At 55.4% G+C, this 57671-nt stretch carries 51 protein-coding genes, 4 tRNA genes, 2 other RNA genes and 1 pseudogene (2 of these 58 only partly in view); 40 read left to right on the top strand and 18 right to left on the bottom strand.

Going from position 1 to position 57671, the window contains the following annotated elements; all coding sequences use genetic code 11:
• On the top strand, positions 1-1394 hold the 3' portion of the coding sequence (rep, locus tag ACUTQ5_RS17190) for a DNA helicase Rep (protein WP_012004628.1). It extends 631 nt beyond the left edge of the window; 1394 of the gene's 2025 nt are visible here — the last part of the coding sequence; its start codon lies beyond the left edge, outside the window; its stop codon occupies positions 1392-1394.
• A 337-nt stretch (positions 1395-1731) separates the two neighbouring features.
• Here the strand turns inward: rep and ppx are convergent, their stop codons facing one another.
• Together ppx and rhlB are read right to left on the bottom strand one after the other, a co-directional pair.
• Positions 1732-3228, bottom strand: coding sequence for an exopolyphosphatase (gene ppx, locus ACUTQ5_RS17185; protein ID WP_445652227.1), 1497 nt, complete (start codon positions 3226-3228; stop codon positions 1732-1734).
• Between the two features lie 6 nt (positions 3229-3234).
• Complete coding sequence (rhlB, locus tag ACUTQ5_RS17180) at positions 3235-4521, bottom strand: ATP-dependent RNA helicase RhlB (RefSeq protein WP_445652226.1); 1287 nt, start codon at positions 4519-4521, stop codon at positions 3235-3237.
• Between the two features lie 117 nt (positions 4522-4638).
• Between rhlB and trxA the strand changes: the two genes are divergently transcribed.
• From trxA to ACUTQ5_RS17075, 21 genes are all read left to right on the top strand, one after another.
• Positions 4639-4965: a thioredoxin TrxA gene (gene trxA / locus ACUTQ5_RS17175; RefSeq protein WP_445652225.1), complete on the top strand. Its 327-nt coding sequence runs from the start codon at positions 4639-4641 to the stop codon at positions 4963-4965.
• Between the two features lie 578 nt (positions 4966-5543).
• On the top strand, positions 5544-6803 hold the full coding sequence (gene rho, locus ACUTQ5_RS17170) for a transcription termination factor Rho (RefSeq protein WP_004950874.1): 1260 nt from the start codon (positions 5544-5546) through the stop codon (positions 6801-6803).
• 313 nt (positions 6804-7116) lie between these two features.
• Entirely contained in the window at positions 7117-8214 is a 1098-nt protein-coding gene (gene wecA, locus ACUTQ5_RS17165; RefSeq protein WP_445652224.1) for a UDP-N-acetylglucosamine--undecaprenyl-phosphate N-acetylglucosaminephosphotransferase, read from the top strand.
• 20 nt (positions 8215-8234) lie between these two features.
• Complete coding sequence (gene wzzE, locus ACUTQ5_RS17160; RefSeq protein WP_445652257.1) at positions 8235-9287, top strand: ECA polysaccharide chain length modulation protein; 1053 nt, start codon at positions 8235-8237, stop codon at positions 9285-9287.
• An 84-nt stretch (positions 9288-9371) separates the two neighbouring features.
• Positions 9372-10502: a non-hydrolyzing UDP-N-acetylglucosamine 2-epimerase gene (gene wecB / locus ACUTQ5_RS17155; RefSeq protein WP_261093006.1), complete on the top strand. Its 1131-nt coding sequence runs from the start codon at positions 9372-9374 to the stop codon at positions 10500-10502.
• Positions 10499-11761: a UDP-N-acetyl-D-mannosamine dehydrogenase gene (gene wecC / locus ACUTQ5_RS17150; protein ID WP_445652223.1), complete on the top strand. Its 1263-nt coding sequence runs from the start codon at positions 10499-10501 to the stop codon at positions 11759-11761. Before wecB ends, wecC begins: the two co-directional genes overlap by 4 nt.
• Positions 11758-12825, top strand: a complete 1068-nt coding sequence (gene rffG, locus ACUTQ5_RS17145; RefSeq protein WP_445652222.1) for a dTDP-glucose 4,6-dehydratase — start codon at positions 11758-11760, stop codon at positions 12823-12825. Before wecC ends, rffG begins: the two co-directional genes overlap by 4 nt.
• Positions 12826-12876: 51 nt before the next feature.
• A complete protein-coding gene (gene rfbA / locus ACUTQ5_RS17140) occupies positions 12877-13758 on the top strand; it encodes a glucose-1-phosphate thymidylyltransferase RfbA (RefSeq protein ID WP_445652221.1) in 882 nt (293 codons plus the stop codon).
• Positions 13736-14467, top strand: a complete 732-nt coding sequence (gene rffC, locus ACUTQ5_RS17135) for a dTDP-4-amino-4,6-dideoxy-D-galactose acyltransferase (protein WP_445652220.1) — start codon at positions 13736-13738, stop codon at positions 14465-14467. Before rfbA ends, rffC begins: the two co-directional genes overlap by 23 nt.
• Positions 14454-15584, top strand: a complete 1131-nt coding sequence (gene rffA / locus ACUTQ5_RS17130) for a dTDP-4-amino-4,6-dideoxygalactose transaminase (protein ID WP_445652219.1) — start codon at positions 14454-14456, stop codon at positions 15582-15584. The genes rffC and rffA overlap by 14 nt, the downstream gene beginning before the upstream one ends.
• Position 15585: 1 nt before the next feature.
• On the top strand, positions 15586-16836 hold the full coding sequence (gene wzxE / locus ACUTQ5_RS17125; protein WP_445652218.1) for a lipid III flippase WzxE: 1251 nt from the start codon (positions 15586-15588) through the stop codon (positions 16834-16836).
• The gene (locus ACUTQ5_RS17120; RefSeq protein WP_445652217.1) at positions 16833-17918 is read left to right on the top strand and encodes a TDP-N-acetylfucosamine:lipid II N-acetylfucosaminyltransferase; all 1086 of its coding nucleotides are present in this window, start codon (positions 16833-16835) and stop codon (positions 17916-17918) included. Before wzxE ends, ACUTQ5_RS17120 begins: the two co-directional genes overlap by 4 nt.
• Positions 17915-19291: an ECA oligosaccharide polymerase gene (gene wzyE / locus ACUTQ5_RS17115; protein WP_445652216.1), complete on the top strand. Its 1377-nt coding sequence runs from the start codon at positions 17915-17917 to the stop codon at positions 19289-19291. The genes ACUTQ5_RS17120 and wzyE overlap by 4 nt, the downstream gene beginning before the upstream one ends.
• Positions 19292-19304: 13 nt before the next feature.
• Positions 19305-20045 carry a lipopolysaccharide N-acetylmannosaminouronosyltransferase gene (gene wecG, locus ACUTQ5_RS17110; RefSeq protein ID WP_445652215.1) on the top strand — a complete coding sequence of 247 codons (741 nt, stop codon included), beginning with the start codon at positions 19305-19307 and terminating at the stop codon, positions 20043-20045.
• A gap of 369 nt (positions 20046-20414) precedes the next feature.
• The gene (gene thrP, locus ACUTQ5_RS17105) at positions 20415-21818 is read left to right on the top strand and encodes a bifunctional threonine/serine APC transporter ThrP (protein WP_445652214.1); all 1404 of its coding nucleotides are present in this window, start codon (positions 20415-20417) and stop codon (positions 21816-21818) included.
• Between the two features lie 135 nt (positions 21819-21953).
• Positions 21954-22030: transfer RNA gene (locus ACUTQ5_RS17100), tRNA-Arg, on the top strand.
• A 62-nt stretch (positions 22031-22092) separates the two neighbouring features.
• Positions 22093-22168 (top strand) — tRNA-His (locus ACUTQ5_RS17095).
• A gap of 43 nt (positions 22169-22211) precedes the next feature.
• Positions 22212-22298: transfer RNA gene (locus ACUTQ5_RS17090), tRNA-Leu, on the top strand.
• Positions 22299-22374: 76 nt separating this feature from the next.
• Positions 22375-22451 (top strand) — tRNA-Pro (locus ACUTQ5_RS17085).
• A 32-nt stretch (positions 22452-22483) separates the two neighbouring features.
• Positions 22484-22611, top strand: a non-coding RNA gene (locus ACUTQ5_RS17080) — RtT sRNA.
• Between the two features lie 31 nt (positions 22612-22642).
• Positions 22643-22772, top strand: a non-coding RNA gene (locus ACUTQ5_RS17075) — RtT sRNA.
• A gap of 791 nt (positions 22773-23563) precedes the next feature.
• Here ACUTQ5_RS17075 and hemY read toward each other — a convergent pair.
• From hemY to hemC, 4 genes are read right to left on the bottom strand one after another with little or no spacing between them, the layout of a single operon-like run.
• Positions 23564-24757 (bottom strand): protoheme IX biogenesis protein HemY, encoded by a 1194-nt coding sequence (hemY, locus tag ACUTQ5_RS17070; RefSeq protein WP_445652213.1) that lies wholly within the window; start codon positions 24755-24757, stop codon positions 23564-23566.
• Between the two features lie 3 nt (positions 24758-24760).
• Positions 24761-25885 carry a uroporphyrinogen-III C-methyltransferase gene (hemX, locus tag ACUTQ5_RS17065; protein WP_445652212.1) on the bottom strand — a complete coding sequence of 375 codons (1125 nt, stop codon included), beginning with the start codon at positions 25883-25885 and terminating at the stop codon, positions 24761-24763.
• Between the two features lie 23 nt (positions 25886-25908).
• Positions 25909-26649 carry a uroporphyrinogen-III synthase gene (hemD, locus tag ACUTQ5_RS17060; RefSeq protein ID WP_445652211.1) on the bottom strand — a complete coding sequence of 247 codons (741 nt, stop codon included), beginning with the start codon at positions 26647-26649 and terminating at the stop codon, positions 25909-25911.
• Positions 26646-27587 carry a hydroxymethylbilane synthase gene (gene hemC, locus ACUTQ5_RS17055; RefSeq protein ID WP_445652210.1) on the bottom strand — a complete coding sequence of 314 codons (942 nt, stop codon included), beginning with the start codon at positions 27585-27587 and terminating at the stop codon, positions 26646-26648. Before hemC ends, hemD begins: the two co-directional genes overlap by 4 nt.
• A 316-nt stretch (positions 27588-27903) precedes the next feature.
• Here hemC and ACUTQ5_RS17050 point away from each other — a divergent pair, with 316 nt between their 5' ends.
• Entirely contained in the window at positions 27904-30456 is a 2553-nt protein-coding gene (locus ACUTQ5_RS17050) for a class I adenylate cyclase (RefSeq protein WP_445652209.1), read from the top strand.
• 46 nt (positions 30457-30502) lie between these two features.
• Here the strand turns inward: ACUTQ5_RS17050 and cyaY are convergent, their stop codons facing one another.
• Complete coding sequence (cyaY, locus tag ACUTQ5_RS17045) at positions 30503-30823, bottom strand: iron donor protein CyaY (protein ID WP_012004651.1); 321 nt, start codon at positions 30821-30823, stop codon at positions 30503-30505.
• A gap of 78 nt (positions 30824-30901) precedes the next feature.
• Between cyaY and lptM the strand changes: the two genes are divergently transcribed.
• From lptM to uvrD, 6 genes are all read left to right on the top strand, one after another.
• Positions 30902-31108 carry an LPS translocon maturation chaperone LptM gene (gene lptM, locus ACUTQ5_RS17040; RefSeq protein WP_017891271.1) on the top strand — a complete coding sequence of 69 codons (207 nt, stop codon included), beginning with the start codon at positions 30902-30904 and terminating at the stop codon, positions 31106-31108.
• 57 nt (positions 31109-31165) lie between these two features.
• Complete coding sequence (gene dapF, locus ACUTQ5_RS17035; protein WP_020824769.1) at positions 31166-31990, top strand: diaminopimelate epimerase; 825 nt, start codon at positions 31166-31168, stop codon at positions 31988-31990.
• Complete coding sequence (locus ACUTQ5_RS17030; protein WP_445652208.1) at positions 31987-32691, top strand: DUF484 domain-containing protein; 705 nt, start codon at positions 31987-31989, stop codon at positions 32689-32691. Before dapF ends, ACUTQ5_RS17030 begins: the two co-directional genes overlap by 4 nt.
• Positions 32688-33599 carry a tyrosine recombinase XerC gene (gene xerC / locus ACUTQ5_RS17025; protein ID WP_445652207.1) on the top strand — a complete coding sequence of 304 codons (912 nt, stop codon included), beginning with the start codon at positions 32688-32690 and terminating at the stop codon, positions 33597-33599. The genes ACUTQ5_RS17030 and xerC overlap by 4 nt, the downstream gene beginning before the upstream one ends.
• Complete coding sequence (gene yigB, locus ACUTQ5_RS17020; RefSeq protein WP_445652206.1) at positions 33599-34315, top strand: 5-amino-6-(5-phospho-D-ribitylamino)uracil phosphatase YigB; 717 nt, start codon at positions 33599-33601, stop codon at positions 34313-34315. Before xerC ends, yigB begins: the two co-directional genes overlap by 1 nt.
• 201 nt (positions 34316-34516) lie before the next feature.
• A complete protein-coding gene (gene uvrD, locus ACUTQ5_RS17015) occupies positions 34517-36679 on the top strand; it encodes a DNA helicase II (protein WP_218218128.1) in 2163 nt (720 codons plus the stop codon).
• A 131-nt stretch (positions 36680-36810) separates the two neighbouring features.
• Here uvrD and ACUTQ5_RS17010 read toward each other — a convergent pair whose 3' ends face one another.
• The gene (locus ACUTQ5_RS17010) at positions 36811-37308 is read right to left on the bottom strand and encodes a WbuC family cupin fold metalloprotein (RefSeq protein ID WP_445652205.1); all 498 of its coding nucleotides are present in this window, start codon (positions 37306-37308) and stop codon (positions 36811-36813) included.
• A 445-nt stretch (positions 37309-37753) separates the two neighbouring features.
• Between ACUTQ5_RS17010 and corA the strand changes: the two genes are divergently transcribed.
• Both corA and ACUTQ5_RS17000 read left to right on the top strand, forming a co-directional pair.
• A complete protein-coding gene (corA, locus tag ACUTQ5_RS17005; protein WP_445652204.1) occupies positions 37754-38704 on the top strand; it encodes a magnesium/cobalt transporter CorA in 951 nt (316 codons plus the stop codon).
• A 202-nt stretch (positions 38705-38906) separates the two neighbouring features.
• A complete protein-coding gene (locus ACUTQ5_RS17000; protein ID WP_445652203.1) occupies positions 38907-39965 on the top strand; it encodes an AbrB family transcriptional regulator in 1059 nt (352 codons plus the stop codon).
• Positions 39966-39973: 8 nt separating this feature from the next.
• On the opposite strand, the gene rarD is transcribed toward ACUTQ5_RS17000, so the two are convergent.
• Together rarD and ACUTQ5_RS16990 are read right to left on the bottom strand one after the other, a co-directional pair.
• Positions 39974-40861 (bottom strand): EamA family transporter RarD, encoded by an 888-nt coding sequence (rarD, locus tag ACUTQ5_RS16995; RefSeq protein WP_445652202.1) that lies wholly within the window; start codon positions 40859-40861, stop codon positions 39974-39976.
• A gap of 64 nt (positions 40862-40925) precedes the next feature.
• Entirely contained in the window at positions 40926-41396 is a 471-nt protein-coding gene (locus tag ACUTQ5_RS16990) for a thioesterase family protein (protein WP_445652201.1), read from the bottom strand.
• A gap of 201 nt (positions 41397-41597) precedes the next feature.
• On the opposite strand from ACUTQ5_RS16990, the gene pldA reads away from it, so the two are divergent.
• From pldA to rhtC, 3 genes are all read left to right on the top strand, one after another.
• Positions 41598-42476: a phospholipase A gene (gene pldA / locus ACUTQ5_RS16985; RefSeq protein ID WP_445652200.1), complete on the top strand. Its 879-nt coding sequence runs from the start codon at positions 41598-41600 to the stop codon at positions 42474-42476.
• Between the two features lie 149 nt (positions 42477-42625).
• The gene (recQ, locus tag ACUTQ5_RS16980) at positions 42626-44458 is read left to right on the top strand and encodes an ATP-dependent DNA helicase RecQ (RefSeq protein WP_445652199.1); all 1833 of its coding nucleotides are present in this window, start codon (positions 42626-42628) and stop codon (positions 44456-44458) included.
• A gap of 12 nt (positions 44459-44470) precedes the next feature.
• Positions 44471-45097, top strand: a complete 627-nt coding sequence (rhtC, locus tag ACUTQ5_RS16975) for a threonine export protein RhtC (protein ID WP_445652198.1) — start codon at positions 44471-44473, stop codon at positions 45095-45097.
• Positions 45098-45223: 126 nt separating this feature from the next.
• Here rhtC and rhtB read toward each other — a convergent pair whose 3' ends face one another.
• Entirely contained in the window at positions 45224-45844 is a 621-nt protein-coding gene (rhtB, locus tag ACUTQ5_RS16970) for a homoserine/homoserine lactone efflux protein (RefSeq protein WP_174354698.1), read from the bottom strand.
• Between the two features lie 135 nt (positions 45845-45979).
• Between rhtB and pldB the strand changes: the two genes are divergently transcribed.
• Complete coding sequence (pldB, locus tag ACUTQ5_RS16965; RefSeq protein WP_445652197.1) at positions 45980-47017, top strand: lysophospholipase L2; 1038 nt, start codon at positions 45980-45982, stop codon at positions 47015-47017.
• Positions 47018-47028: 11 nt separating this feature from the next.
• Complete coding sequence (yigL, locus tag ACUTQ5_RS16960; protein ID WP_445652196.1) at positions 47029-47829, top strand: sugar/pyridoxal phosphate phosphatase YigL; 801 nt, start codon at positions 47029-47031, stop codon at positions 47827-47829.
• A 35-nt stretch (positions 47830-47864) separates the two neighbouring features.
• Here yigL and glpQ read toward each other — a convergent pair whose 3' ends face one another.
• Both glpQ and glpT read right to left on the bottom strand, forming a co-directional pair.
• A complete protein-coding gene (glpQ, locus tag ACUTQ5_RS16955; RefSeq protein ID WP_153858711.1) occupies positions 47865-48944 on the bottom strand; it encodes a glycerophosphodiester phosphodiesterase in 1080 nt (359 codons plus the stop codon).
• Positions 48945-49026: 82 nt separating this feature from the next.
• Positions 49027-50382: a glycerol-3-phosphate transporter gene (gene glpT, locus ACUTQ5_RS16950; RefSeq protein ID WP_445652195.1), complete on the bottom strand. Its 1356-nt coding sequence runs from the start codon at positions 50380-50382 to the stop codon at positions 49027-49029.
• A gap of 365 nt (positions 50383-50747) precedes the next feature.
• Here glpT and glpA point away from each other — a divergent pair, with 365 nt between their 5' ends.
• Genes glpA through glpC form a run of 3 tightly spaced genes read left to right on the top strand, consistent with a single transcriptional unit; the run spans position 50748 to position 54848 of the window.
• Positions 50748-52391 carry an anaerobic glycerol-3-phosphate dehydrogenase subunit A gene (gene glpA, locus ACUTQ5_RS16945; RefSeq protein ID WP_445652194.1) on the top strand — a complete coding sequence of 548 codons (1644 nt, stop codon included), beginning with the start codon at positions 50748-50750 and terminating at the stop codon, positions 52389-52391.
• The gene (gene glpB, locus ACUTQ5_RS16940; RefSeq protein WP_445652256.1) at positions 52381-53652 is read left to right on the top strand and encodes a glycerol-3-phosphate dehydrogenase subunit GlpB; all 1272 of its coding nucleotides are present in this window, start codon (positions 52381-52383) and stop codon (positions 53650-53652) included. The genes glpA and glpB overlap by 11 nt, the downstream gene beginning before the upstream one ends.
• A complete protein-coding gene (gene glpC, locus ACUTQ5_RS16935; RefSeq protein ID WP_445652193.1) occupies positions 53649-54848 on the top strand; it encodes an anaerobic glycerol-3-phosphate dehydrogenase subunit GlpC in 1200 nt (399 codons plus the stop codon). Before glpB ends, glpC begins: the two co-directional genes overlap by 4 nt.
• A 47-nt stretch (positions 54849-54895) precedes the next feature.
• On the opposite strand, the gene ACUTQ5_RS16930 is transcribed toward glpC, so the two are convergent.
• The 4 genes and pseudogenes from ACUTQ5_RS16930 to ACUTQ5_RS16915 all read right to left on the bottom strand — a co-directional run bounded on the left by ACUTQ5_RS16930 (position 54896) and on the right by ACUTQ5_RS16915 (position 56429).
• Positions 54896-55459, bottom strand: coding sequence for a DcrB family lipoprotein (locus ACUTQ5_RS16930; RefSeq protein ID WP_445652192.1), 564 nt, complete (start codon positions 55457-55459; stop codon positions 54896-54898).
• Positions 55460-55539: 80 nt separating this feature from the next.
• Positions 55540-55638 (bottom strand): annotated as a pseudogene (locus ACUTQ5_RS16925) (GNAT family N-acetyltransferase); the annotation flags it as partial.
• Positions 55632-55760 (bottom strand): hypothetical protein, encoded by a 129-nt coding sequence (locus ACUTQ5_RS16920; protein ID WP_445652191.1) that lies wholly within the window; start codon positions 55758-55760, stop codon positions 55632-55634. The gene ACUTQ5_RS16920 and the pseudogene ACUTQ5_RS16925, both read right to left, overlap by 7 nt.
• Positions 55761-55763: 3 nt before the next feature.
• A complete protein-coding gene (locus tag ACUTQ5_RS16915) occupies positions 55764-56429 on the bottom strand; it encodes a 7-cyano-7-deazaguanine/7-aminomethyl-7-deazaguanine transporter (protein WP_445652190.1) in 666 nt (221 codons plus the stop codon).
• 487 nt (positions 56430-56916) lie between these two features.
• On the opposite strand from ACUTQ5_RS16915, the gene tusA reads away from it, so the two are divergent.
• Complete coding sequence (tusA, locus tag ACUTQ5_RS16910) at positions 56917-57162, top strand: sulfurtransferase TusA (RefSeq protein ID WP_445652189.1); 246 nt, start codon at positions 56917-56919, stop codon at positions 57160-57162.
• Positions 57163-57224: 62 nt separating this feature from the next.
• Here tusA and ACUTQ5_RS16905 read toward each other — a convergent pair whose 3' ends face one another.
• Positions 57225-57671, bottom strand: the end of a protein-coding gene (locus ACUTQ5_RS16905) for a zinc/cadmium/mercury/lead-transporting ATPase (RefSeq protein WP_445652188.1). Its footprint extends 1869 nt past the window's final position; the window shows 447 of its 2316 coding nt (coding positions 1870-2316); the start codon falls outside the window, past its right edge; its stop codon occupies positions 57225-57227.

Below are 57671 nucleotides of genomic sequence, written 5' to 3'. Positions count from 1 at the left end.
TGTTGGTGGATGAATATCAGGACACTAATACCAGTCAGTACGAACTGGTGAAACTGCTGGTGGGTAACCGCGCGCGTTTCACCGTGGTGGGGGACGACGATCAGTCGATTTACTCCTGGCGTGGTGCGCGACCACAAAACCTGGTGCTGCTGAAGGAAGACTTTCCGGCGTTGCAGGTGATTAAGCTGGAGCAGAACTACCGCTCCAGCGAGCGTATCCTGAAGGCGGCGAATATCCTGATCGCCAATAACCCGCACGTATTTGAAAAACGGCTGTTTTCCGAGCTGGGTTACGGTGAAGAGCTGAAGGTGGTGACCGCCAATAATGAGGATCATGAGGCCGAGCGCGTTGTCGGGGAGTTGATTGCCCATCACTTCGTGAAGAAAACCAACTACGGCGATTATGCGATCCTTTATCGTGGTAACCATCAGTCACGGCTGTTTGAAAAAATGCTGATGCAAAACCGCATCCCTTACAAAATTTCTGGCGGCACCTCGTTTTTCTCGCGGCCGGAAATTAAGGATCTGCTGGCCTACCTGCGTGTTCTGACTAACCAGGATGATGACAGCGCTTTCCTGCGTATCGTTAACACACCAAAGCGTGAGATTGGCCCGGCAACGCTGCAAAAATTGGGAGAATGGGCCAATCAACGTAACAAAAGCCTGTTCCGAGCCAGTTTCGATCTCGGCCTGAGCCAGCACCTGACCGGTCGTGGGTTAGAATCGCTGCAACGCTTCACTCACTGGCTGGACGGTATTGCCCAATTGGCGGAGCGTGAACCGATAGCCGCGGTTCGCGATCTGATCCGCGGCGTAGATTATGAAAGCTGGCTGTTTGAAACCTCACCCAGCCCGAAAGCCGCCGAAATGCGCATGAAAAACGTCAATACCCTGTTCGGCTGGATGACAGAAATGCTTGAAGGCAGCGAGCTGGATGAGCCAATGACGCTGACCCAGGTGGTAACGCGTTTTACCCTGCGCGACATGATGGAACGCGGCGAAAGCGACGAGGAGCTGGATCAGGTTCAGTTGATGACGCTGCATGCTTCCAAAGGACTGGAGTTCCCCTATGTGTTCCTGGTGGGGATGGAGGAGGGGCTACTGCCGCATCAGAGCAGCATTGACGAGGATAACGTCGATGAAGAGCGGCGTCTGGCCTATGTGGGGATCACTCGCGCCCAAAAAGAGCTGATTTTCACCCTGTGTCGCGAACGTCGCCAATATGGCGAACTGGTGCGGCCGGAACCGAGTCGTTTCTTGCTGGAGCTGCCGCAGGATGACCTGGCGTGGGAAAGTGAACGTAAGGTGGTCAGTCCGCAAGAACGGATGCAAAAAGGTCAAAGCCATCTGGCTAATATTCGCGCCCAGTTGGCCAAGGCTAAAGGCGGAAGTTAAAAATAAGGGCGCTATTGGCGCCCTCAGACTGATGACAAACCTCATTCCTGCCCAGAGCGAGTAGAGGTCGATAAATAAAAATCAGGAAAATCAATTTATTGATTTTCGGCCGATCACCACAAAGCAGGAAAAACCACGCTTTTTCCTGCTTTGTCAGCAACCTAAGGGCGCTATTGGCGCCCTCAGACTGCTGACAAAGTTCTTTGCGGTTAAAAGCCAAGTTCTGGTGGCTAATAAAAATAAAGGATTATGTCTTCTGATTTACCCCAAACATCCGAAAACCACGTTTTTCGGGTGTTTGTTATCAGATTAGGGCGCTATTGGCGCCCTTGTCATATCAACGTTGTTCTTCCAGCATCAACGACCAATGAACATAGCTTTGCCAATGACTTTCCTGATCCAACAACTCTGCTCGTAGCGGGTGCTGTTCCAGCCAGCCTGGCGGCAGGATCACCGTCAGCTCATCATCATTATTGGCACGCAGGCGTACCGCCGGCAGCGTATCGTCGCGGCGACGGCTGGCAAAGATGATGGCCAGGCGTAAAATCCGGCATAAACGTTGAGCCGTACGCGGCGGCAGGGCGTTTTGCTGGCTCAGCAGTGGCAGATCGATAGTGTTGCTCTGGTTTTGCAGCAGGGTGGCCAGCAGTTTTTTCTGCGCCGGGGTGAAACCGGGTAAATCCAGATGGCGGATCAGGTAGGCGGCGTGTTGCGGTGCCTGTTTGAAATCAACGCTGAGGCCGATTTCGTGGATCAGACTGGCACTGTGCAATAACTCGCGACATCGCGCATCCAATTGCCATTCATTGCTCACCTGCTGCGAGAAGTTGGCGGCCAATTGGCTGACGCGCTCGGCTTGCTCGGTATCCAGCAGATAACGTCGTTGCAGGTTGCGAATGGTACGGCTGCGGATGTCCTGTTCGACTGGCAGATGCAGCATGCCATAGACCAGTCCTTCGCGCAGTGCGCCGCCGGCCAGCATCATGCTTTCGATGCCCAGCTCCTGGAAAATCGCCAGCAGGATCGATAGCCCGCTTGGAAACACCAGAGCGCGCTCCAGCGTCAGCCCTTCAATTTCCAACTCTTCCAGCTTGCCGCACTGAATGGCGCGCTGTTTCAATTGGCGCAGCTTGGACAGGGTGATACGTTCATCCATGCCCTGTGCCACCATGATTTCCTGCAGCGCCTGGACGGTGCCGGAAGCGCCGACGCAGATTTGCCAGCCGTGCTGACGCAGCTGTGGTGCGATGGGACGCACCATTTCACGCGCAGCCTGTTCGGCCCGCTCGAAATTCTCCAGCCCCAGATTGCGATCGCTGAAGAACCGCTCCAGCCAGGTGACACAACCCATCGACAGGCTGTACAGCTGAGCCGCCTGTGCGCCGGTACCGGTGACCAGTTCAGTGCTGCCGCCGCCGATATCGACCACTAAACGCTGGTCCGGACCGCCGGTGGTATGGGCAACGCCGTGGTAGATCAGCCGTGCTTCTTCCTCACCGCTGATCACCTGGATCGGGCAGCCGAGAATTTGCTCTGCGGTTTGCAGAAACTCATCGGCATTGGACGCCAGACGCAGCGTGGCCGTGGCGACCACGCGGATCTGTGCGCGTGGAATGTCCTGCAGGCGTTCGGAGAACAACTTCAGGCATTGCCAGCCGCGCTGCATGGCTTCATGCGACAGGAGATTGTTTTGATCCAGCCCGGCCGCCAGACGCACCTTGCGCTTGATGCGCGCCAAAGTCTGAATACTGCCGGCCACCTCGCGCACCACCAACATGTGGAAGCTGTTGGAGCCAAGGTCGATAGCGGCATAAAGTGCGCTGGAACTGAGCATGGTCTATCAGCCTGAACGTTTACGGTTATTGCGTGGCGCACCGCCACGACGTGGCGCGGAGTTACGGCGTGGGCCGTTGCCGCCGCGTGGGCGTGCCAGGCGTTTCGGTGCAGGCAGGTCACTCAATAATGCATCACTGTTGTACTTGCTCACCGGAATGCTATGGCCGGTATAAGTTTCGATCGCCGGCAGGTTGAGCGCGTATTCTTCGCAGGCCAGGCTGATGGAATGACCGCTTTCGCCGGCACGGCCGGTACGACCGATACGGTGAACGTAGTCTTCGCAGTCGTCAGGCAAGTCGTAGTTGAAAACGTGGGTAACCAATGGAATATGCAGGCCACGGGCGGCGACGTCGGTGGCGACCAGAATATCGAGGTTGCCCTTGGTGAAGTCATCGAGAATACGCAGGCGTTTTTTCTGCGCCACATCGCCGGTCAACAGGCCTACGCGGTGACCATCGGCAGCCAGATGGCCCCAAACGTCTTCACAGCGGTGCTTGGTGTTGGCGAAGATGATGCAGCGGTCAGGCCACTCTTCTTCGATCAACGTCTGCAGCAGACGCATTTTTTCTTCGTTGGACGGGTAGAACAATTCTTCTTTAATGCGGTGGCCGGTTTTCTGTTCCGGTTCCACTTCAACATATTCAGCGTTGTTCATCTGCTCGAAAGCCAGTTCGCGTACGCGATAGGACAGGGTGGCAGAGAACAGCATGTTCAGGCGTTGATCGACCGCAGGCATGCGGCGGAACAACCAGCGAATGTCTTTGATAAAGCCCAGATCGTACATGCGGTCGGCTTCATCCAGCACCACAACCTGGATCGCGCCCAGATCGATATAGTTCTGTTTGGCGTAATCAATTAAACGACCGGTAGTCCCCACCAGGATATCCACGCCGCTTTCCAGCACTTTCAGCTGTTTGTCGTAGCCATCGCCGCCGTACGCCAGACCCATTTTCAGGCCGGTGGATTGGGACAGGGCTTCCGCATCGGAGTGGATCTGCACCGCGAGTTCACGCGTTGGCGCCATGATCAAGGCGCGCGGCTGGTTGATCTTGCGATCCTGTTTCGCCGGGTGAGAAAGCAAATAGTGAAAAGTAGACGTTAAAAATGCCAACGTCTTTCCGGTACCGGTTTGCGCCTGACCTGCAACGTCACGCCCAGAGAGCGTGAGCGGCAATGCTAACGCCTGAATAGGCGTGCAATGTTGAAACCCTTTCTTTTCAAGGGCTTCAAGGACTAACGGGTGCAGGGCGAAGTCGGAAAACTTCTTTTCGGTCAAGTGTGTTTTGCTCATAGTGTGGTAGAATATCAGCTAACTATTGCTTTACGAAAGCGTATCCGGTGAAATAAAGTCACCTTAGGTTGGTTAATGCTACACCAACAAGGTAGACACAATCCTTTGGAGTAGAACATGAGCGATAAAATTATTCACCTGACTGACAGCAGCTTCGACACCGACGTGCTGAAAGCTGAAGGGCCAATCCTGGTCGATTTCTGGGCTGAATGGTGTGGGCCGTGCAAGATGATTGCTCCGATTCTGGATGAGATTGCCGATGAGTTCGAAGGCAAGCTGACCATCACCAAGCTGAATATCGACCAGAACCCGGCAACCGCACCCAAGTACGGTATCCGTGGTATCCCTACGCTGTTGCTGTTCAAGAACGGTGAAGTGGCCGCGACCAAGGTTGGTGCGCTGTCCAAAGGTCAGCTCAAAGATTTCCTTAACGCGAATCTGTAATCGGGCGGGAAGCCCTATACCCAATGGATGTGATGCGGCGGCTAAAAACGCTGTCGCGTGAGAGACAACGGGGATATACAGGCGTCTGGCGGGGATGTTCAATTCACCGCTAGACGCCTGCCAAGAAGCGTGCTAAGTTTAACCATACTGCATATAGAACTTGCCCGAAGTTTTAAATCTAAAGAGTCTAAATCTAAAGCTTTACTCTGTGTTGAACCGCTGGCGTTGAAAGAAAAAATGAACTCAGCCCGCGTTTTAGCAATCAAACGGTTTTGCAAAATCAATTTTAAGGTACCTTCGATCTTAAACCGTCAATGCGCGCGTCCTCTGTAAGCCATTTCTTACCGTGACGGCTCAGCGCCCGGTGATCGAACGTCCAGTAAACAGGCACGAATATCCAATGGATTTCAAGGTGTGGCCAGTCGGCAACCGAAAGCGTCTTCGCAGCTTAGTCCGCTAAGTTTTGGGATGAACAAGGGAAGCCAACGCAACCACCAGAAAGCCGGAAGAGATATCCCGCTGCCATACCATTCACGATGTAAGTTCGAGACATACCCCGAGTTTAAGAACCCACCACTATGAATCTTACCGAATTAAAGAATACGCCGGTTTCTGAGCTGATTACTCTCGGCGAAAATATGGGGCTGGAAAACCTTGCCCGCATGCGCAAGCAGGACATTATCTTCTCTATCCTTAAGCAACATGCAAAAAGTGGAGAAGATATCTTCGGCGATGGCGTGTTGGAGATATTGCAGGATGGATTTGGTTTCCTCCGTTCTGGAGACAGTTCCTACCTTGCAGGCCCCGACGACATCTACGTATCCCCTAGCCAAATCCGCCGTTTTAACCTCCGTACAGGTGACTCCGTTTCCGGTAAGATTCGTCCGCCAAAAGAAGGCGAGCGCTACTTTGCCCTGTTGAAAGTTAACGAAGTTAACTACGACAAACCGGAAAACGCCCGTAGCAAGATCCTGTTCGAAAACTTAACCCCACTGCATGCCAACTCCCGTCTGCGGATGGAACGTGGCAACGGCTCAACCGAAGACCTGACAGCACGCGTGCTGGACCTGGCTTCGCCGATTGGTCGTGGTCAGCGTGGTCTGATTGTTGCTCCGCCGAAAGCCGGTAAAACCATGCTGCTGCAGAACATTGCGCAGAGCATCGCTTACAACCATCCAGACTGCGTGCTGATGGTACTGCTGATTGACGAACGTCCGGAAGAAGTGACCGAGATGCAGCGTCTGGTGAAGGGCGAAGTTATCGCTTCTACCTTTGACGAGCCGGCATCTCGCCACGTTCAGGTTGCAGAAATGGTGATTGAGAAGGCCAAGCGCTTGGTTGAGCACAAGAAAGACGTGATCATCCTGCTTGACTCCATCACTCGTCTGGCGCGTGCCTACAACACCGTGGTACCGGCTTCTGGTAAAGTGTTGACCGGTGGTGTGGATGCCAATGCCTTGCATCGTCCCAAGCGTTTCTTCGGTGCGGCACGTAACGTTGAGGAAGGCGGCAGCCTGACCATCATCGCTACCGCACTGGTCGATACCGGGTCGAAAATGGACGAAGTTATCTACGAAGAGTTTAAAGGTACCGGCAACATGGAATTGCATCTGGCGCGTAAAATTGCCGAGAAGCGCGTATTCCCTGCTATCGACTACAACCGCTCTGGTACCCGTAAAGAAGAATTGCTCACCACCTCTGAAGAACTGCAGAAAATGTGGATCCTGCGTAAAATCATTCACCCGATGGGTGAGATTGATGCGATGGAATTCCTCATTAACAAGTTGGCCATGACCAAGACCAACGATGAATTCTTCGATATGATGAAGCGCTCATAATGACGATGCGCTCATAATTGAGTAAATATTCCAGGAACGCCACGCCTAGTCGTGGCGTTTTTTGCTTTTGGAAGATACGATAAGTAACAGAAATGGAAACGTAAGTTATTTTCGTGACTTACTGAGAATTCATCTTATTTGCGCTCGACGTTTTGTCGTTCGCGCATTGTTACTGCCGAAACAGTGGGCAAACACGGTGGAATAAGAATGAATGACTGTCGTCATAGGAAATGACTGAAAGGTAGCGGGATACCATGGCGCAACCTGTCGCCCGTGTTAAGCTGCCTTATCTTCTACAGAGATCTTGTTAACTGTGAACTTACTCACTATGAGTACTGAAATTCTATTTGTTTTCCTGTTTTCTTTGGCTTTTCTCTTTGTTGCCCGTAAAGCAGCAAAACGTATTGGTCTGGTTGATAAACCTAATTACCGTAAACGCCATCAGGGGCTGATCCCTCTGGTTGGGGGTATTTCTGTTTATGCCGGGCTGTGCTTTGCCTTCCTTATCTCTGACCAAACGATTGCGCATGGCAAACTCTACCTCGTCTGTGCCGGGATATTAGTGTTCGTCGGTGCTCTCGACGATCGTTTTGATATCAGCGTTAAAATTCGTGCGCTGGTTCAGGCACTGGTCGGTATCGCGATGATGGTTTTCGCCGGGCTTTACCTGCGCAGTTTTGGTCATGTGCTGGGCGATTGGGAAATGCTGCTGGGGCCGTTTGGCTATCTGGTCACGCTGTTTGCCGTCTGGGCAGCCATCAACGCCTTTAACATGGTTGACGGCATTGATGGTCTGCTGGGTGGGCTATCGTGCGTGTCTTTCGGTGCGCTGGGCGTATTGTTGTACCTGAGCGGCCATTCTGAACTGGCCTTCTGGTGCTTCGCAATGATTGCCGCCATCGTTCCTTATATTCTGCTTAACCTCGGCATTCTTGGCCGCCGATATAAAGTGTTTATGGGGGATGCTGGCAGCACGCTGATCGGTTTCACCGCCATTTGGCTCTTACTGCAAAGTTCGCAGGGCAAAGCTCACTCCATCAATCCGGTTACCGCGTTGTGGATTATTGCCATCCCGCTGATGGACATGATTGCGATCATGTACCGCCGTTTACGCAAAGGGATGAGCCCTTTCTCTCCAGACCGCCAACACATTCACCATTTGATTATGCGAGCGGGCTTTACGCCACGGCAGGCCTTCGTGTTGATTACCCTGGCGGCAGCCTTGCTGGCGGCCATCGGCGTGCTTGGCGAACGCCTTACTTTTATCCCTGAATGGGTTATGTTGGCATTATTCTTGCTTGCCTTCTTCTTATACGGTTACTGCATTAAACGCGCCTGGCGTGTTGCACGTTACATTAAGCGTATCAAGCGTCGTCTGCGGCGTTCGAACGGCAATAAGCAAGTATCTTAACCAGAGGCTTTTGGGCAGTGATGAATCCAGAAACAAGGTCTGACAAGAATATCCCGGCGGTGGATAACGAACTCGATATTCGCGGCCTGTGCTGCACCCTGTGGCGTGGTAAGCCATGGATTATCGGTATTGCGGTTTTATTCGCCGCGGTTGCATTGATGGTTTCCTACCTGGTGAAACAGGAGTGGAGTGCGACGGCGATTACCGACCGGCCAACTGTGAATGCGTTGGGGGGGTATTATTCCCAGCAACAATTCCTGCGTAATCTGGATGTGCGGACCATACCGGCCGCCAGCACCGATCAACCCGGCATTGCTGACGAAGCCTATAATGAATTTATTATGCAGTTGGCGGCCTACGATACGCGTCGTGATTTCTGGCTGCAGAGCGATTATTACAAGCAGCGCCAGGAAGGCGATGCCGCTGCCGATGCGGCCTTGCTCGACGAACTGATCAACAACATTCAGTTCACGCCGCGTGATGATAAAAAAGTGCCGAACGACGGCGTGAAGCTGACGGCGGAAACGGCAGCCGATGCCAACCGTCTGTTACGTCAATATGTGGCGTTCGCCAGTCACCGGGCGGCGCAACATTTGAACGAAGAGATCCAGGGTGCCTGGGCGGCACGTACCACCTCGATGAAGGCGCAGGTCAAGCGTCAGGAAGCGGTGGCGGCGGCAGTGTATAAGCGTGAATTGAATACCATTCAACAGGCACTGAAAATTGCTGAAACGCAGGGTATCAGCCGGACTCAGACCGATACGCCGGCAGAGCAACTGCCGGACTCCGACCTGTTCCTGCTGGGTAAACCTATGCTGCAGGCGCGTTTGGAAGGGTTACAGGCTTCAGGGCCAACCTTCGATCTCGATTACGATCAAAATCGTGCGATGCTGTCGACATTGAACGTTGGCCCGACGTTGGACGAGAAATTTCAGACTTACCGCTATTTGCGGACCCCGGAAGAACCGGTAAAACGTGATAGCCCACGGCGGATATTCTGGTTGATCATGTGGGGCGCGATGGGCGCTTTGGTTGGCGCAGGTGTTGCCCTGGTGCGTCGGCCGCGTAATTAAAAATAATATAATAATTCGCTGAAGGGCGCGTAAGCGCCCAATTCGCAGGTACGCCTGCGGTTAACCGACCAAAAGAGATTCGCTGTGAAAGTGTTGACTGTTTTCGGCACCAGACCTGAAGCCATCAAAATGGCTCCGCTGGTACATGCCCTGGCTCAGGATGAAGCCTTTGAATCAAGAGTCTGCGTTACGGCACAACATCGTGAGATGTTGGATCAGGTATTGCGGTTATTTGAGATAGTGCCTGATTACGACCTGAACATCATGAAGCCCGGCCAGGGATTGAGTGAGATCACCTGCCGTATTCTGGAAGGCCTGAAAGGCGTTCTTGAAGAATTCAAACCGGACGTGGTGCTGGTTCATGGTGATACCACCACCACACTGGCGACCAGTTTGGCGGCGTTTTACCAGCGTATTCCTGTTGGGCACGTAGAGGCAGGTCTGCGCACCGGCGATCTTTACTCCCCGTGGCCGGAAGAGGCTAACCGCAAGCTGACCGGTCATCTGGCGATGTATCATTTTGCCCCGACGGAAAATTCGCGCCAGAACCTGTTGCGCGAATTGATACCGGACGATCATATCTTCGTCACCGGCAATACGGTGATTGACGCACTGTTCTGGGTACGCGATCGGGTGATGGGTGATGCTGCATTGCATGACAGCCTGTCACAGCGTTATCCGTTCCTGGATGCCGACAAAAAATTGATCCTGGTGACCGGCCACCGTCGTGAAAGTTTTGGTGGCGGGTTTGAGCGGATTTGCAGTGCGCTGGCAGAAATTGCCCGCACTCATTCTGATGCCCAAGTGGTGTATCCGGTGCATCTCAATCCCAACGTCAGTGAGCCGGTCAACCGCATTCTGAAAGGGATTGATAACATCATCCTGATCGACCCGCAGGATTACTTGCCCTTTGTGTACCTGATGGCTAACGCTTATATGATCCTGACCGACTCGGGCGGTATTCAGGAAGAGGCGCCGTCATTGGGTAAACCGGTGCTGGTCATGCGCGACACCACCGAACGGCCTGAAGCCGTCGATTCGGGCACGGTGCGTCTGGTGGGAACCGACGTAGCCAAAATAGTTGATGCGGTGACCCGGTTGCTGACGGACGAAGACGAATATCACGCCATGAGTCGGGCGCATAACCCTTACGGTGACGGGCATGCCTGCCAACGTATTCTCGAAGCTTTGAAGAATCATCAGGTGACACTATGAGTTTTAACACTATTTCGGTTATCGGCCTGGGTTATATCGGTCTGCCAACGGCGGCGGCGTTTGCCTCCCGCAAGAAAAAAGTGGTGGGCGTAGATGTTAACCAACATGCGGTAGATACCATTAATCGCGGCGCGATCCACATCGTTGAACCCGATCTGGATAAAGTGGTTAAAGACGCGGTAGACGGCGGCTATCTGCAGGCGGTGACCCGACCTCTGGCGGCAGATGCTTTCCTGATCGCGGTACCAACGCCGTTTAAAGGCGACCATGAGCCGGATCTGGCCTATGTCGAAGCCGCAGCCAAATCTCTGGCACCGGTGCTGAAAAAGGGCGACCTGGTTATTCTGGAGTCCACCTCTCCGGTCGGCGCCACCGAGCAGATGGCGCAGTGGCTGGCCGAGGCGCGCAGCGATCTCAGCTTCCCGCAGCAGGCTGGTGAAGCCGCTGATGTGAACATTGCTTATTGCCCAGAGCGCGTTTTGCCAGGGCAGGTGATGGTTGAGCTGATTCAGAACGATCGTGTTATTGGCGGCATGACGCCAAAATGTTCGGAGCGCGCTAGCGCGTTGTACAAGATTTTCCTCGAAGGCGAGTGTGTGATTACCAATTCCCGCACTGCGGAGATGTGCAAACTCACCGAAAATAGCTTCCGTGATGTGAACATCGCCTTTGCCAACGAACTGTCGTTGATTTGTGCCGATCAGGGGATCAATGTCTGGGAGCTTATTCGCTTGGCCAACCGCCATCCGCGGGTGAATATCCTGCAGCCAGGCCCTGGCGTCGGCGGCCACTGCATTGCGGTCGATCCTTGGTTTATTGTGTCGCAAAACCCGCAGCAGGCACGTTTGATTCATACTGCGCGTCTGGTGAATGACGGAAAACCTTTGTGGGTGGTTGATCGCGTGAAAGCGGCCGTTGCCGACTGTCTGGCGGCGACCGACAAGCGTGCCTCAGAAGTGAAAATTGCCTGCTTTGGTTTGGCCTTCAAACCGAATATCGACGATCTGCGCGAAAGTCCGGCGGTGGAAGTCGCACACCTGATTGCCGATTGGCACGTGGGCGAGACGCTGGTCGTTGAGCCAAACGTGGAGCAACTGCCGAAATCGCTGGCTGGCCACGTGACGCTGAAAGAGTTGCCAGAAGCGTTGCAGCAGGCGGATGTGATAGTGATGCTGGTCGACCATAAGCAATTCAAGGCAATCAAGCCGGAAGAGATCACGCATTCCTGGGTTGTGGATACCAAAGGGGTTTGGCGTTGAAACGTATTTTAGTCACTGGAGGCGCCGGCTTTATTGGCTCTGCGGTCGTGAGGCATATTATCGAAGCCACGCAGGACAGCGTCCTGGTACTGGATAAGCTCACCTACGCGGGCAATCTGGAGTCGCTTTCGGTGGTGGCCGACAACCCACGCTATTCGTTTGAACAGGTGGATATCTGCGATCGCGCGGCGTTGGATCGGGTGTTTGCCGAGTACCAGCCAGACGTGATCATGCATCTGGCGGCAGAAAGCCACGTTGACCGTTCTATCGACGGCCCGGCGGCATTTATTGAAACCAACGTGGTGGGTACTTACACCATGCTGGAGGCGGCCCGCCATTATTGGCAGCCGCTGGACGCGAAGAAAAAGCAGAGCTTCCGCTTCCATCACATTTCCACCGACGAAGTGTACGGCGATCTGCACGGCACGGACGATTTGTTCACCGAAACCACGCCTTACTCGCCAAGTAGCCCGTATTCGGCCTCGAAGGCTTCCAGCGATCACCTGGTTCGCGCCTGGCTGCGTACTTATGGCCTGCCGACGCTGGTCACCAATTGTTCCAATAACTACGGCCCCTATCACTTCCCTGAGAAACTGATCCCGTTGGTGATCCTCAATGCCGTTGCCGGTAAACCCTTGCCGGTGTATGGCGATGGGGCGCAGGTGCGTGATTGGCTGTATGTGGAAGACCACGCTCGTGCGTTGTACCAGGTGGTTACCGAAGGTGTGGTTGGCGAAACCTACAATATTGGCGGCCACAACGAGCGCAAGAATATTGAGGTGGTACAAACTATCTGCGATCTGCTGGAAGAGTTGGCTCCGAACAAGCCACAGGGCGTTGTGAAATACCGCGACCTGATTACTTACGTCAAGGATCGTCCAGGCCATGATATGCGCTACGCGATCGATGCCGGAAAAATTGACCGGGAGCTGGGCTGGCATCCGCAGGAAACCTTTGAAAGCGGCATCCGCAAAACGGTTTCCTGGTATCTGAACAATGAAACCTGGTGGCGTCGCGTTCAGGACGGTTCCTATGCGGGTGAACGTTTAGGTTTATCCGACTAAATTTAGCTGGGCTGCCGTTCGAATGGTGGCCCTGTGGATTCTGGAGTGAGTATGAAAGGTATTATTCTGGCGGGCGGTTCCGGCACACGCTTACATCCGATTACCCGCGGCGTATCCAAGCAGCTATTACCTATTTACGACAAGCCGATGATTTATTATCCGCTGTCAGTTTTGATGCTGGCGGGGATCCGCGACATTTTAATCATCTCTACCCCAGAAGATTTGCCCTCATTCAAACGCTTATTGGGCAGCGGCGAAGAGTTCGGCATTAACCTCAGCTATGCCGAACAACCCAGGCCCGACGGCCTGGCACAGGCGTTTCTGATTGGTGAGGAATTCCTCGCCGGTGAGCCGAGCTGTCTGGTTCTGGGCGACAATATCTACTTTGGCCAAGGCTTTAGTCCTAAATTGAAAACGGTTGCCGCCCGTACGCAGGGCGCTACCGTGTTCGGTTATCAGGTCATGGATCCCGAGCGCTTTGGCGTGGTGGAGTTTGATGATAATTTCCGCGCGCTGTCGATCGAAGAAAAGCCGAAAGCGCCTAAATCCAATTGGGCGGTGACTGGGCTGTATTTCTATGACAGCCAAGTAGTGGAGCTCGCCAAACAGGTGAAACCTTCGGAGCGCGGCGAGCTGGAGATCACCAGCATTAACCAGATGTATCTGGAGCGTGGTGAACTGACCGTTGAACTGTTGGGACGTGGCTTCGCCTGGCTGGATACCGGCACCCATGACAGCCTGCTGGAAGCCAGCAGCTTTGTGCAAACGGTGGAAAAGCGTCAGGGCTTTAAAATTGCCTGTCTGGAAGAAATTGCCTGGCGTAACGGCTGGCTGGACGATGAGGGCGTGAAGCGCGCCGCACAATCGTTGCTGAAAACCGGTTACGGAAAATACCTGCTGGATTTGTTACATGCCCGTCCACGCCAGTATTGAGCCATTAGCCTGGGAAACAGAGTTTTTCGCCCTTAATAGCGCCAAACTCAACTTCTCTACGGCGGCTCCTATGCTCACCGAGACTGAACTGGATGCCTACGCATTGGTGCAGGCCAAAATTCCGGCGCATCACACTGCTTTGGTGGACGGTTTGACCCGTTTGGACTTCCAACTGGTTGAGGGGGAAGTCGATCTGGTGCTAAATATCGGCACGGAATGTGCATCATCCCATACTGTGCCGATGCAGGCCACTCGCCCGGCGGTGCTGGCAGATATCCCGATGCTGCGTGCAGCGGCGGCCAGCGTGTTCACCGCCAGCCGTTTCCGCGCCCCCTGGTATCACACCCAAGATAGCGGCCGCTTTTATGCTGAATGGATCGAAAAGGCGGTATTGGGGACCTTTGACCATCAATGCCTGCTGGTACTCGACGATACCGGGCAGACAGAAGGCTTTGTCAGCCTGCGTGAGCTGGGTGGCCAGGAGGCCCGAATCGGCCTGCTGGCGGCGTTCCCCGGCGCGGCAGGCAAAGGAATTGGCTCGCGACTGATGGCGGCAGCCATTGCAGAGTGCCAGCAAAGGGCGCTGCAGCGCCTACGGGTTGCGACCCAGTTCGGTAACATTGCCGCACTGCGGCTCTATCAACGACAGGGTGCTGTTATTGAAAGCACCTCGTACTGGTTATACAGAGGAAGACATGATCCCATTTAACGCTCCACCGGTTGTTGGCACTGAACTTGACTATATGCAGGCTGCAATGAGCAGTGGCAAGCTGTGCGGTGACGGTGGCTTTACCCGTCGTTGCCAGCAGTGGATGGAGCAGCGGTTTGGCAGCCCGAAGGTGCTGTTGACGCCGTCCTGTACCGCCTCGCTGGAGATGGCAGCGATCCTGCTGGATATTCAGCCGGGCGATGAAGTGATCATGCCGAGCTTCACCTTTGTTTCAACCGCCAATGCTTTTGTGTTGCGTGGTGCCACCGTAGTGTTTGTTGACCTGCGTCCTGACACTATGAACATCGATGAAAGCAAGATTGAAGCGGCCATCACCGATAAGACCCGTGCCATTGTACCGGTGCATTACGCCGGTGTTGCCTGCGAGATGGACACCATCATGGCGCTGGCGGAAAAGTACAAATTATATGTTGTTGAAGATGCCGCGCAGGGCGTGATGTCCACCTACAAGGGGAAAGCGCTGGGGACCATCGGTCATATTGGATGCTTTAGCTTTCACGAAACCAAAAACTACACCGCAGGTGGTGAGGGCGGCGCCACGCTGATTAACGATCCGGCGCTGATTGATCGGGCGGAAGTCATTCGCGAGAAAGGCACCAACCGCAGCCAGTTCTTCCGCGGCCAGGTGGACAAATACACCTGGCGCGATATCGGCTCCAGCTATCTGATGTCAGATCTGCAGGCCGCTTATCTGTGGGGGCAACTGGAAGCCGCCGAAGCTATCAACCAACGTCGTCTGGCGCTGTGGCAACAGTATTACGACAGCCTGCTGCCGTTAGCCGATGCGGGCCGTATCGAGCTGCCAAGTATCCCGGCGGACTGTGTGCAGAATGCTCATATGTTCTATATCAAACTGCGCGATATTGAAGACCGTACGGCGTTTATCGATTACATGAAAGAAGCCGAAATCATGACGGTATTCCATTACATTCCGCTGCATGATTGCCCGGCGGGCGATCGTTTCGGCCGCTTTGCCGGTGAAGATCGCTTTACCAGCCAGGAGAGCGCGCGATTGGTACGTTTGCCGTTGTTCTACAATATGACTGATGTCACTCAGCGCACGGTGATCAATACCATTCTCAGCTTCTTCGCCTGATATGTCGCTGGCAAAAGCATCGATTTGGACCGCCGGCTCTACGCTTATCAAGATTGGCGTGGGGCTGTTGGTGGTGAAACTGCTGGCGGTGGCCTTTGGCCCCAGCGGCGTAGGGCAGGCGGGTAACTTCCGTCAGTTGATTACCGTGCTGGGCGTGCTGTCCGGTGCCGGGATTTTTAACGGCATCACAAAATACGTTGCCGAATACCATCAGGAGCCGCAGAGGTTGCGGCTGGCTGTTGGCACTGCGTCGACTATTGTGCTGGGGTTTTCTACGCTGTTGGCGCTGGTGTTCTTGTTCGCGGCCAAACCTATCAGCGTCGGGCTATTTGGCCATGCTGATTATGTCGGCGTGGTGCGGGCGGTGGCGTTTATTCAGATGGGTATTGCTTACGCCAACCTGTTTATGGCGGTGCTGAAGGGCTACCGCGATGCGATGGGCAACGCACTGTCGGTGATTGGCGGCAGCCTGATTGGCGTGGTGGCCTACTACCTGTGCTTCAGGCTGGGTGGTTATGAAGGTGCCCTTGCAGGGTTGGCGCTGGTCCCGGCATTGGTGGTGTTTCCCGCCGGTTTTATGTTGTGGCGACGCAAAACCCTGCCGCTGAGCTATTTGGCGCTGGCATGGGACAAGACGCTGGCCAGCCATCTCGGCAAGTTCACCATTATGGCGCTGATCACCTCAGTAACGCTGCCAGTGGCCTATGTGATGATGCGTAACCTGCTGGCAAGCCATTACAGCTGGGAAGAGGTGGGGATTTGGCAGGGCGTCAGCAGCATTTCCGACGCGTATCTGCAGTTTATTACCGCCTCGTTTACCGTCTATCTGCTGCCAACGCTGTCGCGGTTAAAGGAAAAAAGCGCTATCTCGCAGGAGATTGTGCGCTCACTAAAATTTGTGCTGCCTGCGGTGGCGGCAGCAAGTTTCACGGTCTGGTTACTACGCGATTTCGCCATCTGGTTGCTGTTTACGGACAAGTTTGTCGCGATGCGCGACCTGTTCGCCTGGCAACTGGTGGGAGATGTGCTGAAGGTGGGCGCTTATGTATTTGGCTATCTGGTTATTGCCAAGGCGTCGCTGCGTTTTTATATCCTGACCGAAGTCAGCCAGTTCCTGCTGTTGACGCTGTTCTCGCATTGGTTGATCCCTTTGCACGGCGCGCTGGGTGCGGCACAGGCCTACATGGCAACCTACATCGTGTATTTCACGCTCTGTAGCTGCGTATTTATTCTTTATCGTAGACGAGTATGACTACACTGATTCACGTACTGGGATCTGACATCCCGCATCACAACCAGACGGTGCTGCGTTTCTTCAACGACGTGTTGGCGAAGCGACTGCCGTCCGATCAGACACGCCATTTCATGGTGGCTGCCAAAGATGCCGCTGCGTTAGGGGCGTTCCCTGAACTGAACCTTGAATGTCATCCGGATAAAAAAAGCCTGGCGATGGCGGTTATAGCCCGTGCACAGGCCGATCGCGACCAGCGTTTCTTCTTCCATGGGCAGTTTAACCCGACATTGTGGTTGGCATTGCTGAGCGGCAAAATCAAAGCCCATCAGGTCAGCTGGCATATCTGGGGCGCGGACCTGTATGAAGACGCCACCAGTTGGAAATTCCGCCTGTTCTATTTGCTGCGCCGAATTGCACAAGGCCGTGTCGGACGCGTATTCGCTACCCGTGGTGATGTGATCCATTATCAACAGCGGCATGCACGTGTACCGGCCTCCCTGCTGTATTTCCCTACGCGGATGGATCCGGCGTTGACCGGTATCAGCGTAGAGAAAAATATGGCCGGGCCGATGACCATTCTGGTGGGTAACTCCGGCGATCGCACCAACCGGCACGTTGAGGCACTGAAAGCGATTCATCAACAGTTTGGTGCGGATGTGCGCGTGATCCTGCCGATGGGCTATCCGGCCAACAACGAGGCTTATATTGATCAGGTCCGCACTGCCGGGCTGGCGTTGTTCAGTGCCAGGAACCTGCAAGTGCTGACGCAGCAGGTGGCGTTCGACGACTACCTGAACATTCTGCGCGAGTGCGATCTCGGCTACTTTATCTTTAACCGCCAGCAGGGTATCGGCACGCTTTGCCTGCTGATCCAGTTTGGCGTGCCGTTCGTGCTGAGCCGGCAGAACCCGTTCTGGCAGGATCTGGCGGAGCAGCATCTGCCGGTGCTGTTCTACGGTGATTCGCTGGATGAGGCGGTAGTGCGTGAAGCGCAGCGCCAACTGGCGTCAGTGGACAAGCAGACGATCGCTTTCTTTAATCCCAACTACGTTAATGGCTGGCAACAGGCATTAGCCCTGGCGGCAGGGGACAATTCATGACGCTGGCGCAATTTGGCGGGTTATTTATCGTCTACCTGATGGGCACGTTGTTTGTTCTGACGTTGACCTATCAGGAGTTTCGGCGCGTCCGCTTTAACTTCAACGTCTTCTTTTCATTGTTGTATTTGTTGACGTTTTACTTCGGCTTCCCGCTGACCTGCCTGCTGGTTTTTCAGTTTGATGTCGAGGTGGTGCCGGTGGAGTTCCTGCTGTACGCCATCCTCTCGGCCACCGCGTTTTATGCGATTTACTACGTCAGCTATAAAACCCGGTTGCGTAAGCGTAGCGTGCAACCGCGTAAACCGGTATTCAGCATGAATCGGGTTGAAACCCATCTGACTTGGATTTTACTGGCATTGGTGGCGATCGTTACCGTCGGCATTTTCTTTCTGCAAAACGGTTTCCTGCTGTTCAAGCTCAACTCATACAGCCAGATTTTCTCCAGTGACGTGTTGGGCGTAGCGCTCAAACGGTTCTTCTATTTCTTCATTCCGGCGATGCTGGTGGTGTATTTCCTGAAGCAGGATCTGCGAGCCTGGTTTTTTTTCCTGGCGACGACGGTGGCTTTTGGCATCCTCACCTATGTGATTGTCGGCGGCACCCGCGCCAATATTATTATCGCCTTCTCGCTATTCCTGTTTATCGGTATCGTGCGCGGCTGGATCTCGTTGTGGATGCTGGTGGCAGCCGGGGTGTTCGGCATTGTCGGCATGTTCTGGCTGGCGTTAAAGCGTTACAGTCTGGACGTCAGTGGCCCTGAGGCGTTTTATACCTTCCTCTATCTGACGCGCGACACCTTCTCGCCGTGGGAAAATTTGGCGTTGCTGCTGCAAAACTACGACAAGATTGATTTCCAGGGGCTGGCGCCGATAGTGCGTGATTTCTATGTGTTTATCCCGAGCTGGCTTTGGCCGGGCCGACCGGACACGGTGCTTAATACCGCCAACTATTTCACCTGGGAAGTGCTGGATAACCATTCCGGCCTGGCAATCTCACCGACGCTGATCGGTTCGCTGGTGGTGATGGGCGGCGCGTTGTTCATTCCTGTCGGCGCGGTGCTGGTGGGTATGATCATCAAATGGTTCGACTGGCTGTATGAGATGGGCAAAAGCGAGTCGAACCCTTATAAAGCCGCCATATTGCAGGGCTTCTGCTTTGGCGCGGTATTCAACATCATCGTATTGGCGCGAGAAGGGGTGGATTCCTTTGTCTCGCGGGTGGTGTTCTTCTGCCTCGTTTTCGGCACCTGTTTGCTGATGGCAAAATTGCTGTACTGGCTGTTTGATACTGCCGGATTGATTAAGGCGCGAGTGCTGCGTTCACGAACGCTGACACCGCCTGCTTCGTCTGTGCGGGCCGATGGCCTTTTGTAAGGGTAATAATAAGATGGAAGCAAAAATCTCGGTTCCCAAATATGAGCTGCGCGGTTTCAGCCTGTGGGGATTTCGCGATATGGCGCAGTGCATGGATTTTCTGTTCGACGGTGGCCACGTAAAGCGGGGCACGTTGGTTGCCATGAACGCCGAAAAAATCCTGACGGCGGAGCAGGACACTGAGCTGCATGCCTTGCTGGATGAGGCGGAGTACAAGTATGCCGACGGCATCAGCATGGTGCGGTCAATTCGGCGTAAATATCCGCATGCCGACGTCTCTCGGGTCGCCGGAGCCGATCTGTGGGAAGCGCTGATGCAACGCGCCGGACGTGAGGGAACACCGGTGTTTCTGATCGGCGGCAAGCCATCGGTGCTGGCGGAAACCGAACAGAAGCTGCGTGGTCAGTGGAATGTGAATCTGGTCGGTAGTCAGGACGGCTATTTCAAGCCGGAACAACGTGAACCCCTGTTTGAGCGCATTCGTGCCAGCGGGGCCGCTATAGTGACGGTCGCGATGGGATCGCCAAAACAGGAAATCCTGATGCGTGACTGTCGCAAGGTGCATCCGCAAGCGTTGTATATGGGCGTAGGCGGGACCTACGACGTATTCACCGGGCACGTTAAGCGTGCGCCAAAGGTCTGGCAGAACCTCGGCCTGGAGTGGCTCTACAGGCTGCTCAGCCAGCCGAGCCGCATCGGACGTCAACTGCGGTTGCTGAAGTTCGTGAGTTACTATTATCGCGGCAAGATGTAATGCAAGCGACGGGGCGGATTATTCTGCCCCGGCGCAATGAATTGTTTAATTAATCTGCTTTGTGACCAATTATCCAGCATTCTATAACCTCAGTCGCTAAACCCCTCCATGTTTATGCCATAAAGTTTTAAATTGCGGTTTGCTTATAGCGGCAAAATGCGAAACGATACCGCCCTGAAATTTCCCCCAGCTGTTGGCGCCAGATGTGGCCGCATTGAACGACGTTTTTCTCCGCCGTAAGACCGTCCTATCACAAGCTGATGTCCGCCTGAGCGGCGGGAGATGATTTGCGCTATTTTTCAATAAAACAATAACGACCGGTACACGGCCGGCATGCAGACACAATCAAAAGAATATTATCGAGGATTTATGCCACACACTAAAAAACCGCAGGGGCTACACCGGGGGCTAGAAGCCCGGCATATTGAGCTGATTGCTCTGGGCGGCACCATTGGCGTTGGCCTGTTTATGGGCTCGGCCAGCACGCTGAAATGGGCGGGGCCGTCAGTATTATTGGCTTATATCATCGCCGGGCTGTTCGTGTTCTTTATTATGCGTTCGATGGGCGAGATGCTGTTCCTTGAACCGGTCGCGGGTTCCTTTGCTGTTTATGCCCATAAATACATGAGTCCTTACTTTGGCTATCTGACCGCCTGGGGCTATTGGTTTATGTGGATTGCCGTCGGCATCTCGGAAATTACCGCCATTGGGGTCTACGTGCAGTTCTGGTTCCCGGAGATCCCGCAGTGGCTGCCGGCGCTGATCGCGGTGGCGATGGTAGCGCTGGCTAACGTGGCGGCGGTACGCCTGTACGGCGAACTGGAGTTTTGGTTTGCCATGATTAAGGTGACCACCATCATTGTGATGATTCTGGTCGGGCTGGGGGTGATCCTGTTTGGCTTTGGCAATGGGGGACAACCTATCGGCTTTGCCAACCTGAGCGAGCACGGCGGTTTCTTTGCCGGCGGCTGGAAGGGTTTCCTGTTTGCGCTGTGTATTGTCGTGGCGTCCTATCAGGGGGTTGAGCTGGTCGGCATTACCGCCGGTGAGGCCAAGAATCCGCAGGTGACACTGAAACGCGCGATTAACAACATCCTGTGGCGCATTCTGATCTTCTACGTCGGCGCCATTTTTGTCATTGTCACCATCTTCCCATGGAACGGTATCGGCACCATCGGCAGCCCATTTGTGCTGACCTTCGCCAAAATCGGCATCGTTGCCGCCGCCGGCATCATTAACTTCGTGGTGTTGACCGCGGCCCTCTCTGGCTGTAATAGCGGTATGTATAGTGGGGGGCGTATGCTGTACGCGCTGGCCAAGAACCGTCAACTGCCTGCCTCGCTGACCAGGCTGTCTGCCAGCGGCGTGCCGGTGAACTGTATTGCCGTGACCATCGCCTGCCTGTTGGTCGGCTCTGGCCTGAATTATCTGATCCCCAATCCGCAGGCGGTGTTTGTCTATGTCTACAGCGCCAGCGTGCTGCCGGGCATGGTGCCGTGGTTTGTGGTGCTGATTAGCCAGCTGTATTTCCGCCGAGCCCATAAAGAAGCGATCAAAACCCACAGCTTTAAGTCGATTATGTTCCCCTATGTGAACTATCTGACCATCGCTTTCCTGATCTGCGTGCTGATCGGCATGGGAATTAACCCAGATACTCGAATTTCTTTGCTGGTTGGGGCGATATTCTTGGCGGCAGTCAGCCTGTGCTACTTTGCTTTTGGTATGCACAAGAAACATCATCCGGCTGAAAAACGGACAGAAACCCAGCAGTAACCGGTGAAAAAGGGCTACGGATAGCCCTTTCCTGCTCAGTAGTGAGCAAAGCGTAATCAAACGCAACATTTCTGCGAAAAAGCACTAGACAGGATTGGGTTAAAACCGTAGTATCCCCTCCCGCAACGGCGCTATGCGCCCGTAGCTCAGCTGGATAGAGCGCTGCCCTCCGGAGGCAGAGGTCTCAGGTTCGAATCCTGTCGGGCGCACCATTAAGTTTGTGTGCAAGAGCTGCGGTGGTAGTATTACCGCGTGAAGTAGTTAAGAAGTAATGGTGGCTATAGCTCAGTTGGTAGAGCCCTGGATTGTGATTCCAGTTGTCGTGGGTTCGAGTCCCATTAGCCACCCCACTTCCTAAGAGAAGTGAAGAATTGTAAGCTGTTTTGTGGCAGTGCGAAGGTGGCGGAATTGGTAGACGCGCTAGCTTCAGGTGTTAGTGTTCTTACGGACGTGAGGGTTCAAGTCCCTCTCTTCGCACCACACACAAAATGTCTAATAAATTTAATATTTACATAGACATAAGCAATAAGATTCAGTAGTATCTGCAACAAGAAATCGGCGAGTAGCGCAGCTTGGTAGCGCAACTGGTTTGGGACCAGTGGGTCGGAGGTTCGAATCCTCTCTCGCCGACCACATTCAAGAAAACCCGCTTTATAGCGGGTTTTTTTACATCTGTAGTTTATAGGATGAGAACCTTCGAAGGAGGTTTGAGCCGAGCGAAGCGAGACAACGTTGCTTTAGCAACGGCCCGCAGGGCAGCATCGCAGATGCAGTAATCCTCTCTCGCCGACCACATTCAAAGAAACCGACGAAAGTCGGTTTCTTTACGCCTGTAGTTTATGAGGATGAGCACCTCCGAAGGAGGTTTGAGCGCAGCGCAGCGAGACCACGTTGCTTTAGCAACTGCCCGCAGGGCAAGCATCAAAGATGCGCGTAATCCTCTTTCTCCGACCATTTTCAGAAAAGCCCGTTCAGTAATGAACGGGCTTTTCGCTTTCTGCCATTCGGCACACCTCATTTCTAACTTCCTGCTGTCCTGCTTTTGGTTTCTGGGCCCGTGTTGGCTTTCAGCGACATTGGTATAGTGCATTGTCGCCAGGTTGAGACATATAACTTTATGATTTAATAAGATAAAAATCACTTTGGCTTAAGTCGTCGTTATAAGGCGACATATCTGCTGGGGTCAGGGAGAGAGCGGGGTAGCACCCGATGAGAAGCTCTTGATTTATTTTGACGTTTAAATTTATTTAAATTCAATTAGTTAAATTATTTTATCCAAGCGAAAAGACACTTTTCCCAAAGTTGGCACGCCAAGTGCAATATCTACTCTGTAGATGCTCATTCCACCTCTTATGTTTGCTTAGGCTTCATAAACCCTGGGAATGACGCAGAGCCGATTTAAGGTGCCTATTGCCCACCAGAACGATGTCAGCGTTGCTTGCAGCCGCAGACATCACACTCCGGGCATAACGTTGAGTGAGGCACCGCCCCTGTTGTCCTAGACCTGATTGTTTTTTTATACACTTGCCACTGCGGCAAGTGTTTTTTTTTGCCTAATACCCATCATATTTGAAGCCACAGCCGCGTTGACTGCGCGCTCTCACCCCAGTCACTTGGTGGACAAAGCTCCTGGGGATTCGTGAGCTTGCCGCCTTGCTGTGACTCCAACTATCTTGGGTATAAGCAACGTTGGATAAAAAAGGCGCGACCAGGGGGCGCGCCTTGAGGACAATGCATTGCCGGCGTTACTCGCCGTTCTGCTTCAGGGTCAACATCAAACCTTCACGACGCATTTGGGCCGCTTCATCCGAGCGGTGCAGCTTATCCAGCACGTCCGCCAACCAGGCGTAGTCGTAGGCATCTGGACGCTGTTTCAATGCTTCCCGGAATGCATCGGCGGCCTGTTGCCATTCGCCATGCTTCATCAATAGCTGACCCAGCGTGCTGTTGAGCAGTGGTGTGGCACCATGCAGCTTCACCTGCTGGCGCAGCGCTTTTTCCAACTGCTGAGGATTGCCGGACTTCAGGCGCGGGATCAACAGCACCAGACGCTCATCGTACTGGCGCTTCAGGCTATCGATCACGATTTCCTGCGCCAATTCATGGTCATTGCATTCGATCAGGTGATCCACCATCGCAATTTGCAGCGGAACTTCATGGCGAGTTTTGCGGCTCTGATCTTTCCACCAGCGTTTCAGACCCTCGCTGCCTTCATCCGCCATGGCCTGATTCATCAGGCCAATATAGGCCTGCTGCTGCAGGGCCTGCAGTTCAGCCTCGGTATGCAGGTTGATCTTGCTCATCGACGTCAGGATTTCCAGCAACGAGGCAAAAGCGCCGGTGCGTAGATAAGCCAGCTCGGCCAGACGCAACACTTCCGGGTGACGCGGTGCCTGGTTCAGCAGGCGATCGACCCCGTGACGTGCGGCATGGTTTTCGCCCTGCGCCAGTTGGATGCGCACGCGGGTGATATCTACCGGCAACTGGTCAGTGTCAGCGGCTTCGGCGGCGCGTTCCAGGTATTGGTTAGTGCGGAAATCGTCACCGCGCTGCTGCGCGGCCTCGGCGGCCAGCAGATAGTTAACCACCGGCTGTTCGGCGTGATCGGCGTTGCGCGTCAGCAGTTTTTCGACCTGCTTGTAATCGCCTTCGGCCAGTTTGATCAGCGCGGCCTTGGTTTGCTTGCGCGCACGGCTACGTTTGCGCCCCAGGAACCAGCCGCGGGTGTGAGCACCGGTGCGGAAGATGCGACGCAGGATCCATTCGATCACCAGCAGCACGACAAACAGCAGGACGCCCATGATCACCAGGCCGGTGACGCTGGTTTCGATATTGTAGTTATCGGTCTGAATCAGCACATAGCCTTGATGGCCGGCCAACATCGGCCCGACGACCACGCTGGCGATCAGCACCAGGAACAGAAATAGCACGCGTAACATGGCTTATCCCTCCTGATGAGCGGCAGGGGACTGGGTCATCAGATTACGCACCCGGCTCTGCATCAGTTTTTCCAGCAGTGGCTGGCTTTTCAACTGATCCGGCACGTCCATGGTGATTGACTGCTGGCTCAGGGCATCCAACTCTTCCAGGAAAGCTTTCGTGGCCGGGTCGGTGGTATCAAAGTAGGCGCGGAGCCAGGTAGAGATGGTTTCCAACGACTGTTTATACACTTCGTTCTGGTGGCGTGGGATCGCCTGAGCGGCGACCAGCAGGCGCGAACGGATATTCTCGCGCAGGTAAATGTCCTGGTTCGGAGCCAGCAACGGTTCGGCACTGCTATCACGGCGTCGAACGGTAATAAAGTCGGCCATAAAGTTGTGCCAGCTTTTGGTCAGGTTTTGCCGCCATTCGCTGATTGAACTCGATAGCTCATTGCTGTCCTGATCCATCGGCGCTTCGTCACTGTCGTTATCCGCCAGGCGCAGGTTATCAACCTGATTGGATAACTGATTGGTCTTGAGAATGATACCGTCGAAATCCACCTGGGTCAGGGTGGACAGCGTGCTGATGTCTTCGGTGATGGCGCGACGCACCTCGAGCAGGCTTGGGTCGTTCATGTCCGCCAGGCTGGCGTCGGCGCTTTTCAACAGCGTCGCTGCACTGGTCACGTCCTGATCGCTCCAAAGTTTGCGCCCGGCCATTTTCACCAGGAAATCGGCCTGCGCCAGTAACCAGGTCTTGGCGTCGCTGCCGGAGATGATGGCGACTTTTTCTTGCAGTTCACTCAGTTGTCGCGTCAGGGTCGCTTGCTCGCGGTCGGCGGCATCCAGCGTTTTTCCCTGTTGCTGTAACAGGCCTTCCAGCGCATTTTTTTCCTGCTGTTGGCTCTGTTTCAGCGCTTCGAGCTGCTGCTGCAAGTTTTGATTGGCGGCGATCAGCTGCTGTGCCTGTCGATGTGTGTGGTAATAGCCAGCCGCGCCAAGGGCAATAACCAGCACGATGGCGATTGCGCCCAATACCGGGCCGGTATTTTTACCTTTACGCGGGTTAGCGTCTGGTGGCTTGGGGCTATCAGCCACTGGGGTTGGCTCTTCAACCGGGGCGGAGGGGGTATTTTGTTCCGTCATAGTGGCACATCCCATAGTCAGGTTTATTGTAGCGCGCGGATCAGCGCGTCATTATCGGCGTTATCAGCTACCCGAATTGTGCTCCAGCCCAATTCCTGGGCGAGGGTAGCCAGGCGTTCACTCACCACTACCAGGCGGCAACGTAACAGCCACGATGAACGGTAGTAATCAGGAACTAAAGTATAGAGCTGTTGTAACATTTCACCGCTGGTGACTACCAGCGTATCAACACCGGCACGTTGCCAGTGGGCACTTTGCTCGCTGCCATCATAGTGCACCGGGCTGCGTTGATAACATTCATAATAGCTGACGGCGGCGCCGCGCTCATTCAGGCTGTTGCCGAGCAGCTCACGCCCGCCATTGCCGCGCAGGATCAATGCCTGTTTACCGTCCAGCTTCTGCAAAGCCGGCAACAGAAGCAGCGTTTCGCTGATTTCCTGCTCGCGCGGATATTCCACCGGCAGGCTGCTGATGCGGTGCATCGCCAGTGCGGTGTTACGGCCGATAGCATAATAGGTCAACCGGGCAGGCCAGGGCAGCCCAACGCGACCCATCACCGAGTTGGCGTAGCTGACCGAATGTTGCGACAGGATAAACACCAAATCGCCATCATTGAGTTGCTGCAACGCCTGCGGCAGTTTGGGCAGATCGCCGCCAGGGGCGAAGTCGATCAGCGGGGCATGATAGGCAACCCGGCCGAGCGCACGCAGTCGGCTAACCAATTGCTCTCCCGAAGGAGAAGGGCGGGTTACCAGAATCGTCATGCTGGAGGATTCCCCTGATAAACATCCTGTAGAATTTCGCGAGCGCCGCGTGCCAGCAACTCTTCAGCCAGCTCAATGCCCATTTGTTCTGCCAGCGCTGCCGGGCCGCGACGTTCACCGCGCACCATCTGACTACCGTCCGGGGAGCCTACCAGCGCACGCAGCCACAGGCTGTCGCCATCGAGTTCGGCATAGCTGCCGATCGGCACCTGGCAACCGCCTTCCAACCGGGTATTCATCGCACGTTCGGCACGAACGCGAGTTTCGGTGACGACGTGATTGAGTGGGGCCAGTAACGCACGGGTGGTTTCATCGTCGAGACGGCACTCAATGCCCACTGCACCCTGACCGACCGCCGGCAAGCACTCTTCCGGGCTCAGCGGGCTGCGGATGCGTTGTTCCAGTCCCAGGCGCTTGAGCCCGGCGACTGCCAGAATAATGGCGTCGTAATCCCCGTTGTCCAGCTTTGACAAGCGGGTGCCAACGTTGCCGCGCAGATCGCGCACGATCAGGTCCGGACGACGCTCACGTAACTGGCACTGGCGGCGCAGGCTGGAGGTGCCGACCACGCTGCCCTGTGGCAGTTGATCCAGCGAGGCGAAACGATTGGATACAAATGCGTCGCGTGGATCGTCGCGCTCGCAAATGGTCACCAAACCCAGGCCGGCGGGGAAATCTACCGGGACGTCTTTCATCGAATGGACGGCGATATCGGCGCGGCCATCGAGTAACGCCAGCTCAAGTTCCTTAACAAACAGCCCTTTACCACCGACTTTCGCCAGTGGCGTATCCAGAATAATGTCGCCTCGCGTCACCATTGGCACCAGTTCGACCTGCAGGCCGGGGTGGCTGGCCATCAGGCGCTGCTGCACATAATGTGCCTGCCAGAGAGCGAGTGGGCTTTGTCGGGTGGCAATTCGAATAATTTTGTCTAACATGCTTGGTACCGTTTTTATAATTCGCCGTTCATCCTACCACTGCGTGTGAAAACTGTCAGTGCAAGAAGCCGCAGGCGAAGAAAGGACAACGGAATCAACGGGACGTGTGATGTGTTTTGGGGCAGTTAACACTGCGGGTAAATCGTTTGGAATGGCGCTACAATAATAGTGAAGCGTTACTTCCTTTACGGTCAATCAGCAAGGTGTTAGATTGATCACGTTTCCAGCAATAAGTTGCCAAATATTCTTCCAACACTAACGGCGCTTAAGGAATACGGGTTTTTTTCTAAATACCGGGATAATCAGGCGAGACGTCTTGTACCTCTACATCGAGACACTGAAGCAGAGACTGGATGCGATCAATCAATTACGAATCGATCGCGCCCTAGCGGCCATGAAGCCCGCGTTCCAACGGGTATACAGTCTGCTGCCTACCTTATTGCACCACCACCACCCACTGATGCCAGGTTATCTGAACGGTAACGTTCCCCATGGCGTTTGTATCTACACGCCTGATGAAACCCAGCAAGATTACCTCAACGATTTAGAAGACAAATGGGGCAGCCCGTTTGACAAACCGGCCAGCGGTGAACTGCCGATTACCGGGGTTTACTCGATGGGCAGCACCTCGTCGATCGGCCAGAGTTGTAGCTCGGATCTCGACATCTGGGTGTGCCACCAGTCTTGGCTGGATAACGAAGAGCGTAACCGCCTGCAGCAGAAATGCAGCCTGTTGGAAAAATGGGCGGCGTCGATGGGGGTCGAGGTCAGCTTCTTCCTGATCGATGAAAACCGCTTCCGCCATAACGAAAGCGGTAGCCTGGGCGGTGAAGACTGCGGTTCTACCCAACATATCCTGCTGCTGGACGAATTTTACCGTACCGCGGTGCGCTTGGCAGGCAAACGTATTTTGTGGAACATGGTGCCGGGCGAAGAAGAAGCGCACTACGATGAGTATGTGTTGTCGTTGTACTCGCAAGGCGCGTTAACGCCAAATGAATGGCTGGATCTCGGTGGTTTGGGTACGCTGTCGGCGGAAGAATACTTCGGTGCTAGCCTGTGGCAATTGTACAAAAGTATCGACTCGCCTTACAAGGCGGTGCTGAAGACCCTGTTACTGGAAGCTTATTCCTGGGAATACCCGAATACTCAACTGTTGGCGATGGACATCAAACAGCGCCTGCATCAGGGTGAGATCGTCTGCTTTGGTCTTGACGCCTACTGTATGATGCTCGAACGCGTCACGCATTATCTGAACGCCATCAATGATACCACCCGCCTTGATCTGGTCCGCCGCTGTTTCTACCTGAAAGTCTGTGAAAAACTGTCGCGTGCCAACGCATGCGTCGGCTGGCGTCGTGAGATCCTCAGCCAGTTGGTCAGTGAATGGGGCTGGGACGAAGAGCGTCTGGCTATCCTGGATAATCGCGCCAACTGGAAAATCGGACGGGTGCGGGAAGCGCACAACGAACTGCTGGATGCGATGATGCAAAGCTACCGCAACCTGATCCGCTTCGCCCGTCGCAACAACCTCAGCGTCAGCGCCAGCCCGCAGGATATCGGCGTGCTGACCCGCAAGCTGTACGCCGCGTTTGAAGCGCTGCCCGGCAAGGTGACGTTGGTGAACCCGCAGATTTCGCCGGACCTGTCAGAAGACGACTTGACCTTTATTCACGTGCCGGTTGGCCGCGCCAACCGTACCGGCTGGTACCTGTACAACCAGGCGCCGGCCATGGACTCGATCGTCAGCCATCAACCGCTGGAATATAACCGCTACCTGAACAAACTGGTGGCCTGGGCTTATTTCAATGGCCTGCTGACGCCGAAGACCCGTTTGCATATCAAGAGCGGCAATCTGTGCGATACCGCTAAACTGCAGGAACTGGTGGCCGACGTGTCGCACCACTTCCCGCTGCGGCTGGCGGCACCCACGCCCAAAGCCTTGTACAGCCCGTGTGAAATTCGCCATCTGGCGATTATCGTCAATCTGGAAAACGATCCGACTGCCGCCTTCCGCAATCAGGTGGTGCATTTCGATTTCCGCAAGCTCGATGTGTTCAGCTTTGGCCAGCAACAACAGTGCCTGGTGGGCAGTATCGATCTGCTGTACCGCAACTCCTGGAACGAAGTGCGTACTCTGCATTTCAGCGGTGAGCAATCGGTGTTGGAAGCCTTGAAAACCATTCTCGGCAAAATGCATCAGGACGCCGCCCCACCGGAATCGGTAGAGGTGTTCTGCTACAGCCAGCATCTGCGCGGTTTAATCCGTACCCGTATTCAGCAGCTGGTGTCAGAGTGCATTGAACTGCGCTTGTCCAGCACCCGACTGGAACCGGGCCGCTTTAAAGCGGTGCGGGTTGCCGGTCAGACCTGGGGCCTGTTCTTTGAGCGGCTGAGTGTGTCGGTGCAAAAGCTGGAAAACGCGGTGGAATTTTACGGGGCGATTTCCAACAACAAATTGCATGGCCTGTCGATCAAAGTGGAAACCGATCAGGTGCATTTGCCGCCGGTAGTGGATGGCTTCGCCAGTGAGGGGATCATTCAATTCTTCTTTGAAGACACTTCGGACGACAAAGGCTTTAACATCTATATTCTGGATGAGTCGAACCGGGTTGAGGTTTATCACCATTGTGAAGGCAGTAAAGAGGAACTGGTGCGCGATGTCAGCCGTTTCTACTCTTCCTCGCACGATCGTTTCACTTACGGTTCCAGTTTTATCAACTTCAATTTGCCGCAGTTCTACCAGATAGTGCAGCTTGATGGACGCACTCAGGTGATTCCATTCCGCAGTAACGTGTTGTCGAGCCTGTGTGTTCCGCTGGCCGCCGGCGCGGCTCAGCCGCTGAAACAGCAGTTCCAGCTGCACTGACATCACAGGGGCTCAGTTAACTGAGCCCCTGTGAGTGCGGCTATTTTCAGGCAAATTTCACTTCTTCGCCGGCCTGTGCGCTGGCGGCTTCGCTTAGCAACGGATAAAACGCACGATCGCTGCGATCGCAAAGCCACACGCCATCACGGTAATTAAAGTGATAGCCGCCGGTCTTGGTTGCCAGCCAAACCTGATGCAGTGGCTCCTGGCGATTGATGACAATTTTTGTGCCATTTTCGAAGCTTAACGTCATTACGCCGCCGTTGGTTTCGTAATCGATATCCGCATCGCCGTCAAAATCGTCCAGTGTCTCTTCAATATTAAGCATCAGTTGGTCAGCCAACTGGTGAAACTCACTGTCGTTCATATTCAATTCCTATTGCTTTTCATGATCCACCTGCGATTATAGAGACCTTGGACGCATGAATTACAGGCATTAATGCAAATGAAAAAACAACTACGCTATGCGCTGATGGCAGTTCTGCTTGCCGGGCTCTCCGGCTGTGGTCTGAAAGGCCCGCTGTACTTCCCGCCGGCCGATCCGGCCAGCACTAAGAAACCGGCTACTCAGGTTCAGACCGGCGAACAGGTACAGAAAAATCAGCAGGAACTTTCCAGCTCTCAGCAAAAACCGTCGATGAGCGCTCAGTAACACCCTATTTGCGGCGGCACAGGCCACCGCAAACCAAGACGGATAGCGGAGTATGATATGCAGTTCTCCAAAATGCACGGTCTGGGCAACGACTTTATGGTGGTCGATGCCGTTACACAGAATGTCTATTTTTCACCCGAGCTGATCCGCCGTTTGGCCGATCGGCATCTGGGCGTTGGCTTTGACCAGCTGCTGGTGGTAGAACCGCCTTACGATCCGGAACTGGATTTCCACTACCGCATTTTTAACGCCGACGGCAGTGAAGTGGCGCAGTGCGGCAACGGCGCTCGCTGTTTTGCCCGCTTTGTGCGGCTGAAAGGGCTGACCAACAAGCGCGATATTCGCGTGAGCACCCAGACCGGGCGTATGGTGCTGAGTGTCACCGATGACGATTTGGTATGTGTGAACATGGGTGAGCCGAACTTCGATCCGCAGGCGGTGCCCTTTCGCGCGACCAAAGAAGAAAAGACTTACATTATGCGCGCGGCGGAACATACGGTGCTGTGCGGCGTGGTGTCGATGGGCAACCCGCATTGTGTTTTACAGGTGGATGATGTAAAAACCGCCAAGGTGGAATTGCTCGGGCCGGTGTTGGAAGGGCATGAGCGCTTCCCTGAGCGAGCCAATATTGGTTTTATGCAAATTGTCAGCCGTGAGCACATCAAATTGCGCGTGTATGAGCGCGGTGCCGGCGAAACCCAGGCCTGTGGAAGCGGTGCCTGCGCGGCAGTGGCAGTGGGGATCCAACAGGAATTGCTGTCAGAAGAGGTGCATGTAGAACTGCCGGGCGGCAGCCTGCATATTCGCTGGAAAGGACCGGGTAGTCCGCTGTTTATGACCGGTCCGGCAACCCATGTATATGACGGATTTATTCATCTATGAAGAGTGTTGAGGACCAGGCTGTCGCAGGCATCGAGCTTGACGACGACACCGTGATGCAGTTTCTGCTGCAAAACCCGGATTTCTTTATCCGCAATGCGCGGTTGGTGGAACAGATGCGCGTTCCCCATCCCGTTCGCGGTACCGTGTCGCTGGTCGAGTGGCATCTGGCCCGCCAGCGTAACCATATCAACCGGCTGGAAGAAGAAATCACCCTGCTGATGGAGCAGGCCAGCGCCAACGAAACGCTGTTTGCCAGCTTGCTGAATTTGCAGGCTAATCTGGCCACCGCCGACAGCCTGCAGGATATGCTTAATCGCCTGCAGCGTTGGGCGCGGGGTTTCGGTTTGGCCGGTGCCAATATTCGCCTGTTTTCTGAAAGCTGGAAAATCGGTGCGCCTTCCGATTTCACTCACCTTGCCCTGACGCGTTCGTCGTTCGAACCGCTGCGCATTCAGCGCCTGGGTGACCAACAGCATTTCCTCGGCAGCCTGAATGGCCCTGAGCTGCTGTTGCTGCTGCCCCAGGCCAAGTTGGTCGGTTCGGTAGCGCTGTCGATGCTGGGTGAAGACGGCGAACTGGGCATGGTGATTTTCAGCAGCCGCGATACACAACACTACCAGCAGGGTATGGGTACGGTGATGCTCAATCAACTGGCGCGTATGCTACCGGAACTGCTGGAACGCTGGGTCGAACGCGCATGACTCCGCTGGCGGCCAGCCTGCAACAGCCGGTGGACGCTTTTTTGCGCTATCTGAAGGTCGAGCGCCAGCTCAGCCCGCTCACCCAGCTGAGTTATTCGCGTCAACTGCAGGCGCTGCTGGCGCTGGCGCAGGACATTGGCGTTACGGAGTGGCCGCTGCTGGACGCTGCCAAAGTCCGTCAGCTTGCGGCACGCAGCAAACGTGCCGGATTACAGTCTTCCAGCCTCGCACTGCGCCTGTCGGCATTACGCAGTTTTCTCGACTGGCAGGTCAGCCAGGGTATGCTGATTGCCAACCCCGCCAAAGGGATCCGAACGCCAAGTAGCGGCCGTCATCTGCCGAAGAACATCGACGTCGATGAAATGAATCAGCTGCTGAATATCGATCTTAACGATCCGTTGGCGGTGCGCGATCGCGCCATGCTTGAAGTCATGTACGGTGCCGGGCTGCGTCTTTCGGAATTGGTGGGGCTCGATTGCCGCCATGTCGATCTGGCCGCCGGTGAAATCTGGGTGTTGGGGAAGGGCAGCAAGGAACGCAAGCTGCCGGTGGGCCGCACTGCAGTGACCTGGCTTGAACATTGGCTGGCGATGCGCGATTTGTTCGGGCCATCAGACGATGCCATGTTCCTGTCTAATCAGGGCAAGCGCATCTCGACCCGCAACGTGCAAAAGCGTTTTGCCGAGTGGGGCGTCAAACAGGGCGTTAACAGCCATATCCATCCGCACAAGCTACGCCACTCATTTGCCACCCATATGCTGGAATCGAGCGGCGATCTGCGTGCGGTGCAGGAGCTGCTCGGTCACGCCAATCTGACCACCACCCAAATCTACACCCACCTCGACTTTCAACATCTGGCGAACGTGTACGATGCTGCGCATCCACGCGCCAAACGGGGGAAATCCTGATGCATTTTTATCGTCCGTTACGACCGCTGGCAGCGCTGACTTTTGATCTGGACGACACGTTGTATGACAATCGGCCGGTGATCAAGCAGACCGAGCTGCAGTCGGTGGCCTTTTTGCAGAACTACCATCCTGGGCTGAACCACTTCCAGTCGGCAGATTTTCATCGCCTGCGCCAGGAACTGCGTGAGCAGGATCCGGAAATTTATCATGATGTCACCCAGTGGCGCTGGCGTGCTATCCATTTGGCGCTGAGCCGTCAGGGGCTGCGTGATGCCGAAGCCGCCGACGGTGCCGATGCGGCGATGCAGAACTTCGCGCTGTGGCGCAGTCGCATCGAGGTGCCGGACGCGACCCATACCACCCTGAAAGCACTGGGTGAACGTTTCCCGCTGGTGGCGATCACCAACGGCAATGCCGATCCAGCACTGTGCGGGCTGGATGGTTACTTCCAGTTTGTGCTGCGCTCCGGGCCAGATGGCCGCGCCAAGCCCTATCAGGACATGTATCAACTGGCCGCCGAGCGGTTGGGGGTAGCCCCTGAACGGATCCTTCACGTGGGTGATGATTTGACCACCGACGTCGCCGGGGCATTGCGTTCCGGCCTGCAGGCCTGTTGGATCAACGACCGCCAGCGCAGCCTGATGCAGGCCGCCGACAGCCGTCTGTTGCCACATATTGAGCTCACTCAGTTGGCATCGCTGACAGCATTGTTATAACCCCTTCATACTTGAAGCCGCAGCTGTGTTGGCTACGTGTACTCACCCCAGTCACTTACTTGAGTAAGCTCCTGGGGACTCACACACTTGCCGCCTTGCTGCAACTTCAATTATTTCGGGTATAATCCCAAATTGACTCTGTATAAATTCACAGTGGAATCGCATTTTTGACGCGCTTTCCCTTACCAATTAATGGTGCCTATGGACGTTTCCGATCTGCTCGACAGCCTGAATGAAAAACAACGCGAAGCCGTGGCGGCGCCACGTGGCAACCTGTTGGTACTGGCCGGCGCGGGCAGCGGTAAAACCCGGGTGCTGGTGCATCGCATCGCCTGGCTGCTGGCGGTAGAGAACTGCTCGCCGTATTCCATTATGGCGGTGACCTTTACCAACAAGGCGGCGGCGGAAATGCGCCACCGTATCGAACACTTGATTGGCACCAGCCAGGGCGGCATGTGGATTGGTACCTTCCACGGCCTGGCTCATCGGCTACTGCGCGCTCATCATTTGGATGCCAACTTGCCGCAAGATTTCCAAATTCTCGACAGCGACGACCAGTTCCGCCTGCTCAAGCGTATCGTCAAAGCGTTGAATATCGACGAAAAGCAATGGCCGCCGCGACAGGCAATGTGGTACATCAACGGCAAAAAAGATGAAGGCCTACGTCCGCAGCACGTTGAAACCTATAACAATCCGGTGGAGGCGACCTGGCTGCGTATCTACCAGGCCTATCAGGAAGCCTGTGATCGTGCCGGGCTGGTGGACTTTGCCGAACTGTTGCTGCGTGCGCACGAACTGTGGCTTAACAAGCCGCATATCCTCAATCATTACCGTGAACGTTTCACCAACGTGCTGGTGGACGAGTTTCAGGACACCAACAGCATTCAGTACGCCTGGATCCGCCTGCTGGCCGGCAATAACAGCAATGTGATGATCGTCGGTGACGATGACCAGTCGATCTACGGCTGGCGTGGCGCTCAGGTGGAGAATATCCAACGCTTCCTGAAGGATTTCCCCGGTGCGCAAAGCGTACTTCTGGAACAGAACTACCGTTCGACCAGCAATATCCTGAAATCGGCCAATACCCTGATCGCCAACAACGGCGGGCGCATGGGTAAAAACCTGTGGACTGAAGGCGGCGAAGGCGAGCCGATATCAGTCTACTGTGCCTTCAACGAACTGGATGAATCGCGCTTCGTGGTAGGCCGCATCAAAGCCTGGCAGGAAAACGGCGGTGCGCTGAATGACTGTGCCATCCTCTATCGCAGCAACGCCCAGTCACGGGTGCTGGAAGAGGCGCTGCTGCAAACGGCGATGCCATACCGTATTTACGGCGGGCAACGTTTCTTCGAGCGTCAGGAGATCAAGGATGCTCTGGCCTACCTGCGGCTGATCGCCAACCGCAACGATGACGCAGCGTTCGAACGCGTGGTGAATACGCCGACGCGCGGCATTGGCGACCGGACGCTGGACGAGGTGCGTCGTACGGCGCGCGATCGTCAATTGACCCTGTGGCAGGCCACTCGCGCACTGTTGCAGGACAAGGTGCTGGCCGGGCGTGCGGCATCTGCGCTGCAACGCTTTACCGAACTGGTGGACTCACTGGCGCACGAAACCGCCGATATGCCGCTGCACGTCCAGACCGATCGGGTGATCCGCGACTCGGGGCTGTTCATCATGTATGAGCAGGAGAAGGGCGAAAAAGGTCAGGCGCGTATCGAAAACCTTGAAGAACTGGTGACGGCAACGCGTCAGTACAGCTATCAGGATGAAGATCAGGATCTGATGCCGCTGCAGGCGTTTTTGTCACATGCCGCGCTGGAAGCGGGCGAGGGGCAGGCTGATGCTTATCAGGACGCGGTGCAGTTAATGACCCTGCACTCGGCGAAGGGGCTGGAGTTCCCGCAGGTGTTTATTGTCGGCATGGAAGAGGGGATGTTCCCGAGCCAGATGTCGCTGGACGAAGGCGGCAGGCTGGAAGAAGAGCGCCGCCTGGCCTACGTCGGGCTGACGCGCGCCATGCAGAAACTGACGCTGACCTATGCCGAAACCCGTCGTCTGTACGGCAAAGAGGTTTATCACCGGCCTTCACGTTTCATCGGTGAACTGCCGGAAGAGTGCGTGGAAGAAGTACGTTTGCGCGCCAGTGTCTCACGGCCGGCGAATCACCGCCGCATGGGCACGCCGATCAGTGAAAACGACACCGGTTACAAGCTGGGCCAGCGCGTGCGGCATCCCAAGTTTGGTGAAGGGACCATCGTCAATCTGGAAGGCAGCGGTGAACACAGCCGGCTGCAGATTGCTTTCCCGGGCGAAGGCATCAAGTGGCTGGTGGCCGCTTACGCCCGCCTGGAGGCGGTGTAACAAACAGAGCCGAACGTTTGCGGATAACAGCGCTGCAACTATACCCTATGGATTTCAAGTTGCAGCTAGGCGACCAGTTCGTTCATCCCCAGGAGCTTACTCGGGTAAGCGACTGGGGTGAATGAACGCAGTCAACAACGCTGTGGCTTGAAAGACGACGGGTTATAGTGGTCGCCAATTTGCGCGGTGGCGTACCAACGCATCACTGCTTCGGTACCTTCTGCCCCTTCCTGCGGTGCCCACGGCATGCAGTCTTCTTCCGACAGCGCCTGGTAAGGCCCTTGTTTCACTTCGAAAATCACGCCACCCGGATCAACCGACAGCACGGCATGCCAGGTAAACGCCGGCATCTCCAGCACTTTGGTTTCTTCACCGAGCAGGGTGCGCTGGGTGACGACGCCGTCCTCGTTAAACTGCAGCACCACAAAGCGGCCGCGCAGCGGTGTCAGCAGCTCCCAGGTTTGCGGATGGCGGTGGGGGCGGATATAGGTGCCGGGTTCCATGGCAATCGCCAGGCGCTGTACCGGGTCGCTCAACTCTTCGTGTAACGTACGGTGCGCGCGCAGGCGTGCCACTGTTGCGGCCTGTTCACTCATGCTGGTCAGGTCGTGGGCAGTAATTTGTTTCATCGGTAAAGTCCGCAAGCTTATCGTGGCCTAATCTTAGCAACATTCTCGGGCGTGGTCAGAGATCGTCGCAGCTTTTTCGTTACCCTTTATCGCAGATTTTGCTGATTTTCCCCCATCGGTTTTAGCGATGAATTGTTGCGCAATTATCGCGCCTAACCGGTTGACAGGCTTTTTCTTCTCGGCGTAACATGCGCGCACTATTATCAATGAGGACATACGCCTTGGACACACCCAGTAGATACTGGCTCACTGACCTGGACAACAACAGGTGCAACTTCTAAGGCTATCCCATTGAGCTGATAGCCTTCGTGGTTGTCGGCGACCTCTTCAGTGTCGCTATGAGTCAGATCCTTCATGGTCTGAAACAAGCTGGTGATACAACATCCCCCTGTTTCTGTGCTTCCACGCGTTGTTTACCCCTGTCAACCCAAGGGAGTTTTAGCAGATGCTGAGCGCGTTTAAATTAGATAACAGCCGCCTGTCCCGTCTGGAGTTGGATGACTCCGATGACCTCACTACGTCACTGTGGGTTGACCTGGTTGAGCCGGAAGAAGGCGAACGTGAGCGCGTGCAAAACGAGCTGGGTCAAAGCCTGGCGACACGCCCGGAGCTGGATGACATCGAAGCCTCGGCGCGTTTCTTCGAAGATGAAGACGGTCTGCATATTCACTCCTTCTTCTATTTTGAAGATGCGGAAGACCATGCCGGCAACTCCACCGTGGCTTTCACTATTCGCGATGGTCGCCTGTATACCCTGCGTGAGCGCGAACTGCCGGCATTTCGTCTGTATCGCATGCGCGCCCGTAATCTGAAGATGGTTGACGGCAACGCCTACGAGCTGTTGCTGGATTTGTTCGAAACCAAGATTGAGCAGTTGGCGGACGAGATCGAAAACGTCTACAGCGATCTGGAAAAGCTCAGCCGGGTGATCATGGAAGGCCATCAGGGCGATGAATACGACGAGGCGCTGTCGACGCTGGCCGAGCTGGAAGATATCGGCTGGAAAGTCCGTTTGTGCCTGATGGATACCCAACGGGCGCTGAACTTCCTGGTGCGTAAGGCACGTTTGCCGACGGGCCAACTCGAACAGGCGCGTGAAGTGCTGCGCGACATCGAATCCCTGTTGCCGCACAACGAATCCCTGTTCCAGAAGGTCAACTTCCTGATGCAGGCGGCGATGGGCTTTATCAACATCGAGCAGAACCGCATCATCAAGATCTTCTCGGTGGTTTCGGTGGTGTTCCTGCCGCCAACGCTGGTGGCCTCGAGCTACGGGATGAACTTTGAGTTTATGCCGGAGCTGAAATGGTCGTTCGGTTATCCTGGCGCTATCAGCCTGATGATCCTGGCGGGGCTGGCCCCCTATTTGTACTTCAAACGCAAAAACTGGCTTTAAACGAAACGCGCTTTGCCAACTTGAGCTTGGGCAGTGCTCGCCCTCCTCACATACTGCGTGTATGCTCCGGGGCCTGCGCACTGTCCGCACTCAATTTGACTGTGCGCGCTACGTTTAAAGAATCAGGGTTCATTATCCCTTAGCTTGCTAAATAGGGGTACAATGTCGCCTCGTCTCATCAGTCCGTAAGGCGTGAGTTTTGATGGAGAAATTGCCCCGCTGGTCTCAATGGTTGCTCCTGCTGCTGGTTTCGCTGGCGTTAGGTTTTGGCCTGCAAACCCTCCATATTCCCGCTGCGCTGTTGCTGGGGCCGATGATTGTCGGCGTAGCCATGGGGCTGTTGGGGGCCTCGGTTCGCATCCCTGGCTACCTGTTTATCGCCGCACAGGCGGTGCTGGGCTGCATGATCGCACAAAGCCTCTCTCCCGCTATTCTCACGCCGTTACTCGACGACTGGCCGTTGGTGCTGCTGGTGCTGATCGCCACGCTGCTGGCCAGTGGCATTTCCGGCTGGTGTCTGGTGCGTTTTAGCAGCCTGCCTGGGCCGACCGGTGCCTGGGGCTCATCGCCTGGCGGAGCGTCGGCGATGGTGGCAATGGCCGGGGATTTTGGCGCGGATGTTCGACTGGTGGCCTTTATGCAGTATTTGCGGGTGCTGTTTGTTGCGACCGCAGCAGCTATGGTGGCCCGCATTGGGCTGGGTGATGAGGCGGGGCACGGTAGTGCGGCGCTGGAGTGGTTTCCGTCGCTGGACTGGCGTTTCCCGGCAACGTTGGGTGTGGCCATTGTCGGTGCCTGGCTAGGGCCACGGTTGCGTATTCCTTCCGGTGCACTGTTGTTGCCGATGATCATCGGTGCGGCACTGCATTCCAGCGGTACCATGGAGTTACAAGTGCCAGAATGGTTGTTGGCGTTAGCCTACACGCTGATTGGCTGGAGCGTTGGGCTGCGTTTTACCCGGCCGATATTTTTGCTGGCATTGCGGACCCTGCCGCAGATGGTGGTGTCGATCGCTGCGCTGATGCTGTTTTGTGGCCTGCTGGCGTGGATGCTGACGCACTTTCTGCCGGTAGATTTGATGACTGCCTATCTGGCTACCAGCCCCGGTGGGCTGGATACCGTGGCGATTATTGCGGCGGGAAGCAGGGTCGACATGTCTTTTGTGATGGCAATGCAGACGCTGCGTTTATTCACCATTCTGCTTACAGGGCCAGCGATGGCGCGGTTTATCTCCAACCACGCAACGCCGGCCTCAACTTGACGCTGAAATCAACGCAGTTTGCGCTGGGTGTAGAGCGCGTCGAGAATAAACAGCAGCAGCGCCGCCCAGATAAAGCCGAAGGTCACCAGCTTGTCCTGACCGACGGTTTCACCGTAGAAGGTGACGGCCAGCAGGAACATCAGCGTGGGGCCGAGGTACTGGAAGAAGCCGAGTGTCGACAGGCGCAGGCGGGTGGCTGCGGCGGTAAAGAACAGCAGCGGTACGGTGGTGACGATGCCGGCTGCCACCAGCATCAGGTTCAGCGACCAAGGGTTGGCGCCGAGGTGGCTGGTCGGGCTGTCGGCGAACAGGAAAAGATACGCCGCCGCGACCGGCAGCAGCCACAGGGTTTCTATCAGCATGCCGGTTTGCGCGTCGATGGCGATCTTCTTGCGCAGCAGACCGTAGAACGCAAAGCTAAATGCCAGCCCCAGGCCGATAATCGGCAGCGAACCGAATTGCCACAGCTGAATCAACACGCCGGCGAATGCCAGTATCACCGCCAGCCATTGCATACGACGGAAGCGTTCGCCCAGGAACAACATCCCCAGCAGCACATTTACCAGCGGATTAATGAAATAACCCAGGCTGGCTTCCAGCATATGATGGTTATTCACCGCCCAGATAAACAGCAGCCAGTTACCACCGATCAGCAGCGCGGTCACCGCCAGCAATAATAGCCGTTTGTGGTCTTGGCAGGCAGCCCGCACCTGTGGCCAGTTACGTCCGAGAGTAATCAGTGCCAGCATAAAGAAGAACGACCAAATCACCCGATGGGTGAGGATCTCGTCAGCAGGCACCTGCTGGATCAGCTTGAAATAGGCCGGGGCGATACCCCAAATAAAATAGGCGGCCAGAGCAAAGAAGATGCCCTGTCGTGTTTGCTTTGCGTCCATGACGTTACTCGGATGGGAAAAACGGAGATGCGGTGAGTGTACTGAAGACGCTCACCGCACACAATCACCCGACCAGATAGGTGGCAGTGGCGCTGGCGATATGCAGGCCATCGTGGTTATGCAGTTCGACGCGGGCGACCGCGACTTTGTTGCCGCTGCGCAATACGTTGGCGGCAGCGACGAAATGCTCGCCACGGCCAGGGCGCAGATAGTCAACGCGCAGATCGATGGTTCCCATGCGGGAAAGGCGAGTGGCGACTTCTTCTTCGATCAACGGATCCAGACGCATCAGTACGCTACCGGCACATGCTAAACCCGCCGCAACGTCCAGCACCGAAGCAATCACCCCGCCGTGCAGAATTTTCTGGGCGGCATTGCCCACCAGTTTGGGTTGGTTGGTGAAACTCAGCTCCACGTAGTCGTCGTCAAAGCGGCGTAGTTCCAGGCCCAGCTCGCGGTTAAACGGCATGTGATAAACAAAGATTTCGCCAATTTTCTGGCGGGCAGCTTCAAGAGTCAGTGGTGTGGTAGACATAAATACCCATTCTTTTCTGTGTAGTAGGGGAAGCTAACTGGTCAGTCCAGGTTAACTGTTTGTTGATATTATGCCTATATTTTGTTGCTTTCCAGACTAATCCAATAAATACACGCCGCACTGCTGTAAAACTCCCTTTGCGTGTAAAATGGCCTGTTTTTATTTCAGCGTTTGTCATTTCATGTTGGGGTGAGGAAGGTTATGCGCATTTTGACCGGGGTCGTTTTGGCCACGCTGGCGGCGGCTCCGCTGGTACAGGCAGAAGAAGCCAAAGAGCAGCAAATTCATGATAAGCCGGCGGTGCGGGGCAGCATTATTGCCAATATGCTGCAGGATCACGACAACCCATTCACGCTGTATCCGTACGACACCAACTATGTGCTGTATACCGATACCAGCAATATCAACAAAGAAGCCATCAAGTCCTATAACTGGGCTGATAATGCTCGCAAGGATGAGGTGAAATACCAGCTCAGCCTGGCGTTCCCGCTATGGCGTGGCATTCTGGGCGACAACTCGGTGCTGGGTGCGTCTTATACACAGCGCTCCTGGTGGCAGCTTTCCAACCACAGTGAGTCATCACCGTTCCGTGAGACCAACTACGAACCGCAGGTGTTCCTGGGGTGGGCGACCGATTACAGCTTCGCCGGCTGGACACTGCGTGACGTTGAAGTGGGCTTGAATCACCAGTCCAACGGGCGCTCGGATCCCACTTCCCGCAGTTGGAACCGCGGTTATGCCCGCTTTATGGCGCAAAACGGCAACTGGCAGGTGGATCTCAAACCCTGGTTCCGCTTCGCAGAGAGCGACAGCAGCGACGATAACCCGGATATCACCAAATACATGGGCTATTACCGTCTGAAAGTCGGTTACGCTTGGGGTGAAAGTGTGTTCAGTGTCGACAGTCACTACAACTGGAACAGCGGCTACGGCGGTGCGGAATTAGGCTGGAGCTACCCGATCAGCAAACACGTGCGTTTCTATACCCAGGTGTTCAGCGGTTACGGCGAATCCTTGATTGATTACAACTTCCGGCAGACACGGGTTGGCGTTGGTGTCATGCTTAACGATATTATGTAATCATACCCTGCGTACTTGAAGCTGCTGCTGTGTTGGCTGCGTACACTCACCCCGGTTACTTGGTTGGCCAAGCTCCCGGGGGTTCACGTACTTGCCGCCTTGCCGCAGCTCCAATTACTTTGGGTATATAGTTCAAAGTGGGGAAGGGTGTGTCAACCGCAGCAGTGATAAACAAAGAGTTGCTGGCAGAGCAGGTATTACGCGATACCTTCGGCTACCAGCAATTCCGACCGGGTCAACAAACGATTATCAACACGGCGATCGGCGGGCAGGATTGCCTGGTGGTAATGCCGACCGGCGGCGGTAAATCGTTGTGCTACCAAATCCCGGCGCTGGTGATGGATGGCCTGACGCTAGTGGTTTCCCCGTTGATCTCATTGATGAAAGATCAGGTCGATCAGTTGCTGGCCTATGGCGTCTCCGCTGCCTGCTATAACTCGACCCAGACGCGCGAACAACAGCTTGAGGTCATGGCGGGTTGTCGCAGCGGCCAGATCAAAATGCTTTATATCGCCCCCGAGCGGCTGATGATGGACAGTTTCCTCGACCAGCTCGGCGGTAACCCACCTGCCTTGTTGGCGGTAGACGAAGCGCACTGTATTTCTCAATGGGGTCACGATTTCCGTCCTGAATACCGCGCATTGGGGCTGTTAAAACAACGTTTCCCTGATATGCCGGTGATCGCGCTGACCGCAACCGCAGATGAATCGACCCGGGGTGACATAGTCCGTCTGCTGGCACTGCAGGAGCCGCTGGTGCAGGTCAGCAGCTTTGACCGGCCAAACATCCGCTATACGCTGGTGGAGAAATTCAAGCCGCTCGACCAATTGTGGCGATTTGTGCAGGACCAGCGTGGCAAAAGCGGCATCATTTACTGCAACAGCCGCGCCAAGGTAGAAGACACCACTGCACGTCTGCAAAGCCGTGGGCTGAGTGTGGGTGCCTATCATGCCGGATTGGACAACGATCGCCGTGCGCAGGTGCAGGAAGCGTTCCAGCGCGACGATTTACAGGTGGTAGTCGCCACCGTCGCCTTCGGCATGGGCATTAACAAACCCAACGTGCGCTTTGTGGTGCACTTTGATATTCCACGCAATATCGAATCTTATTATCAGGAAACCGGCCGCGCCGGCCGCGACGGTTTACCGGCCGAGGCGATCCTGCTGTATGACCCGGCCGATATGGCCTGGCTGCGTCGCTGTCTGGAGGAAAAACCTGCCGGGCAGCAACTGGATATTGAGCGTCACAAGTTGAATGCCATGGGGGCTTTCGCCGAAGCGCAAACTTGCCGCCGGTTGGTGTTGCTCAACTATTTTGGCGAAGGTAAACACCAGAACTGCGGCAACTGCGATATCTGCCTGGATCCCCCCAAGCGTTACGATGGGCTGGAAGATGCGCGCAAGGCTTTGTCCTGTGTGTATCGCGTCGGCCAGCGTTTCGGGTTGGGATACATTGTCGAGGTACTGCGCGGTTCCAATAATCAGCGTATCCGCGAATACGGACACGAGAAACTGCCGGTGTACGGCATTGGTCGCGAGCAGACCACCGAACACTGGACCAGCGTGCTGCGTCAGTTGATCCACCTGGGCTTTATCACCCAGAACATTGCCATGCACTCGGCGCTGCAACTGACCGAGGCCGCGCGCCCGGTGTTGCGGGGTGAGCTGGAACTGCAACTGGCGGTACCGCGCATCCAGAGCCTGAAGGCCCGCAGCAGCAGTAACCAAAAGTCCTACGGCGGCAATTACGATCGCAAACTGTTCGCCAAATTGCGCAAGTTGCGAAAATCGATTGCCGACGAAGAAAATATCCCGCCTTATGTGGTATTTAACGATGCCACCCTGTTGGAAATGGCGGAGCAGATGCCTATCAAGGCTGGCGACCTGTTAAGTGTTAACGGTGTCGGGCAGCGCAAACTGGAGCGTTTTGGCGCGCCGTTTATGGCGATGATCCGCGATCACCTCGATAATGACGAAGATTAAGGGCGATAAATCATGCTGATGCTGTTTCTGACCGTGGCACTGGTGCACCTGATTGCACTGATGAGCCCAGGGCCGGACTTCTTTTTTGTTTCACAAACCGCCGCCAGTCGCTCGCGGCGTGAGGCGATGATGGGCGTACTGGGCATTTCATTGGGCATCGTGGTGTGGGCGGGCGTAGCCTTGATGGGCCTGCACCTGATCCTGCAAAAAATGGCCTGGCTGCATCAAATTATCATGGTTGGCGGTGGGATTTACCTATGCTGGATGGGTTGGCAACTGTTGCGCTCCGCCCGTTCTCAAAATGCCCAGTCGGTGCCTGCGGCGGAGGTGAAAGTGGCCTTGCCGAAGCCTGGGCGCAGTTTTATCCGTGGTTTTCTGACCAACTTGTCCAACCCGAAAGCGGTTATCTATTTCGGCAGCGTATTTTCACTGTTTGTAGGGGATGACGTCGGTGCCGGTGCCCGCTGGGGCTTGTTCTTGCTGATCGTCGCTGAGACTTTTGTCTGGTTCAGCCTGGTGGCGGTGGTGTTTGCATTGCCGACCATGCGCCGCGGTTATCAACGGCTGGCCAAGTGGATTGACGGGCTGGCGGGTGTGCTATTCACCGGTTTCGGCTTGCATCTGATCTTTACCCGTTAGGCTATTTTACTTGCCAGGTTGTACCCGGGCAGTGCGCAGACTCCTCACGTACTTTATGTATGCTCCGGGTCCTGAGCGCTGGCCGCGTCCAACCTATCTGCGACAATAACGCCTAAACTCGAATTTTCAGGCTTTTCTGGCCGTAGCCAGCAGCCCGGCCACCAGAATAAACAGTGAACCGAAAATACGGTTCAACAACTGCATCTGACGAGGCGTCTTCAGCCAACCGGCAATGCGGGTGGCCAGCGTGGCGTAGCCAATCATGACAAAAATATCCACTACCACGGTGGTGACACCGAGCACCAGATACTGCTCGGCTTGCGGTTGGTTGGGCAAAATAAACTGTGGGAACAGTGCGGCCAGAAACACGATGCTTTTCGGGTTGGTCAGATTCACCAGCACAGCACGGCGGAACAGACGGCGACGCGGCATAGTACCTGCCAGCGTATGCAAGTCCAGCGAACCTGCAGCGCGCCACTGTTGAATGCCAAGCCAGACCAGATAGGCGGCGCCGAACCACTTCAGCATTTCAAACGCCAGCAGTGACTGCGATACCAGCGCACCCAGACCAATACCCACCAGTACGATATGCAGGCTCAGCCCAACCTGCAGGCCGGCAATGGACGCCGCTGCGCCACGATAACCGTGGCTGATACCGGTGCTCATGGTGTTGATTGCTCCTGAACCGGGTGACAGGCTGAGGATAAGAGTTGTCAGCAGATAGGTTAACCACCAGTCCAAGGTCATTGCAGTACTCCCTGAAAGCGCCAATTTGTGCCAAAATGATGCGGTTTTTGTAAGAATTGAATCACAATACGCTAGTATTATTTCTTGTGCCAGAGGTCACATTTTTGCCACTGGTAGCTCAGGGAAAAGCACTTGATGACGTCGTTTACTCTCAGCACTGATGATTGGTTAACGCGTGAAAAGCAGTTTGCTGCTTTCGCCACGGGACCGCTGCTGGACTTTTGGCGGCAGCGTGAGGAGGGTGAGTTCAGCGGGGTCGGCGGCGTCCCCATCCGTTTTGTGCGTTTCAGTTCCCCTCGCCATCAGCGGGTGGTGGTGGTAAGTCCCGGTCGTATCGAAAGTTATATTAAATACCCCGAGATTGCCTACGATCTGTTCCATTGCGGCTATGACGTGATGATTTTGGATCATCGCGGGCAAGGCCGTTCCGGCCGTTTGCTGGCTGATAAGCACCGCGGTCATGTGATAAACTTTGCCGATTACGTCGACGACTTTGCCCAGTTTTATCAGCAGGAAGTGGTGCCACTGGGTTACCGGCAACACTTTGCGTTGGCTCACTCGATGGGCGGTGCGATCCTGGCGCAGTTTCTGGCCTGCCAGCCACAAGCATTTGACGCTGCTGCGTTCTGTGCACCGATGTTCGGCATTTATTTGCCGATGCCAGGCTGGATGGCCAACCGCATTCTGAACTGGACGGAGAAGCACCCGAGGGTGCGCGATTACTATGCGATAGGGACCGGTCAGTGGCGACCGCTACCTTACGTGGTCAACGTGTTGACCCACAGCCGTGAGCGCTACCGTCGCTGTTTGCGTTATTACGCCGATTATCCCGAGTTGCAGGTGGGAGGGCCAACCTACCACTGGGTACGGGAAAGCCTGCAGGCCGGACGAGAGATCATCGCCCAAGCGGCTAAAATCACCACGCCGCTATTATTATTGCAGGCCGGTGAGGATCGGGTGGTCGACAACCGTTCTCATCAGGCTTTTTGTCAGGCATTGTCAGAAGCGGGACATCCCTGTGAAGGGGGAAAACCGCAGGTTATCGAAGGCGCACGGCATGAGATCCTGTTTGAGCGGGACGCGATGCGCGCCGAAGCACTGAGCGCAATCCTGCGTTTCTTTGCTCAACACTTAGGCGGTACCCCTACCGCCGACTACACCATTAGAGGTTAGAAATTACCGCTATGTATCACGTCGTCGCTTCCGATTTAGATGGCACGCTGCTGTCACCCGACCACACCCTGTCACCTTACGCCAAAGAGACACTGAAGCTGTTGACCCAGCGTGGCGTACATTTTGTCTTTGCTACCGGCCGTCATCACATCGACGTTGCGCAGATCCGCGATAACCTCGAGATCAGCGCCTTTATGATCACCTCCAACGGCGCTCGCGTGCATAACACTGACGGTGAGTTGATTTTCAGCCACAACCTGGCCGAAGACATTGCCCGCGATCTCTACGGTATGCTGCATAACGATCCGGACATCACCACCAACGTCTACCGCAACGACGACTGGTACATCAACCGCGAAAGCCCTGAACAGAAAGAGTTTTTCCAGGAATCGATTTTCCAGTACCAGTTGTTCGAACCGGGCCTGTTGGAAACCGACGGCGTGTGCAAGGTGTACTTCACCTGTGACGATCATGAAAAGCTGTTGCCGCTGGAAGATGCCATCAATGCGCGTTGGGGAGATCGGGTTAACGTCAGTTTCTCGTTCCCAACTTGTCTGGAAGTGATGGCCGGTGGTGTGTCAAAAGGCCATGCGCTGGAAGAAGTAGCCAAGATCATCGGCTATACGCTGAAAGAGAGCATTGCCTTCGGCGACGGCATGAATGACCTGGAAATGCTGTCGATGGCTGGCAAGGGTTGCATCATGCGCGACGCGCATCAGCGCCTGAAAGACAAGCTGCCGGAGCTGGAAGTGATTGGCTCCAATGTCGATGACGCGGTGCCGCATTATCTGCGCAAGATGTTCCTGGGTTGATATGAACAGGGCGCCTTGCGGCGCCCCGAACGGTATTACTTGTGCTGGTTCTGCTTTTGCAGGAATTGCACGCCCTTGTCAGGGAAATCGGTGAACACGCCGTCAACGCCTGCCTGATTGTAAATCACGTCATACAGCTGATTTACGTCGGTAACGTAGTCCGGCAGTGCGTCTGCACGGATGGTGAAGGGATGCACCGCCAGCTTGTTGGCATGGGCTTCTTTCACCATATCGGTCAGTACCACCTTGCCCGGTTTGGATTTCTCAGCCACCACCAGCATGTGGTAGTCCGGCCCAATGCCATCGGCATACTGGGCGATTTGTTTCATCGCACCCGGCTTGAACATCCAGTCATAGTCATATTCCACCCATTTGCCATCGGCCTTCTGCTCATAGGTTTCCTGCCATTTGTTATAGGCAATCAGTTGGACCAGCTTCAGATCCATGCCCATCTTCGGCTCTAGCTCGGTTTTAATCCGCTTCAACTCGTTGGCGTCGAAGCATTGCAGATAAACGTTGTCACCCTTGCCGGTATAACCGTACTGCTTCAGCACCGCCAGCACCTTGCTGGAAATATCCTTGCCTTCCTGCTTGTGGAACCATGGCGCTTTGATTTCCGGGTAAATACCGATGTTCTTGCCGGTTGAATGGTTCAGACCCTGCACAAACTCGATCTCTTCCTGGAAGGTATGGACGCGGAAATCGGATTTACCCATCGGGAAGCGGCCAGGGTAACCCTGCACTTTTTTACCGTTTTCAATCTCGAAGCCTTCGGTGAACTTCAGCGATTTGATTTCCGGCAAGGTAAAGTCGATGGCGTAATAGCGGCCGTCTTTGCGTGCGCGGTCCGGGAAACGTTCGGCTACGTCGGTGACGCGATCGAGATAGTGGTCATGCAACACCACCAGCTCGTTGTCCTTGGTCATCACCAGATCCTGCTCGAGGAAGTCTGCACCCTGCGCGTAGGCCATAGCCTTCGCCGGCAGCGTGTGTTCCGGCAGATAGCCGCTGGCGCCACGGTGGGCGATCACCACCTTGTCGGCAGCCTGTGCAGCGCTGACCATTGAGGTGGCCAGGATAATCCCTGTTAGCAGGGCTTTGACTTGAGTCCGCATATTGTTGTTCTCCATGTTGTAGGTGCCAGGTAATAAAAAGGCCGCAGCGCGGCCTTTAAATAATGCGAAAGTTGTATGACGCTTAACCGCGTTTGTTGGCAGCGATTTCCGCGTGGTGTTTTTTCTCGCTCAGCATGGTCAGCAACAACAGCACAACCGCACCGATGCTACCGCCAATCATCACCATAAAACCGCCGTCCCAACCGAAGTAGTCAACGGTGTAGCCGACGATGGCGCTGGCTGCAACAGAGCCGCCCAGGTAACCGAACAGACCGGTGAAGCCTGCGGCGGTGCCGGCGGCTTTCTTCGGCGCCAGTTCCAGTGCGTGCAGACCGATCAGCATCACCGGGCCGTAAATCAGGAAACCGATGGTGATCATACAGGCCATATCGATGCCAGGATTACCGACCGGGTTCAGCCAGTAAACGACGGTGGCAATGGTCACCAGCGTCATGAAGAACACACCGGTGGCACCACGGTTACCCTTGAACACCTTGTCCGACATCCAGCCGCACAGTAGGGTGCCCGGAATACCGGCATACTCGTACAGGAAGTAAGCCCATGAAGACTTGTCCAGCGCGAAGTGTTTCACTTCTTTCAGGTAGGTCGGTGACCAGTCCAGAATGCCGTAACGCAGCAGATAAACGAACACGTTGGCTACGGCGATGTACCACAGCAGTTTGTTCGGCAGGATGTACTGCATGAAGATCTGCTTGGCCGTCAGCTCTTCTTCCGCTTTCTCGCTGTAGTCGTCCGGGTAATCGTTTTTGTATTCTTCGATCGGCGGCAGGCCACAGGATTGCGGGGTATCACGCATCAGGGCGAAGGCGATCAGAGCAACCAGGATGGCGCCGAAGGCCGGCATATACAGCGCTGCATGCCAGTCGTTGAACCAGGCCATGCCCAGCAGGAACAGCAGTGGCGGCAAACCGCCACCCACGTTATGGGCGCAGTTCCAGACCGAAACGATGCTGCCGCGCTCTTTCTGCGACCACCAGTGCACCATGGTACGACCACATGGCGGCCAGCCCATCCCCTGGAACCAACCGCACAGGAACAGCAGCACGAACATGACCGCGATGCTCGAAGTCGCCCATGGCACGAAGCCCATGAACAGCATCACCGCAGCAGCCAGGATCAGGCCGGCGGGCAGGAACACGCGTGGGTTGGAGCGGTCAGAAACCGACCCCATGATGAATTTGGAAAAACCGTAGGCGATGGAAATACCGGACAGGGCGAAACCGAGGTCGCCGCGGCTGAAGCCCTGGTCGATCAGGTAAGGCATGGCCAGGGTGAAGTTCTTGCGCACCAGGTAGTAGGCGGCATAACCGAAGAAAATCCCCATAAAAATTTGCCAGCGCAATTTACGGTACAGCGGGTCGACTTTGTCGACCGGCACACGGGAAATGTGTGCTGCCGGCTTAAAAATACTCAACATGAGCGCCTCCGATGGCTTTATCTAGTTATCACATCAATATGATCTTTTACGTTCATTTGATGATTGAGCGGATATCGAATGTGGTGTTTTTTTGTTCCATAACGAGCGTCATCCTAGTCAAATCAGCCTGGTGTCGCTGTGATGAATGGCGCATTTGTTACACTTTTATGAAACACCGGCGGATTTTGAGCGATTCGTTAACGTTATGAAATAGAAAAACGCCTGAAAATCGTGATTATGATCACATTCATGGTTTTTTGTGGACATTTGGTTTTCGTTTTGAGTTCGTTATTGTTCCTTATCAAACAAAGCCCCCAATGAATGTGGCTCAATAGGTGAATAACTACAGATTCTGAGAGAGTCTCATGAGCAGCCATTCATCGGATAACGAAACGGATGTGATCATCATTGGCGGTGGTGCGACCGGTGCGGGCATTGCTCGTGACTGCGCGCGCCGAGGCCTGCGTTGTATACTGCTGGAGCGTCACGATATCGCTACCGGTGCCACTGGGCGCAACCACGGGCTGCTGCACAGTGGAGCACGCTATGCGGTGACCGACGGCGAGTCGGCGCGTGAATGCATAGAAGAAAACCAAATCCTCAAGCGCATTGCGTACCATTGCATCGAGCGTACCGATGGGCTGTTTATTACGCTGCCGCAGGATTCTCTGGCCTACCAACAACAGTTTATTGCCTCCTGCCACAGTGCCGGTATCAACGCCGAAGCGATTGACCCACAGTTGGCGCTGCGTCTGGAGCCAGCGGCCAATCCGGCGCTGATCGGCGCGGTTCGCGTGCCGGACGGCACTGTCGATCCCTTCCGTCTCACAACCGCCAATATGCTCGATGCCCGAGAGCACGGTGCGCAGATCCTCACCTATCATCAGGTGGTCGGTTTACTTCGCGCTGGCGATCGTGTAACCGGAGTGCGTGTTTTCGACCATCAATCTGCGCAGCGCTACGATATTCATGCCGAAGTGGTCGTCAATGCCGCGGGCATCTGGGGCCAGCAGATTGCGGAATATGCCGATCTGCGCATTCGTATGTTCCCGGCCAAGGGCGCGCTGTTGATCCTCGGCCATCGCATCAACAACATGGTGATCAATCGCTGCCGCAAACCGGCGGACGCCGATATTTTGGTGCCGGGCGACACCATCTCGGTGATTGGCACCACCTCAACCCATATTGATTATGACCAGATCGACAACATGCTGGTGACGCCGCAGGAAGTGGACATTCTGATCCGCGAGGGGGCGCTGCTGGCGCCGGAGCTGGCGCAGACGCGTATTCTGCGAGCCTATGCCGGTGTGCGGCCACTGGTAGCCAGTGACGACGACCCCAGCGGCCGCAACGTCAGCCGTGGCATCGTGCTGCTCGATCATGCCAGCCGCGACGGCCTGGAAGGCTTTATCACCATTACCGGCGGCAAGTTGATGACCTACCGGCTGATGGCGCAGTGGGCGACCGATAAAGTGTGTGAAAAGCTCAGGTTGGATAGCCCCTGTACCACCGCGCAGGAAGCCTTGCCCGGCTCCCGTCAGTCGGCGGAAGAAACGGTGCGCAGCGTGGTTTCCCTGCCTGCCAGCATTCGCGGCTCGGCGGTTTATCGCCACGGCGACAGGGCCAGTCAGGTACCGGCCGGCGATCGGCTGGATAACAGCCTGGTGTGCGAATGTGAAGCGGTCACCGCCGGTGAAGTGCGTTATGCGGTGAACTCCCTCACCGTCAATAACCTGCTCGATCTACGCCGCCGTACCCGTGTCGGCATGGGCACCTGCCAGGGGGAGCTCTGCGCCTGCCGTGCCGCCGGGCTGTTGACGCGTTTTAACGTCACTACCCCGCAGCAGTCTATCGATCAGCTATCGCATTTCCTTAACGAGCGTTGGAAAGGGGTGAGACCGATCGCCTGGGGCGATGCGCTACGTGAAAGTGAGTTTACCAGCTGGGTTTACCAAGGATTGTGCGGGCTCGATGCCCGAGGGGATCAGGAGGCCGATGATGCGATTTGACGTAGTGGTGATTGGCGGCGGACTGGCAGGCATGACCTGCGCTATCAGGCTGGCGGAACAGGGCAAGCGCTGCGCCGTGGTCAGTTCTGGCCAAAGCGCACTCTATTTTTCATCCGGATCGCTTGATCTGCTGGCGCAGTTGCCCGATGGCACCCCGGTGGAATCACCGTTGATGGCGCTACCGGCACTTGCGCTACAGGCACCACAGCATCCTTATTCGCTGATGGGCGCTGAAAGGGTAGCCGGACTGTCGGATGACGCGGCCCTGCTGTTGCAACGTTGTGGTTTGAGCCTGCAGGGCAGCAGTGAACGTAATCATCTGCGAGTGACTCCGCTGGGTACGCGCCGGGCTACCTGGCTTAGTCCACAGGCTATTCCGGTCACGCCGTTGGACGGCGAACTGCCGTGGAAAAATATTGCAGTGATCGGCATTGAAGGATTTTTGGATTTTCAGCCGCAGTTGGCCGCCAGTTCCCTGACGCAAACCTTGGGTATCAAGGCTGAAGTCGCTTATATGCACTTGCCGGCGCTGGATCGGCTGCGCAACAACCCCAGTGAGTTCCGGGCGGTGAATATCGCCAGAGTGCTGGACCTGCCGGAAAACCTGACGCCGGTGGCGGAAGAAATGCGTCGGCTGGCCGCTGATGCCGAGGCGATTTTTCTGCCCGCCTGTCTGGGGCTGGAAGATGATAGCGCACTGGCCGCGTTGCAGGCGGCGCTGGGTAAACCGATTCTGCTGTTACCGACGTTGCCGCCTTCGGTTCTGGGTATGCGCCTGCATCAGGCGCTGCGTTCGCGTCTGCAGCAGCTGGGCGGCGTTTTTATGCCGGGTGACAGCGTGCTGCGGGCAGATATTGACGCCGGGCAAGTCACTGGCCTCTATACCCGCAACCATACCGATATCCCGCTGCTGGCGCAGCAGGTGGTGCTGGCCAGCGGTAGTTTCTTCAATAACGGGCTGGTGGCGGATCTTGACGGTATACGTGAACCGGTATTTGGGCTGGATGTCGACAGTCGTGCGGATCGCGCAGACTGGAGCCATCGCAATCTATTTGCTCCGCAGCCCTATTTGCAATTTGGCGTACGTACCGATAACCGGCTGCGTGCCTTAAGGCAGGGGGAGCCATTGAGCAACCTGTATGCCATCGGCGCAGTGACCGGCGGCTATGATCCCCTGCAGCAGGGCTGTGGTGCGGGTGTTTCGCTGCTTGGGGCGCTGTACGTCGCGCAACAGATTGCGGCACAGGAGGAGCGTCCATGAGCCTGCACAAAGATAATAGTTTTGAAAACTGTATCAAATGTACCGTCTGCACTACCTATTGTCCGGTGGCCAAGGTGAATCCGCTCTATCCAGGGCCAAAACAGGCGGGGCCGGACGGCGAGCGCCTGCGACTGAAGGATCCGGCGCTGTATGATGAGGCGCTGAAGTATTGCACCAACTGCAAACGCTGTGAGGTGGCCTGCCCGTCCGACGTCAAAATCGGCGACATCATTCAGCGTGCCCGTGCCGACTTTGCCCAGACCAAGCCCACGCTGCGTGACGCTATCCTCAGCCATACCGATCTCATGGGCTCGTTGTCGACGCCGTTTGCGCCGATTGTTAATGCCGCTACCGGGCTTAAACCGGTGCGTGCCCTGCTCGACAAGGCGCTGAAAATTGACCATCGGCGTGAATTGCCAAAGTACTCGTTTGGTACCTTCCGCCGCTGGTACCGTCAGCAGGCGCAGGCCCAGCAGCGTTATGCCGATCAGGTGGCGTTCTTCCACGGCTGCTTCGTCAATTACAACCATCCGCAACTGGGCAAGGATCTGATCAAGGTGTTCAATGCGATGGACATCGGCGTGCAGTTGCTCAAGCGGGAGAAATGCTGCGGTGTACCGCTGATCGCCAACGGCTTTATTGCCCAGGCAAAAAAACAGGCTAAGGTTAACGCCGAATCGCTGCACGAGACGGTACTGGAGCGGGGGATCCCGGTAGTGGCGACCTCCTCGAGCTGTACTTTTACCCTGCGTGACGAGTACCCACACCTGCTGGACGTGGACACCTCGGCGGTGCGTGAACGCGTGGAGCTGGCGACGCGCTACCTTTACCGCCTGATCAATCAAGGGCGTCAGTTGCCGCTGAAGCACACGCCGTTGCGGGTGGCTTATCATACGCCATGCCATATGGAAAAAATGGGCTGGACCGCCTATACGCTGGAGCTGTTACGGCAGATACCGGGGTTGGAACTGGTGGTGCTGGATTCGCAGTGCTGCGGTATTGCCGGCACCTATGGTTTTAAATCGGAGAACTATGAGACTTCGCAGGGGATTGGGGCGTCGCTGTTCCGCCAGATAGAGGAGAGCGGGGTCGATTTGGTGGTGACGGACTGCGAAACCTGCAAATGGCAAATCGAGATGTCGACCAGCAAGCGCTGCGAACATCCGATCACCCTGCTGGCGCAGGCATTGGCTTGAGGGCGCAGCAGTGTGAACTGCGCCCTATAGGCTGAGTCAGTAAAAGTTTACTTTTTCAGTTTCAGCGTGTTGATGATGCCTTCGGCCTCGCTCTGCGCCTGCTGCTGGTTATCCGCCGGCAGCGTCACCTGAATAGTCAGCATGTTGTTGTCCAGCGTGCCGATCAGGATAGAGGAGTAGGCTTTCTCACCGCCGCTGGTGATGATGCTGTCCAACTGACGTAGCGGAACACCGTTAACGTCTATGGCTTTGTTGGTGATCACCTGCAGGTTGGCGTCGCGTGAGCGCTGGGTATCTTCCAGACGCTTGCTCAGGGTTTCCAGGCTGTCGGCAGTCTTGTCGCCGAGGATCACGATCAGCGCGCGCTGGCCGGTACTGTCGGCGTAAACGTGCATGTTGTTCGCCTGATTACCCAGCTTGCCGCTTTGGTCCGCCATGCCCGCTGGCAGGGTGAACGCCAGCTTGCCATCCAGCAAGCTTACCTGTTGCCCGGCTGGGGCGCTGGCTGCGGCATCTCCTGCCGATGCCTTGGTGTCTTTGGTGTCGCCGTCACAGGCCGTCAGGCCAAGCACTAACAGGCTGATACCCATCAATTTTGCTACTTTACGCATTGGGCTTCCTTCTTCCTTTCAGGTAGGGGGTCTCTCACGTATCGCAACCTATTCAAGGTTGAAATGCAAGGCAGATGTTGTCACAAGGTTTTTTCAAGTAATAGCCGATAATCAGCCACTTCGCCTTTCTTTTCCAGTTGAACAATCCGAGAGTGATGGCTGATGAGCATCATCAGCAGCACTGCAGGTTGTCGAATTTGAGGGTTTGTTGGTACAGGCGGTGAATTTCTTCGAGGGTGGCGTGGCGGATGTTGATGGTCATGGCGGCCTCCGGATGGGTGCAGGCCGCCAATAATAACACGGGTCAGCCTGGTTGCAGGCTGCCGTCGTCCTGGCGTGCGGCAATGCGCTTAAGCAGCATATTCAGCAGTACGCCGTACATCGGCAGGAAGAACAACAGGCAGATCAGCACCTTGAAGCTGTAATCCACCAGCGCGATTTCAACCCAGTTGTTAGCCATAAAGGCGTCGCTACTCTTGTAGAACGCAATAAAGAAGAACGACAGGGTATCGCTGATATTGCCGAGGAACATGGCGGCTGCAGGAGCCACCCACCAGGCGCTGCGCTGACGCAGACGATTGAAAACGTGGACGTCGAGGATCTGACCGAGCACATAAGCCATAAAGCTGGCGACGGCGATACGGGCGACAAACAGATTAAAGCTGCCCAGTGCGGCAAAGCCCTGCCATTCGCCCTGATAGGTCACGGTGGAGATCACGTACGAAATGAACAACGCCGGTACCATCACCAAAAGAATAATGCGTCGTGCCAGCGGAGCGCCAAAAATACGCACCGTCAGATCGGTCGCCAGGAAGATAAACGGAAAGGTGAAAGCTCCCCAGGTGGTATGAAAGCCGAAAATGGACATCGGCAACTGCACCAGGTAGTTACTGGAGGTAATGATGACAATATGGAATAGCGATAGCCAGACCAACGCGGTCAGGCGCTGCCGAGCAGTAAACGAATACATGTTGTAGCCTTTTTAATAATGGGGTGAGGGAACCCAAAATGTCTTGTCTACGCCGCGAAATAAGCGTCGCGGCCGCATGATACGCGTTTGCGCAACCAATGCAATGGTTAGGCTGTGTCTCCCTATGAAACGTGAGGGCCGCTGGAGGTCAAATCACAGTGCAGCAAGGCGTGAGTCGCGAGGTTTGGTGGGCCAAATAAGCGGCGAATAACGCAGCAGCACTGTGATTTGGCCCCAGCCTGAAAGGTCACGCCCCCAACAACCGTTCTCTGTGTTGTCAGGTTTGCCCATAGGCCCCACTATGGGCTGCACCCTCTGCCGTGATAACGGCAGTTGGGGGCAGTGACGGCACCACATTTCATAGGGAGACGCAGCCTCTTTTAACGCAAACGTTAACGCATCTTGCGCAGAAAAACTACTGGCGTAAACTATGCGCCAATGAGATGTGGCGAGCGTTCGCCGATCGTTTTCGACCGAGAAAAATTGCATGACTGACTTATTTGCCCAAGCCGACCAGACGCTTGATGCGATGGGGCTGCGTTGTCCTGAACCGGTAATGATGGTGCGCAAAACCGTGCGCCATATGGATAACGGTGAAACTCTGCTGATCATCGCCGACGATCCGGCGACTACCCGCGACATTCCGGGGTTCTGCCGCTTTATGGAACATACGTTGGTGGCGCAGGAAACCGACACCGCGCCTTACCGTTACTTACTCCGCAAGGGCGTCTAAACGCGGTACTGGCGTTATCTCACCCCAGGGTACCGATTCGGCTCCCTGGGGCATTTGATAACCTAAGCGCGCTTTTTCAGCAGCCGCAGGGCGTTGGCGGTGACCAGTGCGGTAGCACCGGAGTCAGCCAGCACCGCCAGCCACAGCCCGGTCAGGCCCAGCAGGGTGGTGATCAGAAATACTCCTTTCAGCCCCAACGCAATGGTGATGTTCTGCCGAATATTGGTGTGTGTCGCGCGTGATATGCGGATCATTTCCGCCACGCCAACCAGCCGGTTGTGGGTCAGTGCTGCGTCGGCGGTTTCCAGCGCTACGTCGGTGCCGCTGCCCATCGCGATACCAATGCTGGAGGCTTTCATCGCCGGTGCATCATTGATACCGTCGCCGATCATTGCCGTTGGGCGCAGTTCACTCAGTTCGGTTACCGCCTTCACTTTATCTTCCGGCAGCAGCCCGGCGCGGTAATCCAACCCCAGCTCAGTGGCAATCGCCGCCGCTGCACGCGGGTT

The sequence above is a fragment of the Serratia sp. NA_112.1 genome (assembly GCF_052691715.1).
This window is presented reverse-complemented; position numbering and strand designations above follow the sequence as displayed.

Coding starts and splice junctions, on each gene's coding strand:
- ppx (WP_445652227.1), bottom strand. CDS start 3,228: ATGCTCAGTTCCAGCGCACTTTATGCCGCTATCGACCTTGGCTCCAAC.
- rhlB (WP_445652226.1), bottom strand. CDS start 4,521: ATGAGCAAAACACACTTGACCGAAAAGAAGTTTTCCGACTTCGCCCTG.
- trxA (WP_445652225.1), top strand. CDS start 4,639: ATGAGCGATAAAATTATTCACCTGACTGACAGCAGCTTCGACACCGAC.
- rho (WP_004950874.1), top strand. CDS start 5,544: ATGAATCTTACCGAATTAAAGAATACGCCGGTTTCTGAGCTGATTACT.
- wzzE (WP_445652257.1), top strand. CDS start 8,235: ATGAATCCAGAAACAAGGTCTGACAAGAATATCCCGGCGGTGGATAAC.
- wecC (WP_445652223.1), top strand. CDS start 10,499: ATGAGTTTTAACACTATTTCGGTTATCGGCCTGGGTTATATCGGTCTG.
- rfbA (WP_445652221.1), top strand. CDS start 12,877: ATGAAAGGTATTATTCTGGCGGGCGGTTCCGGCACACGCTTACATCCG.
- rffC (WP_445652220.1), top strand. CDS start 13,736: ATGCCCGTCCACGCCAGTATTGAGCCATTAGCCTGGGAAACAGAGTTT.
- rffA (WP_445652219.1), top strand. CDS start 14,454: ATGATCCCATTTAACGCTCCACCGGTTGTTGGCACTGAACTTGACTAT.
- wzxE (WP_445652218.1), top strand. CDS start 15,586: ATGTCGCTGGCAAAAGCATCGATTTGGACCGCCGGCTCTACGCTTATC.
- ACUTQ5_RS17120 (WP_445652217.1), top strand. CDS start 16,833: ATGACTACACTGATTCACGTACTGGGATCTGACATCCCGCATCACAAC.
- wzyE (WP_445652216.1), top strand. CDS start 17,915: ATGACGCTGGCGCAATTTGGCGGGTTATTTATCGTCTACCTGATGGGC.
- wecG (WP_445652215.1), top strand. CDS start 19,305: ATGGAAGCAAAAATCTCGGTTCCCAAATATGAGCTGCGCGGTTTCAGC.
- thrP (WP_445652214.1), top strand. CDS start 20,415: ATGCCACACACTAAAAAACCGCAGGGGCTACACCGGGGGCTAGAAGCC.
- hemY (WP_445652213.1), bottom strand. CDS start 24,757: ATGTTACGCGTGCTATTTCTGTTCCTGGTGCTGATCGCCAGCGTGGTC.
- hemX (WP_445652212.1), bottom strand. CDS start 25,885: ATGACGGAACAAAATACCCCCTCCGCCCCGGTTGAAGAGCCAACCCCA.
- hemD (WP_445652211.1), bottom strand. CDS start 26,649: ATGACGATTCTGGTAACCCGCCCTTCTCCTTCGGGAGAGCAATTGGTT.
- hemC (WP_445652210.1), bottom strand. CDS start 27,587: ATGTTAGACAAAATTATTCGAATTGCCACCCGACAAAGCCCACTCGCT.
- cyaY (WP_012004651.1), bottom strand. CDS start 30,823: ATGAACGACAGTGAGTTTCACCAGTTGGCTGACCAACTGATGCTTAAT.
- lptM (WP_017891271.1), top strand. CDS start 30,902: ATGAAAAAACAACTACGCTATGCGCTGATGGCAGTTCTGCTTGCCGGG.
- dapF (WP_020824769.1), top strand. CDS start 31,166: ATGCAGTTCTCCAAAATGCACGGTCTGGGCAACGACTTTATGGTGGTC.
- ACUTQ5_RS17030 (WP_445652208.1), top strand. CDS start 31,987: ATGAAGAGTGTTGAGGACCAGGCTGTCGCAGGCATCGAGCTTGACGAC.
- xerC (WP_445652207.1), top strand. CDS start 32,688: ATGACTCCGCTGGCGGCCAGCCTGCAACAGCCGGTGGACGCTTTTTTG.
- yigB (WP_445652206.1), top strand. CDS start 33,599: ATGCATTTTTATCGTCCGTTACGACCGCTGGCAGCGCTGACTTTTGAT.
- uvrD (WP_218218128.1), top strand. CDS start 34,517: ATGGACGTTTCCGATCTGCTCGACAGCCTGAATGAAAAACAACGCGAA.
- ACUTQ5_RS17010 (WP_445652205.1), bottom strand. CDS start 37,308: ATGAAACAAATTACTGCCCACGACCTGACCAGCATGAGTGAACAGGCC.
- corA (WP_445652204.1), top strand. CDS start 37,754: ATGCTGAGCGCGTTTAAATTAGATAACAGCCGCCTGTCCCGTCTGGAG.
- ACUTQ5_RS17000 (WP_445652203.1), top strand. CDS start 38,907: ATGGAGAAATTGCCCCGCTGGTCTCAATGGTTGCTCCTGCTGCTGGTT.
- rarD (WP_445652202.1), bottom strand. CDS start 40,861: ATGGACGCAAAGCAAACACGACAGGGCATCTTCTTTGCTCTGGCCGCC.
- ACUTQ5_RS16990 (WP_445652201.1), bottom strand. CDS start 41,396: ATGTCTACCACACCACTGACTCTTGAAGCTGCCCGCCAGAAAATTGGC.
- pldA (WP_445652200.1), top strand. CDS start 41,598: ATGCGCATTTTGACCGGGGTCGTTTTGGCCACGCTGGCGGCGGCTCCG.
- rhtC (WP_445652198.1), top strand. CDS start 44,471: ATGCTGATGCTGTTTCTGACCGTGGCACTGGTGCACCTGATTGCACTG.
- rhtB (WP_174354698.1), bottom strand. CDS start 45,844: ATGACCTTGGACTGGTGGTTAACCTATCTGCTGACAACTCTTATCCTC.
- pldB (WP_445652197.1), top strand. CDS start 45,980: ATGACGTCGTTTACTCTCAGCACTGATGATTGGTTAACGCGTGAAAAG.
- yigL (WP_445652196.1), top strand. CDS start 47,029: ATGTATCACGTCGTCGCTTCCGATTTAGATGGCACGCTGCTGTCACCC.
- glpQ (WP_153858711.1), bottom strand. CDS start 48,944: ATGCGGACTCAAGTCAAAGCCCTGCTAACAGGGATTATCCTGGCCACC.
- glpT (WP_445652195.1), bottom strand. CDS start 50,382: ATGTTGAGTATTTTTAAGCCGGCAGCACACATTTCCCGTGTGCCGGTC.
- glpA (WP_445652194.1), top strand. CDS start 50,748: ATGAGCAGCCATTCATCGGATAACGAAACGGATGTGATCATCATTGGC.
- glpB (WP_445652256.1), top strand. CDS start 52,381: ATGCGATTTGACGTAGTGGTGATTGGCGGCGGACTGGCAGGCATGACC.
- glpC (WP_445652193.1), top strand. CDS start 53,649: ATGAGCCTGCACAAAGATAATAGTTTTGAAAACTGTATCAAATGTACC.
- ACUTQ5_RS16930 (WP_445652192.1), bottom strand. CDS start 55,459: ATGCGTAAAGTAGCAAAATTGATGGGTATCAGCCTGTTAGTGCTTGGC.
- ACUTQ5_RS16915 (WP_445652190.1), bottom strand. CDS start 56,429: ATGTATTCGTTTACTGCTCGGCAGCGCCTGACCGCGTTGGTCTGGCTA.
- tusA (WP_445652189.1), top strand. CDS start 56,917: ATGACTGACTTATTTGCCCAAGCCGACCAGACGCTTGATGCGATGGGG.